Below are 57,671 nucleotides of genomic sequence, written 5' to 3'. Positions count from 1 at the left end.
GAAACAAGCCACTTTAGATGTCAAACGATTAATCCTGTTTAGAAATTGTCAATTAGTTGAAGCACACGGTCGTTCTGGACAAACCTATTATTTAGTTTTTCATAAGAAACGCTATATAAATACAGTTAAAGTTAATCAATTAAACCCTGATTCCTTTATTGCAAAAGCCATCATGTATGGTCTTATTGTCACTTCACCACATCATGCCATTGATACACTCGTCAATCAACAAACATTTTCATGTATACCACTTAAGAAGATGCTCCAGTCTATGTCCAAAAAGTTGGATCAATTAGATCAAATTATTATCATTACTTATTTCGATCAATTTATTTCACAAGAAAAAATTATCAACCTATTTATCGAGTGTTTCCGTCAGCATCGTCGCGACGGTCAATTACAGCATGCTTTCCAAGTTTTATCCACATTAAAAAATTATCAGCCAGATAATCAGTTTGCACACGATATGTTAGTATCTTTAACGTTTCAAGGCTACCAGGTCCATGAACGTGAAATGTTCGCCTTCAATCCACTAGATCTCGACACACTTGAGTCAATTTATCAATCTGATAGTCGCATACTAGAACGAAGCATTTTAGCAACTGTTCAATTACTAAAAAAATTCTCAAACCACTATTGGCAGCTATTTTTATCAACGCTAGACCCTTTTCCACCGAGCATTCGTGCCGCTACCTTGTATGAAATGTACCTGCAACAGCCGAAGCTAATCAACCATCAACCTTTTTCTGATCAATTGCTCATGTATGTCGATTCAAAGCGATATTTAAAAATACTATTAGAAAAAGATTTCTCTCACCAAGTCAATATCAAAGCATTTATGAGTCACTTAACTCAAGTCGAGCAAAACACCCACTTAACGATTTTCACAAAACATCAAGATCAATTTATTAAACGAATCGACTCATTTCCATGTGAAGAAAAAGAAGTCGTCACAAGAATGATCGTAGAATCTGCACTAAAGTATAAACCGATTGAAGATATCTTGTCTTGGCTAGACAAATTTGACACACCGTTTTATTTCACAAAACACTTAGAATTAATCAAAGAGCTAAAAGAAAATCCAGACAGTCAAGCACAATTAGCAGATATTTATCAGTACTTTAACCACTTTGCTGGTGCGATAGATTGTCTAAAGTGGGAAATCGAATTACACCCAAATAATGAAACGCTTTATAAAAAGCTCATTAGCCTGCTCAAACAAAATGGACAAGTTGAAGAAGCAGAAGCTTATCAAGAACAAATCATTCACCAAATAAAATATTCATAATCGTATTAAAATAAATCATGATTAATATGAGGCGATATGTGGTAAAGCTACTTTAATAGATAAGAGCAGGTGATAAAGGTGAAAAATACAAATGAAGACTACTCAGCGATAATTGATATTGGCTCAAACTCAATGCGTTTAGTCATTTACCAGAAAGAAAAAACTGGCCGTTTATATGAAGTAGAAAATGTAAAAGCTGTTTCACGACTTTCAAACTATTTAGATCATGAGCATAATCTATCTCCTGAAGGTATTGATGTTCTATTAAACACATTAGCGCATTTTGCTGACGTACTGGCAATCTATCCTTACCGACAATTCATGTGCATGGCGACTGCGACAATTAGACAAGCTCACAATCGTCATGAGCTGATCAAACTTGTTAAACAGAAATTTGATTGGGATATGATTATCCTATCGGAAAAAGAAGAAGCGTATTATGGCTACCTAGCTGTTGTTAATTCGACGTCGCTTACTGAAGGAATCACTGTCGATATGGGTGGTGGTAGTACAGAGGTGACATACTTTAAAAACCGTGAACTTGTACACTCACATAGCTTTCCATTTGGAACTTTAACGTTAAAAGCACTATACCAAGACGATCTAACTGAACAGGAAAATGCTCAGAAAGTTCGCCAATTTGTTAAAGATCAGTTTGAATCACTACCTTGGCTAAGAGATCGCCACATACCTCTCATTGGAATTGGCGGAAGTGCAAGAAACATGGCACAAATCGACCAAAATGAGAAGTCATATCCAATGGCTGGATTGCATCAATATCAAATGAATGTTTACGATATTAACCGGATTTTAAATTATTTAATTTCAATTCCTTTATCGAAGAGGGAAAAAGTCGAAGGTTTATCTAAGGATCGGGCTGATATTATCATTCCAGCAATTGAAACATTTAAAGTGCTGTACGAAACAGTTAAAGCCGATCAATTTATCTTAAGTCAAAAAGGATTACGTGATGGCATTAATTACAGTTGGCTTTTAGCAAATCACGACACTGCCTATTTCCCTAATGTGCTTGAAGAAAGCTTAAATGAAATCGTCATGCGCTATAACCAAAATATGAACCAAATTTCACATGTCCACTTTTTAACACGGAAAATCTTTAATCAATTATTTGCACAGCAATTAAAGACATTAACACAAGCTGATTGGTCTTACTTATCACATGCTATTTATGTTTTCAATCTTGGTCAATATATTGATTCAGAGTCCAGTGCACAGCATACATTTTATTTACTAGCTAATCAAACGATAGATGGACTATTAAATCATGAAAAACTAATCATTGCATTAATTGCTTCTTATAAAGATAGTGTGACGTTTGATCAGTTTGTTAAGCCTTATAAAAGCTGGCTTACAAAACATGAACGTAAAAAGTATCGACTCCTTGGCTCATTATTAAAATTAACTTATGCATTAGATGCAACAAAACGACAAGTGATTCAAAATGTAGACATTCAGATGAAGCAAAAACAAATTAAGCTAATAGTATATTATAAAAAAAATCCAAGCGCTGAATCATATCAAGCAGAAAAGCAAAAGAAACATTTTGAAAAAGCAATCAATAAAAAAGTAGTTCTCCAATTTAATCAGCTCAATTAGGCATATGCTGGATTCTAGCAGGAGGGGCATAATGAAGCAAAGAACTGATGCGGTTTTCACATACGATAATCCAGCTTACTTCAATAATCGTGAAATAAGCTGGTTGCGCTTTAATCAACGTGTACTTGAAGAGGCATTGAATCGAAATAATCCGATCTTAGAACGATTAAAGTTTATTTCAATCTTTTCTTCAAATTTAGATGAATTTTTTATGATTCGAGTTGCTGGTTTAATGGATCAAGTAAAGGCTAATTTTAACAAGCCTGATAATAAGTCTGGGCTAACTGCCAGTGAACAATTAACTGCGGTTAGTAAGGAAACTCATCGATTAGTTCAAGTACAAAATCAGATTTACCAGGAGCAGGTCCATGCGTTAGCTCAAGCAAAAATTCAAATTAAAGCAATTGAAGGTTTAACAATTGAGGAACTGAATTGGTTAGCGGATTATTTTACAGAGCGGATCTTCCCAATCCTAACACCAATTGCAATACACATGTATCAGCCGTTTCCATTACTAGCTAATAAATCATTAAATATGATTGTGCGCTTATGTTCATTGACTGATAAAAGTGAGAAAACAGCGCTTATTCAAGTACCAGAATTAATTAAACGAACAATTCAAATTAAACATACTGATCAATATATACTGCTTGAAGAAGTCATTATTTATTATCTAAATTTACTATTTCCAAATGATGAAGTCATATCAACTACTGTATTTCGAATAACTCGAAATGCGGATATGACGATTCATGAAGAAGATGTGCGTGATCTTTTAAAAGCGATTGAGTCTGAGCTACACAAAAGAGAATGGGGCGCTGTCGTCCGCTTAGAAATTGACCAACATTATTCTGATTTTAATGTCGTTCAGTTTTTAGCAAAAATGTATGATATTCATGATGCAGATCTATATTTTCTACCAGGTCCACTCGACTTTACTTTTTTAAATGCATTTTACAGTCAAATTAAAGCTTGTTATCCTGAGTTAGCTTATCACCCTGTTCAACCACAATATACGCATGAATTAAATAAAGATCAGTCAATTTTTATGCAAGTCAAATCACACGATGTTTTACTGCATCACCCATATGATTCATTTGAGACAACGATCAAACTATTAACTGAAGCAGCTCATGATCCAGATGTTTTAGCGATCAAACAAACACTTTATCGTGCGAGTAAGTATTCACCGATTATTAAGTGCTTAGAGACTGCTGCTTTAGCTGGAAAACAGGTAACTGTACTCGTTGAACTAAAGGCGAGATTTGACGAAGAAAATAATGTCCATTGGGCCAAAAAACTTGAACGTGCTGGTTGTCACGTTATTTATGGTATAAGTGGTTTAAAAACACATAGTAAAATTTGCTTAATTGTTCGTAGAGGTGAGCAATCAGTTGAACGGTACTTGCATTTGTCTACAGGTAATTACAATGAACAAACAGCAACGTTATACACTGATCTAGCATTGATTACTACCCGAGACGCTTTAGTCGATGATGCAACACATTTCTTCAACTTTTTATGTGGTGCAACTGAAATACCAAAATTAAATGGATTATCAATTGCCCCTCACAATTTGAAGAATACTTTTTTATCTCTTATAGACCGTGAAATCTTGAATCAAAAACAATTTGGAACTGGTCGAATTATCGCAAAAATGAATGCATTAACTGATAAAACAATTATTATGAAACTATATCAAGCTTCACAAACTGGCGTATCAATCGATTTGATTGTACGAGGAATTTGTTGCTTGAAACCAGGAATTCCAGGAGTTAGTGATCAAATCAGAGTCCATAGTATTGTTGGACGTTTTTTAGAACATAGTCGAATTTATTATTTTTATAATAATGGTGACGATCAATATTACCTATCATCGGCTGATTGGATGACACGCAACTTAGAAAGACGGATTGAGCTTATGTTTCCGATCCTACAAGCTAATCATCAACAACGAATTTACGAGATTCTTCAGCTTTCAATAACTGATAATACAAATCGACGAATTCAACTTAGTGATGGAACATATCAATTAGTTGTACCAAATCAAAATGATCCGATTATTAACAGTCAAAGTATTTTTCAACAACTGGCTGAAAGCAGTAGCTATAATTAATTTCACAGAAGCAAAACTTAGTCATATTTAAGTAAGACGATAAATATGGAAAAAAATAAAACATTTGCATTTACCAGAATAAGAGTAAATACAAATGTTTTATTAATTTTTGTTAGCTTAACTTATTTTTACTTAGCAATCGCAAGTGGATCTTTAATCATATCACGCAGTACTAAATCATCTAAAGATCTAAATTCATAGCCTTCTTGCTTTAGATCTTTGATTAAATGACTAAGTGCTAGTGCATTATCTTCCGTCACAGTATGCAACAGGATAATAGCACCTGGATGCATTTGATCAATCACTTGTCGGTAAGCAGACTCCCATCCCTTATTTTGATCACTGTGCCAATCAACAAATGCAACAGACCAAAACATATGAATATACCCAAATTCATTACCCCACTCGATTGTTTGCTCATTAAAGACTCCTCGAGGAGGTCTTAAATAATGAAGTCTTTCGATACCTGTTACTGCCTCTATGGCTCGGTCTAAATCTGTCACTTCTTTTAAATATTTTTCTTTCGTCAGCTCGGTAAAATCATAATGATGATACGAGTGATTCCCAATAATATGACCATCAGAAGCAATCCGCTTCACAATCTCTGGTGCGCTTCTTACGTAGTGACCTGTAAGGAAAAATGTTGCAGGAACATTTTCTTCTTGCAAAATATCTAAAATTGTTTCTGTATAACCAGCTTCATATCCATTATCAAACGTTAGATATACGGTTTTCTCACCTGAATCATCTAAATAATATCCACCATGTTTTTTTAATATTTCTCCATACTTTCCTACCTCTGGTGGCTGATTTTTTGGACCTTTCTTATAACCCCAACCATATGCATAACTCGTACTTGGTATCAGTAGACAGCAGACCATGAAAACAGTTAAGATTTTCACTTGCATTTTCAAGCTTATCACCCACTTTTTTTTGTTAGTTTGGCGTACTTGTTCGACTAATATACAAGCATTTATAAAACCTATCTAATAAGTATTTTAATTTAGTCAGGCTTAACTATTATGTTATAATGTTAGTTGAAATTCCAAATGGAGGATGTAAGATGGATTTAAGTTGGGAACAGTTTTATCAAACGATTTTATTAATTTTTGAATCAAGAATCGCCAAAGTTATTATTGGTGGTTTAATTATTTTGATTTTCATGCTTTTTTTTCAACGTATTGTGCGTTCAATTTTTAGCAAAGGGCGCTTGCTCGATGCCAATGAATCAAACACGATGATTTCACTACTGAATTCAATCATTAAATATGTCGCATTAATCGGCTTTATCTTTTACTTTTTACATGTTTTCGGTATTAAAATTGGAAGTATGCTCGCAGGTGCAGGTGTATTAGGAATAATTATTGGTTTTGGTGCACAGAGCTTAGTCCAAGATTTACTAGGTGGATTATTTATCGTATATGAAAAGCAGCTTAAAACTGGTGATTATGTCATTGTCAATGATGTGCATTCTGGTACAGTTGAAGCGATTGGATTTCGTATTTTAAAAATTAGAAAATGGTCAGGTGCGCTATTATCGATTAATAATGGTCAAGTTCAAACGATCGAAAACTTCAATGAAGGTCGAATGAGAATTATTGAAAAAATTACAACAAGCTTTGAGCAAGATCCTCAAGAAACAGAGCTTGTCATTGAACAAATTTGTTCAGCACTTAACCGTGAGCTTGGTGAACACCTGCTTAAAGATTTATCAGGTGAACCAATTGAGCCGTTTAAATACATTGGAATGGCATCAACTAATGAAGATTATCGCGGCTTCAGCTTCTATATTGTTGGTCTATGCCAGGATGCAACATACTGGCAAACCGCCCGTGATACAAGAGGTATTATCGCGAAGTATCTTTACAAACATAATATTAAAATGCCAGAACAGCATGTACTAACGAGAGAAAGAAAAGATCATTAAACATATAAAAGCCCCATTTTTAATCGGAAGTTGATTAAAAATAGGGCTTTTTTAGCGTGTGAAAACTGTTTGATGACTAGTTGATTTAAATTAGGACAATCTATCTTTGTCTCTAACTGTCAAAAAAGAGCATCAACCAAAATTGCGATGCGCTTCATAATAGGGGATGAATTTTAATTTTCAAGCAATGTGAGTTGGTGTTACTTATTTTAAATGAAAGGCTAGATGATCTTGAATCGGTAACCAGGCAATGACTTCTTCTTCTACAATATTTTTTATTTTCAATTCTTGTTTTCGGCCTTTCATCTTTAAGTAAACTTCACCGTAAGTCACTTTGCCAATTTCTTTAACAGCAGCGGCATAAGCTTCAAGTTGTTCTGCACGAGCATCATTAGTCATTGGGAGTTGCTTCGTTGTGTTTATCCCAAATGTCGACTCATAATCAATTGGCCACTTAATCCGTTCTTGTGCGTCTTGTAATATCATATTTTGTACTTGGTCACTATTGGCTAACTTACTTTGCAATCCACCACTAACGTGTCGTTCTTCACTTTGAACATACGTTAGCGGATGATCTCCAATAAAATTATCATTGATTTTCTGATACGCCCAATTTACAGATGATTCTACTGACTGATAAGATAACGGCCAGCGTCCAAGATATACTTCACTCGAATAACCAAAAGCAAATACTGATTGATTTACTTCTGTAGCGTTTAGCTGTTCAATTAAATGGGGGTTAGTAATTTTAACTTCTGTTTTCTCTAACAACTTAGCTGTTTGTTCGTTCGGTTCTACTTCTAGTAGTTCTCTTTGTTTTTGATTTGCAGTATTTTCTTTTTCGATCGATTGAACATGAGACGGTATATGCTCCGGAAGCATTGTAGTGAAGTCGACCTCTGCCAGTACCTCAGTAGTTAAACAAAAGAACATAATCACTGGTAGGATATATTTCATAATTTTAGACTCCTTTGCTCTTTTTTTGTTAGTTTGCTACTAAGTTATATTTTTTATGTAAATAATATACGATTATTGTCTGACTATTTCAGTATAGATTGTTTTTTTTCAGAAAAAGATATAAAGTAAGATAGGTTAATGATTTTGAAGTTTGGGGGTTAAATAATTTGATTTCAACACGTTCGAGGTTTTGGGTTCTTGTAAGTTTTGTAATGATATCAGGATTTTCCCAAGGTATGCTACTTCCATTACTTGCAATTATATTAGAACAGAATGGTGTATCGTCATCCGTTAATGGTCTACATGCAACCGGTTTATATATTGGTGTATTAATTGCTTCTCCATTTATGGAAAAACCTTTGCGAAAGTTTGGCTACAAACCAATTATCTTGCTTGGTGGTCTGTTAATGTTTATCGCACTGATCCTGTTTCCAGTTTATCAATCGATTGTCTTTTGGTTTGTCCTTCGCTTGTTAATTGGAATTGGTGATCAAATGGTGAACTTTTCTTCACAAACATGGATTACGTCAACAACACCTGCTAGTAGGCGAGGAAGAACTGTCGCTTTATACGGTTTGTTTTTCAGTTTAGGATTTGCATTCGGTCCATTGATGTCTCGATTTATTCAAATTCATGAAAGCCTGCCGTTTTTAATTGCAGCTGGATTATGCTTAACCGTTTGGTTATTAGTTTGGTTTATTAAAAATGAACATATTGCAGAAAGTGGAGAAATTGATAATGTTCAGACAACCTCAACAATACAACGCTTTATAACATCGACAAAATTAGCTTGGATTGCCTTTTTAGGTCCTTTAGCTTATGGTATTCTCGAAGCTCTCTTACATGGTATTTTCCCAATCTATGGATTAAGAATCGGTCATGATGTTGAGGTAATTTCATTGATCATTCCATTCTTCTCTCTATCGACGCTCATTACCCAAGTACCTCTTGGTGCATTAGGTGATCGAATTGGTAGACAGAAATTGTTAGGGATTGTTACCGCAATAGGTTCAGTTATCTTTTTCTTAAGCGCACAATTTGAACACTCAACAGTCGCATTAATCTGTACATTCGCATTTTCTGGGATGTTGCTAGGTTCTCTGTTTTCAATGGGGGTCTCATACATGGCAGATATTGTCCCTAGAGAGCTACTTCCAGCAGGGAACATTATGTGTGGTGTATCATTTAGCTTAGGTAGTATTGCCGGACCAAATTTAGGTGGATTATTTATTGATATTTTCCCTAACGTATCCTTTTTCTATATGATTGTCGTTATTTTGATTATTCTCTCCACCTTATTCTTCGTAAAGAAAAAGCCTGTATTAAATCATTAATAAAAAAGGTTCAATGTGTACTGAACCCATAAAGTTAGACTTAATATTTAAGCTACTAATTGGCTGGCTTGTTTTCGGTATTCAACCGGACTCATGCCAGTCAATTTTACTTTTATTCGTCTATTATTATAATAATAAATGTATTTATCAACTGCTTGTTTCAACTCTTCAAATGATTCGTATATAACTCCATAATACATCTCCTGTTTCATTAACCCAAAGAAATTCTCCATCGGAGAATTATCCAAACAATTACCTCTTCGTGACATACTTTGAAATATTTTATTGTCCTTTAATCGCTTGCGGAAAGCCTTCATTTGGTAACCCCAACCTTGATCTGTATGAATTGTTGTTCGATAAGGACACTCTTTAGTTATTATGATTGTCTCATTCAATGCATCTAAAATGGCTTTCGCACTTGGTCGTTGGGATAATCTATATGATAAAATCTCACCATTAAACATATCTAAAAAAGGGTCAAGATACGCCTTCTTAATAACGGTTTTACCGCTCTGATCTTTTGTGTAATATTTAAATTCTGTTGTATCAGTTGTTATTTTCTGATAAGGAATATGTGTATTGAATCTACGGTTAATTCGATTTTGAGCAACTTTTCCGACAGTTCCTTTGTATGAATTATATTTTCTTGATTTTCTCGTGAATTTTGTGCATGTCAAATTAAGTTTATTCATAATACGTAAAACTTTCTTGTGATTAACGATGTGTCCACATTTCCGTAACTCCATACAAATTCTTCGGTAACCATAGTTACCGTTGTTTTCCTTGAATATTTCTTTAATTAGATGTTCAATCTCTTCATCTGGATTCGATTCGTTGAATCGTTTTTGCCAATACATGTACGTAGCCTTTGGAAATCCTGTCGCTTCAAGAATTACTGCTAGTTTAAAATCTTCACGAAGAGCATGAATAATTCTAGATTCTACTTTCGCAGTCGGCTTGGAATATTTATTCCTGAAGCTCGGAGCTTTTTTAAGTAAGCATTTTCCGCACGAAGTAATTCAATTTCTCGTTCAAGCTGTTGTGCCCTAGTTAAAGTATTATCGTTTTTCTTTTGCTTTTTCTTTTTTGACATAGGAGGACGCCCCTTTGGTTTAGAGAGCCCATCAATGCCTTCTTTATTCCAAATACGCATCCAATTGGCGACAATCGATGGTTCGTGCATATTGAACTTCAAGGCAACATCTTGATAAGACTCTTCTGTTCTTAATTTATATTGTAGAACATCTAACTTAAATTGAACAGAATAAATTTTATGTGACTTTCTCCTTTTTAGACCTGATTCACCCATCGTTTCATAAACTTTAACCCATTTTCTAACAGTGCTTTTATCAAAAATTGAAAATTGATTAGCTAATGATTTATAACCTCCTTTACCTGCTAAATAAGCAGTTACTACTTCTAATTTAAATTCAAAATTATATTTCACCATAAGAAACACCCCTAAGGTTAGATTTTCGGTCTAACTTTAGGGGTGCACAGCAATGTCAAATAGAGTTGGTAGGTTTTATAATTAGTAGAGAATAAATTTATTTTAGTTTTAATAAAGATACAACTTGTTCACCGCAGGTGAAATACACTCGCTTTCCGCGGGAACGCGGAGGTTCGGCTAACTGCGGTTTATAACGCGAATTACAAAATTAAATATACTTAAAATAAAAAAATAACGTTAGTAAGTTCTCAAACTCACCAACGTTATATATTGTAAAACTATAAAAAACTGGAATATCACTTTGGCGTTTTTTAAGTTAAAAGCTTAACGCAGCTAGTGAAATTTCCAGTTTTTTAATTTACAAATCGATTGAAATATCCTTCTAGTCGTTCTTGAATAAAAGCAATTAAAGAACATAATGGCCAATAAATTAATGCTACTAGAATATACATCGTCATTGTGTCATACGAACGACCTGCTGCAATCTGTGTTTTCTGAAATAATTCTGGCACAGTAATCACCGCAGCTAATGATGTCGCTTTAACTAAATCAAGAAAAATATTGGTCAATGGTGGAATTGCAATCCGTGTTGCTTGAGGTAATATAACCCCAAGGAGTGTGTCACGATATCCAAGTCCTAATGAATAGGAGGCTTCCCATTGCCCATATTCAACGCTACTTAATGCAGCACGGTTTACTTCTGCAATATAAGCCGCACTATTTAAACCAAAACCGATTAGCGCTGATTGGAAAGCAGTAAATTCAATCCCTGCAGCTGGTAGGCCAAAGTAAATTAAGAATAAAAAGACGAGCATTGGTGTCCCACGCATAAATGAGATGTAGATCCGGGCTGGAATCTGCAAAAGTTTATTTGCTGATTGACGAGCTAAAGAGATAAATAATCCTAGCACCATACCAATTCCCATACTTATCAATGAAACATAAATCGTCATTGGTAAGCCCGATAAGATCATAGGTAAATTTTCAATTGCAAGTTTTACATCAAAGAATGCAAGTAACATCTCAACGTTCGCCCCTTATTCATCGATTCTATTAAAGCTCTAGTCCCTCAACCGTCTCTATTTCTTGATCTTTTTGTACTGAAGCATCTTCTTGATAGAATTTAATTGCTATCTCAGTTAAAGTACCATCTTCACGCATTTCTTTAAGCACTTGATTAATCACTTCTGTCAATTGATCTTCACCCTTTTTCATCACAACAGCTTGCTCACTTGGGTGAAAGGCAATGTCAGGGTGAACAGTCAAATCAAAGTCTGGGAATGCTGCTACGCCAAATGTTGTTAAATAATAATCATTGATTACAACATCTGTACGCCCTGTTGATACATCTCGTAAGTAAGCCTCATTATTAGCATTACCATATGTAACAACCTCAGCGCCAAAATGCTCTGCTATTTGACTATAGATCGTTGTCGCTCCACCGCCTGCTTTCTTCCCTTCTAAGTCTTCAAGGCTATGAATACCAGATAAATCACTCTCTCTAACCGCCATTACAGCATGTGAGTATTTATATGGATCAGAAAAGTTAAATTGTTGTTTTCGCACTTCAGTTGCTTCAATATCGTTCATGGCTAAGTCAACTCTACCACTATTAATTGCAGAGAACATACTGTCGATACCCATAATTTCAAAATGAATATCTAAATCAAGGCGTCTTGCAATTTCCTTTGCAACCTCAACATCATAGCCTGTCAATTCATCGTTCTCATCATAAAATGATGCAGCAATTAAAGTTCCAGATGTAGCTACAGTAATTTCTCCAGCAGCTTTAATTTCATCCCAAAGTCCTTCGTCTGCAACCTCTTCTGTTTCCGAGTCAGACGCTGTATGATCAGATGCTTGGTTAATATCTTTATCATCTCCACCACAAGCCGCTAAAAATAAGGCAAATATTAATAACAAAATCAAACTGATTTTCTTTTTCAACATTTTAAGTCCCCCTTAATTTATAGTTATTCTATCTGATTTTAAGATTATCAATCCTACAACTTTAAAGCAAGGAAAATGCTCAACTGTATTATAAAATTTTTACCATCTGTTATATAACAAAAAATATTTTTATTAAATTTTGATACAAAAAAACAGTGTATCAAATGTTACACTGCTTATCATACGATTACCTTTTTAGTCGACCGCGTTTGTCAGCAATTATGGCATTGATCTCGCCACCTACAATAATAATAATGCTCGAGATATAAAACCAAAGCATGAGGATTATGACCCCACACAGGCTGCCATATGTTGCTGAGTAGTTCCCCATCGTATTAACATAAAGTGAAAATCCATATGAGGATATTTGCCATCCTATCGTAGTAAACAAAGCCCCCCATACCGCATCTTTTAGATAAACCTTTGTATTTGGTGCCATTCGATAGAGATATAAAAAACCGATAAAAAAGATCGATGAAGAAATGATCCATCTTAAATTGTTCCAAACAGTAATAAACTGTTCACTTGCACCAAAAAACGAGAAGATATAGACACCTATCATTCGACCAAATATCGGTAACAATAGGGCAACGACAATAATAAGTAGAACTGAGATTAACAATGATATCGCAATTAACCTACCTAGTATAAAGGGGCGGTTTTCTTCGACATCATACGCCTTATTTAATGCACGCATAATTGCATTAATCCCATTAGAGGCTGACCAAATCGTACCGATAATAGCAATCGACAGTAATCCACCACCAGTAGATTCAACTGTTTCAAGTAGAAAATTTTCGATTAATTGCATTGCTTCAACGGGAATATAATTACTCATCATTTCAAGTATTCTCATATAATCGATAGGCAAATAGCTCGCAATCGCCACAGAAAAAATTAATAAAGGAAATAATGAAAGCAAAAAGAAGTACGATAACTGTGCTGATAAACTCGTTATCTCATCTTCTGAAAATCGCCTCACAAGTTCAAGAAAGTTCTTTTTAATTGAATCAAAACTTAATTTAGCCATAAGTATATCTCCAATCTATTTTGAGTCTACTCATTCGCTTATTTTCGTTTGATCTGATCAATTAACTCTTCTAATTGGCACGCACCATTGTATAGACTGTCTAGCTTCTGATTAGCTACTTTAAATGATTGCTCAAGACAACGTTCAATTTGAACTGCTGATTGATAAGGATGTTTAACCACTTGATTTGATAGCTGTTTAATTTGCTCTTTTATCCCTTTTCGATTTTTGCTAACTATCAACATACCACTACATACACCAACAACGATTGGAACCCATTTAATTAATCGATGTTTTTTCACCTATGCCACGTCTCCTCATATTTAATTTGATATTAAATGTGATGTTGTTTTCGGATCGATGCTAATAATGCTTGGCAACCAAGTTCAACTAGTTGAAATGTCTCTTCAAAATCCCCTGTATAGTATGGATCTGGAACATAATCAATCGTTGCATTATCAACAAAGTCCATAAGCTTAACTATCTTAGCATGTGTGGTTTGCTTGCGAATATTCTCTAAATCAACCAAGTTTTGATCATCCATAGCAATGATATAGTCAAATTGATTAAAATCAGCTGCAGTAATTTGTCTAGAATAGATCCCTTCAAATGAAAGGTTATGCTCTTTTAATTTCTTTTGTGTCCCCTCGTGTGGAGGTTTTCCTTCATTCCAATTACTAGTTGCAGCCGAGTCAATGACAAATCTATCTACTAGCCCTTCTTGTTTAACTAAATTTCTAAAATACGCCTCTGCCATTGGTGAACGGCAAATATTACCTAAGCAAATGAATAATACTTTTATCATGTCTATTCCACCTTTTTATTCTTAGTACACTTATTATAACAAATTTTAAAATTAAAAAAGATCGGTTCAATGTCAAATAGAGCTGGTTGGTTTTATAATTAGTCGAAGATAAATTTATTTTAGTTTTAATAAAGATACAACTTGTTCACCGCAGGTGAAATACACTCGCTTTTCGCGGGAACGTGGAGGTTTGGTTTACTGCGGTTTATTACGTGAGTTATAAAATTAAATATACTTAAAATAAAAAATAACGTTAGTAAGTTTTCAAACTCACCAACATTCTATAATGTACAACCAAAAGATCTAACCCGAATGCTTGACCGGATTAGACCTTTTGAATAGGTTTATGCCATTTTACCCATGATCACTGATTCTAAATCACTTGCTGGTACAGGTTTACTAAAGTAATAACCTTGATAGTAATCGCATCGATTAGCTTGTAGCAAGTGAAGTACTTCTCTATCCTCAACACCTTCAGCAACTACCTTTAAGCCAAAGGTATGAGCTAGTTGGATCATTGCTTTGACAATTTCTGCACTACTTTGTTCAGTTAATACACTTCTTATAAATGACTGATCAATCTTTAAGTAATTAATTGGGAATTTCTTTAAATAACCAAAAGATGAGTAGCCCGTGCCAAAATCATCGATCGAAAAGGAGATCCCCATTTGACGTAGTGTATTCATTGTCTCAATACAATCCTCTGTATTTTCCATAACACTATTTTCAGTAATTTCTATTTCTAAATAGTTTGGATCCATTTTTGTTTCTTCAATGATTTGTGCAACTTTTTTTGCAAAATCAGGTCGCTGTAATTCGATTGCAGAGACATTGACCGCAATTCGGATTGGATCAAATCCTTGATTTACCCAAGTATAATGTTGTTGACAGGCTTCTCGAATGACCCACTCGCCAATTTGCGTGATAACTCCCATTTCTTCTGCGATTGGGATAAATGTTGCCGGTGATATCGGGCCTTTCTTCGGATGATTCCAACGAATTAGCGCTTCTAGTCCTGTTACCTCACCAGTAATAACGTTAATTTTCGGTTGATAATGAAGATTAAATTCGTCATACTTCAATGCCTTTCGAATATCAGATTCTAATAGAATTGTCTCTTGATAAGCCTCATCCATTTTTTTTGTGTAGAATAATTTACTATTTCGACCGTTCATTTTGCAATAATGGACAGCAATGCTAGCGTGATTGATTAATTCATCCTCATCCCATGCATCAATACCATAGTAACTAACACCAATTGAAGATGTCACAAAAAATTCATGGCCTTGAATTGAAATCGGTTGTTTAATCTCCGAAAGCATTTGTTCAGATTTCTCTTTTACCATTTGAATCGGTAGTCGAATAATTAAACAGAACTCATCTCCACCATAACGATAGACAGAACCCGTTTGGTCGACGACAGATTTAATCCGCTTAGAGATAATATCAATCACTTGATCTCCAATTGCTTCACCTAGTGTATCGTTAATATGCTTAAGGCGATCAATGTCACAATATAAGACAGCAAAAGGATGCTCTTCTCCATGCTTAACTGCACTCTTTAAATCTTCTCTAAATTTTCTTCGATTCGGTAATTTTGTTAATGAATCATAGTTAGCTAACTGCTCAACCTGCGCCTCTGCACGTTCTAAAGAAGTAATATCAACAGATGAACCGACCACTTCAATAACTTCACCATTTTCATATATAGGAGCTAACATCGTATATAGTGTTAATTGTTCAATGTGATGCTTAAAAACAACCTCATTGCCAAGAAATGCTTGTTCAAAATAGGACATGATTTCAATCGAATCATCATTGAAAAAAACATCCTCAATAAAATCGGGATTTAAATGTTCAGTCATAGCTATAATTTTTTGAGCAAGCTTGCCTTCAAATAGACGAAAGCGATATTGATTTAACTCTTTATGCTGTTGTACTCTAAATGTCAAATTCATTAACTGACTAAACAGTCTCCGATAATCCCCTTCGATTGATTCAACAAGCTGTTTATCAATATACTTAACATCACTAATATCAGTACGAAGAACTATGTAAGTTGGTTTTCTTTCTCCATCACTTAAGCTTGGTAAAATGTGAGTACGATACCAGAAAACTTCACCTGTTTTTGATTGGGTGCAAATATCTCCTGTCCAAGTTTCACCCGTTCTAATTGTGTCCCACATTGTTTGATAAAAATTTGGTTTATGTACAGCCGCGTGTAAAATACGATAATGATGTTCTAATAATTCTTCTTTTTGATAACCGAGGATTTGACAAAATTGATCATCAATATATGTAATATAACCTTCGTCGTCCATGACTAGCATCTTAAAAACAAGGCTTACTTGTTCAACTAACTGATCGGGTATATTGGAATGTGTTTCAATGTATTGATCAAATTCTTCCTTTATCTCCTTGGCTAATTCAGTCGTTGGTTGATGCTCAATGGTTTCTATCATTTTCTTTATTTTGTTATCTATATCAATGTTTCCGATCCGTTTTAGCACCATGACGTCACCTTTCTACAATATCTATGTTGAAGTACATTAATTGCTATTCGTAGTCACAATTTCAGTTATAACTTGTTCAAGTTTAGCCGCTAATTGATTATGTTTCATTTCTTTATATTCCGCTGGATAAATTGGATCAGCAACGGTTAAAGTAATATTAGATGGTTTAAATCGTTTATTATTTTTTTCAAAAACATCATATGTACCATCAATAGCTAATGGAACAATTGGCACTTCTGCACGTGTGCCTAATCGTAAACTACCTGGCTTAAAGGTTTCAATTTCACGACCATTTCCCCTAGTACCTTCTGGGAAAATCACCATTGATTGTCCAGATTTCAAACTATTAATTCCATCATCAATCACTTGTAGCGCTGCCCTACGATTTGAGCGGTCGATAAAGACACATTTCAATTCTTTCATCCAGCTATTGATGATCGGGAATTTTTCAATTTCCTTTTTCGCAATAAAACCAACTGGTTTATCTAGGTAACCAAGTAAGAGTAAGATGTCGAACAAGCCTTGGTGATTAGCTACGAAAAGAACAGGCCCATCAGGTATACGCTCTAAACCTGTAACTGTAACTGTTGATTTAGTTTTACTAATGACTTTTTTGGAAATTTGAGCAGGAGTTTTAAACACTTGCTGCACTTTTTCAGGATAGGGGGTATTAGGTAGCTTCTTTACCTGTCTTAATTTAGGTAGGCTGCCAATAATCATAATTAGGGCTTGTAAGTAAATCATGAAAGTTTTCATAAAATCACCTCTTACTTCTAACTGCATTTCTTACATTATATACGATTATTCGTCAATAAGCGAGATGTCTAATCAATATTGTGTAGTACTTGTATGAGTAAAATTATTGTGGGCGCAAAAATATATTAACCCCTTCACTAAGTGAAGGGGCCAGCAAGCGATAGCGCGGTAGGAAACAAAGCAAAAGTCATGAAAAAAGGGACACTCCTTGGTAAAATGATAGTCGACTAAAACACCATTACCGAAAGGAGAATCCCTCATGGAAAAGAATATCATAAAATACCCAAATTTAAAACAAATTGAGCAATTGGTTTGGAGATAATTACAAGAAACCTTTGGTTTCGTTATGAAACAGGTCTTGGAGGATATGGACCAACAGATTGCCGATGAACGTGATAAAAAGCGCTATCGTCTTATTGATAAAAGAAAGTTTAATATAGCTAGTCTCTTTGGTGAGATTGAATTATATCGCAATTATTACCTTGACCGATCAACTGGGGAATATGTCTATCTTCTTGATCGTTATCTAGAGTTTGAGGAGGCCGGTTCTTTTAGTCCATTGATTGAGGAAGCTGCCATTGAGCTAGCTGTTAAGGGTCGCTCCTATCGAAATGCAGCTAATACATTACAAACTCTATTAGGTTACCGGGTTATCAGTCATGAGGCAATTCGTCAACACCTATTAGAGGTTACGTGTAAACCTAAAAAGCGTGAACCTATACTCCAACCCGTCTTATTTGTAGAAGTAGATGGTTTATTTGTAAAACGCCAAGGTAAATGGAAAAAGGGAAAAGAAGAGAAAATAGCAGCTGTCCATCAAGGATGGGAAGTCAATGGAAAACGGGTTAGCCTTAAGAACAAACGTCATTTTATTCACAAAGGAAAGCAACCCTTTTGGGAGGCTTTTGAGGACTTTCTAATTGAAAACTTCGAATATGACCCGACTTTTCACAAGCTGGTTATAAATGGAGATGGTGCCAACTGGATTACATCCTGTCGTGAGTATTTTAAAGGTCGTGTATTCTTTTCTCTTGATCGCTTTCATGTGGCACGAGAGGTTAAGAGTATATTCAGTAAGCATCCTCGTTATCGGTCCATTCGTAAAGCCCTTGCGGCATACAAATACAAAACGTTCTTAACAGAGCTTAACAGTGCCGTAGGAACGCTTGAGGATGAGGAGAAGGAGGAACGACTTGTGTCGTTTATCCGCCAATTAGAAAAATATCCAGAAGCATTGGGAGATTATAGAATATGGTTAAAAGAACAGGGAATTGATACAACTGGTATGCGTCCAATGGGAAGCGCAGAGGGAACCATGAGTGTGTTTGCCAAAAGACTAAAAAATGGCCGTAGTTGGTCGGATAAAGGTGTAAGTGCCATGGGCACTGCATTAGTGGCCTTCTTGGATAATTTGTCCCTAAAGACTTTATTCGGGCGAATAGATAAATGGACAGAAATCGAGCTGGAAAAGAAACCACCAAGACATTATAAAGAAAAGGTTAAAAGAACCATTGGTCAGGTTACCAGAGACAATCTTATGTACCTAAAAGGAAAGGCAAATATTCCGATATACAACGTGTTAAAGGAGTTATCTGGTTTTTAAAAAAGGCAAAAACTTTATCAAGGGGTCACCTTAAAATGATGAATCCGCTTTCATTATTAACGTAGAAAAAATTGCCTACAAATACTTGACTCAAACGTAGTACTTTTTACTTTTGCTCTTTTCTAGTTAATCATGATATAATATCACACATTACAAAATTGTGATATTTAAAAAGTTTACAACCATTCAAATGATATTATTTTAAAAATAAATGATATTGATTGTGAATCTAGGGAATATACTTTTTAACGGTTGTTTATTCAGATCTTCACAATCAGCTATATATATGATTTTCACATGACTGATTTTAGGATTTTTCAAGTGAAGGTTTAGTATAGAATTTACAACTTAGAGTTTATACTGGAGGAATAATGTATGTTTAAGCACACAGCAATTGGCATTGATTTAGGTACAGCTAATATTTTAGTTTATTCAAAACAAAAAGGGATTGTATTTAATGAACCATCGGTTGTTGCCGTTGATACTAAGACTAATGACATAATCGCTATTGGTCATGAGGCAAAAGACATGGTAGGAAAAACCCCAAAAAATATCGCATCAATTCGTCCATTAAGAGAAGGTGTAATTGCTGATTATGATATTGCCGCACAAATGCTAAAGGCAATTTTGAAAAAAGCAAGCCGTAAAATTGGACGTACTTTGAAAAAGCCGGTCGTTATTGTTTGTTCTCCTTCAGGTAGTACAGCTGTTGAGAAAAGAGCAATTGAAAATGCCGTCAAAAGCTTTGGAGTTAAAGAAGTTCACTTAATTGATGAACCGATTGCCGCAGCGATCGGTGCAGGTTTACCAATTAGCGAACCGATTAGTAGTGTAATTGTTGATATTGGTGGAGGAACTAGTGAAGTAGCGATTATTTCCTATGGTGGTATCGTTACATCACGTTCAATTCGTACCGCTGGTGATAAAATGGATGAAGAAATCGTCCATTATGTCCGTCAAAAAAATAACGTGTTAATTGGTTACCAAACAGCTGAACGAATTAAAAAAGAGATCGGCTATGCATTAGTTGATCATGAGCCGCTTTCGATTAATGTAAGTGGACGTGATCTTGTGTCAGGTCTACCAAAAGAAATTACTGTCACTTCAACTGAGGTCCAAGATGCAATTAGAGAGTCACTTGAGAGCATTGCAAGCACAATCCATGAAACGCTAGAAAATTCTCCACCTGAGTTAAGCGGTGATATTGTTGAGTACGGTATTACATTAGCTGGTGGTGGCGCACTACTCCGTGGAATGGAAGAATGGTTAAGAGAAGAATTATCTGTACCAGTAAGAGTAGCAGAAGACCCATTAAACGCTATTGCAATCGGAACAGCTGAATCGATTAAACAATTAAGCAAATTTAAGAGATTAAACTAAAAAGAAAATCGTTCCACTACTTTAACGTAGGGAACGATTTTTTTATAGGTGAACTGTAAGTATTTTTGTTTCACCCTTTGATACTTGTTGATTTAACTCTTTATCAATTGAACGCACTTCGTTTGTGATAACCATCGGAGTAATAGTTTTAGCTTTACTTGCAACAAAACCTAAATCGACTGATACTAACGGATCTCCTACTTTAACCTTATCACCTTGCTTGATGTGTGCAGTAAAGCCTTCGCCATCTAGCGATACTGTATCAATACCAATATGGATTAAATATTCGACGTCTGCCTCTGATAAAATCCCAATTGCGTGCTTTGTCGGAAAAATATTAATAATCTCGCCATTAACCGGTGATACAAATTCTCCATCTGATGGCTCAATTGCAATCCCGTCACCAAGTAATTTTTCCGCAAATGTTGGGTCTGGTGCATCTGTAATATCAACAATTTCCCCATTAACAGGTGCATATACAACTTCTTCGGTTACTTTTTTAGTCTTTTTAAATAAATTTTTAAACATAAATCATCTGCCTCCCCAATTTTAGATATACTAATTTATACCCTCTATCTAATACCGATAAGCACTATTCAGGCTTATTCTCATTCAATATATCAATTAAAATTTGTACTTCCTCTTTTGATAAAGTTATGCCTTTACCCATTTTTTCATGCTCAGGCGCCCAGTCTCTTATATCATATTTTGGATCACGATTATTCCAAGAAACTAGATTAATCTCTTTTGTCCAACCAGTTTTTGATTCTGATAACACACCAATATGTTTTACAATTTCATAATTCACTTTTGTCATCAATTACCCTGCTTTCTTTAATAATTTTTATCTTTACTGTGCCCAATTTTTTAATGAATCAATTGTGTATGTCGGTTGTACTTTTACTGTTGTTAAGTCTTTTTGCTTTGTTACACCAGTGAACACTAGGAGCGAATCGATTCCTGCGTTGATACCTGCCAGAATGTCTGTGGCGTAATTATCTCCGATCATTAACGTTTCCTCTTTACTAGTACCTAGAACAGCTAATGCTTGGTCAACAATAATCGATTCTGGTTTACCAATAAATTTCGGTTTTACACCGGTTGTAACTGATAAAACAGAAATCAATGATCCCGCACCAGGTAAGAAGCCTCGCTCAGATGGCAATGCAACATCGCCATTTGTCGCAACAAATTTTGCACCTTTACGAATTGCTAGTGCCCCTACTGTTAACTTTTCATAAGTAATATTTCGGTCAAGTCCCATTACAACATAGTCTATCTCTGTATCACTAATTGTTAAGTTTGCTGCTTTTAATGCTTCAATTAACCCAACCTCACCAATTGGAAAAACCTTCGCATTAGGATTTTCAGCTGCGATATAGCTTGCTGTAGCCATACTTGTCGTAAATACGTGTTCTTCTTCAGCTGGAACACCCATCTCGTTTAAAACTTTTGCAACGTCACGTGGATGTTTTGTGGAGTTATTTGTAAGGAATATATACCGTTCTCCTCGTTGATGCAGTTGATTAACAAAATCGACTGCTTCTTGGATTTTCTCAGTTCCATTATACATCGTTCCATCTAGGTCGATTAAATAGCCTTTATATTGCTTCATTTTATTGCCCCCAATTAAATATTAAAACTATTTGTTATTTTCTGAAAACATGATAATATAGTACATAATTAAGATTGGACTGATTTTTTTCTCGTCAAAAGTGTATAATTATTTATTAACAGAAGTGAAAGTGATATGTTATCTATAGGAAATGATAACATATTCTTTTTAAATTATATATTAAAGAGAGGTAAGACGAATCAATGACACAAAAAATGCCTAAAGCAATCTTCGTTATTTTCGGAGCAACCGGGGACCTTGCTAATCGAAAATTGTATCCATCGTTATATCGCTTATACCGAAATAAGAAACTTTCCGAACAGTTTGCTGTTGTCGGTGTGGCTAGGCGCCCACTTACAAATGACGACTTTCGCAATAATATAAAAAAATCGATTGAGGAATTTAAAAATGATGCAATTGATCATGATGAATTTGCATCTCATTTTTATTACAATCCTTTTGATGCACAGAACTTACCGGAATATAAAAAATTGGATGACTTTATTAATCAGCTCGATCAAAAACATCAAACAGAAGGTAATCGCATCTTTTACATGGCAATGGCACCAAATTTCTTTGGACCCATTGCAGCTAACTTAAAGTCAGAAGGCTTAACAAACAATCCTGGTTTTACTCGATTAATTATTGAAAAACCTTTTGGACATAATCAAGCTACAGCCGAACAATTAAACGAACAAATTGGGCAAGCTTTTGCTGAGGATCAAATTTATCGAATTGATCACTATTTAGGAAAACAAATGGTACAGAACATTGAAATTGTTCGTTTTGCTAATGCGTTGTTCGAGCCTCTTTGGAACAATCAATATATTTCTAACGTCCAAATTACGTCAAGTGAAGTGCTTGGTGTAGAGGAACGTGGAAAGTATTATGATGCTAACGGAGCGCTTCGTGACATGGTTCAAAATCATATGCTACAAATGGTATCACTTGTCGCAATGGAGCCACCTGCAAAACTAAATCCAGATGAAGTACGTTATGAGAAAACAAAAGTTTTACGTAGCTTAAGACAAATGGAGCCAGCAGATGTGAATAAATACTTCGTCCGCGGACAGTATGATGCTGGTGAAATTGATGGTAAACCTGTTGATGCTTATCGAGATAGTAGCGGTGTAGAATCAAATTCAAATACTGAAACATTTGTTGCCGCAAAATTAATGATTGATAACTTCAGATGGGCTGGCGTACCTTTTTACATTCGAACTGGTAAACGCATGAAGAAAAAGTCAACTGAAATTGTTATTCAATTTAAAGATTTACCAATTAATCTTTACAAGGAAAAAGGCGATACGATTGATCCGAATCTACTGGTTATTCGCATTCAACCAGATGAAGGGATCACTCTTCACCTTAATGCAAAGAAAACAGACTATGATACAGTAAGCACACCGATCACAATGCATTACAATAAAAAAGATGAAGGAACAGAAGATCTAGAAGCATACGAAGTCTTGTTAAACGATTGTTTAAACGGAGATTCTACTAGCTTCGTTCACTCAGATGAAGTATCATTATCATGGAAATTCATCGATCGAATCACAGATGTTTGGGAAAAGGAACCAGCAGACTTTCCAAATTACGCATCTGGCACAAACGGTCCCCGAGCCGCTGATGAATTATTAGAAAAAGACGGATTCCACTGGTGGAACGTCCAATAAGTAAACCGACAAAGGAGCTTGATTCAATATCCAAGCTCCTTTTTTGTTTGGTAGATTTTTTTTGGGGGAAATTTATTCGGGTATTTGAGTGATACATTCAGGTTTGTGAAAATGCACTCAAGTTTTGCGAAATGTACTCAAGTTTTCGGAAATACACACAAGTTTTCGGAAATACACACAAGTTTACGAAAATACACACAAGTTTTCGAAAATACACACAAGTTTTCGAAAATACACACAAGTTTTCGAGAATACACACAAGTTTTCGAAAATACACACAAGTTCGCGAAAATGCACACAAGTTTTCGAAAATACACACAAGTTCCCGGAAATACACACAAGTTTGCGGAAATACACACAAGTTCCCGGAAATACACTCAACTTTTCTAAAATGCACTCAAGTTCCCGGAAATACACTCAACTTTTCTAAAATATACTCAAGTTCAGGGAAATGCACTCAACTTTTCAAAAATGCACTCAAGTTCATCTGTTACAAAAAAATAATGCATTGGATTATTTCAAACCATAAAAAAACACGATATAAATTGCTTTATATCGTGTTTTCTAATGTAAAGACTAGTTGTATAGTTAAGTCAAAATCAATCAGGGTTAATTTCGGCAACTAGGCGGCCAGAAACTTCACCGTTTTTAAGTTTTTCTAATCCTTTTCCGATATCTTCAAATGGAATTGTTGTGATTTGCGGTTTTAGGCTTCCTTTTTTGAAGAACTCATAAACGCTAGCAATATCATCAGCATTACCACCGTTACTTCCTTTAATTGTTAACTCTTTTAGGATGACATCGTTTACATTTAAATCAAGAGTAGTGTTACCCATTCCAGCTAAAACAACAGTTCCATGGAATGCACTTGCTTTAAGACATGACTTAAATGACTCTTTAAATCCGGCGAAGTCAACAATTACGTCTAATTCTTTATCAGCGAATTCTGCGATATCTTTCGCTACGCCGTGTGCACCAGATTTTTCTGCAAAATCACGTGCATGCTCAGCAATATCAGCTGCGTAAACTTCACAACCTGTTGCTAATGCCATTTGCAATGCGAATTGTCCTAATCCACCAATACCTACAATTCCAACTTTATCACCTTTTTTAGCTTGTCCAACTCCAAATAAAGCACGGTGAGAAGTCATACCAGCATCTGTTGCAGCTGCTCCTTCTACGAAAGAAACGCCATCAGGAATTCTAATCAATTGGTTAGCAGGTACAACTAATTTAGTTGCGTAACCACCATCTCTTTGATAACCAATTGTTTCTTTAGTTACAGGGTTAATTGGAGCAACACCAACACGATCGCCAATTTCAAAATCAGTTACTCCTTCACCTAATTCACTGACAACTCCTGCTGCTTCGTGACCAAAAATCAATGGAGCTGCAGTAATAATTTCCATCCATGATTCTTCTTCAAGTGCTCCAACATCTGAGTGACATAATCCAGCTGCTTTTACATCTAATACCACTTCATCTTTTGCTGGTTTTGGATCTTCTTTTTCAATTAATTTAGGAGCTACTCCCGTTTTTGTAAATAACCAACCTTTCATGTCTTTCTCTCCCTTTATTTATATTTCTATTACACTCTTATGTTAACACATTCACAAAGAATTTTCGAGTATATTTTACAAATTTTAATGAAAAACTTGTATTGGTATAGTTAGATACATGTAGATTAATAGATAGTGATGCCAATAATCGCTTTTTCGTAATAAAAAAACACGACCCAATAAGTGAGTCGTGCTTCATATTTTAGTCTAACCACTCTGTGTGGAATGTTCCTTCTTTATCCATTCGCTCATATGTGTGAGCACCAAAGTAATCGCGTTGTGCTTGAATTAAATTAGCTGGTAATGTTGCTGTACGATAGCTATCGTAATATGCTAAGGCACTTGCAAAGCCTGGAACTGGAATACCACGCTCCATCGCAATTGATAATACTTTACGTAATGATGTTTGATACTTTTCAACAATTTCTTTAAAGTACTCATCAAGCATAAGGTTCGCAATTTGTGGATTGCGATCATAAGCTTCTTTGATTTTTTGTAAAAATTGTGCACGGATGATACAGCCACCACGCCAAATCATAGCAATTGCACCGTAATCTAAGTTCCAATCATACTCCTCAGAAGCTGCTCTCATTTGAGCAAATCCTTGTGCATATGAAGTAATCTTACTCATATATAGCGCCTGGCGAATGGCTTCAATCAGTTCATCTTTATCGCCATCATATGGTGTATCTTGAGCAGAAGGACCGCTTAATACTTCACTTGCTTTCACACGTTCATCTTTCAATGCTGAAATAAAGCGTGCAAAAACTGATTCAGTTACAACAGGAAGTGGCACACCGAGATCTAAAGCACTCTGACTTGTCCATTTACCTGTACCCTTTTGACCTGCTTTATCAAGAATTACGTCAACCATTGGCTTACCAGTTTCATCATCAACTTTAGTGAAGATATCTGCAGTAATTTCAATCAAGTAACTGTCTAATTCGCCTTTGTTCCACTCAGCAAAAACTTGATGCAATTCATTAGCAGACAAACCTAGAATATGTTTTAACATAAAGTAAGCTTCACTAATTAACTGCATATCGCCATACTCAATGCCGTTATGCACCATCTTCACATAATGGCCAGCACCATTCGGTCCAATATATGATACACATGGATCACCGTCTACTTTTGCTGAGATTGCTTCGAAAATAGGAGCAACATGCTTGTAAGCATCTGGTTGTCCACCAGGCATAATCGATGGACCTGTTAATGCTCCTTCTTCACCACCCGAGACACCTGTACCAATAAAGTGAATTCCAGATTCATCTAGGTCTTTGTTTCGTCGAATCGTATCACGGTAGAATGTATTTCCACCATCAATTAAAATATCACCATCATCTAATAATGGTTTTAATGTTTCAATAGTCGCATCTGTTGCTGCTCCCGCTTGAACCATTAACATTATTTTTCTCGGCTTCTCTAAAGCATCAACAAACTCTTCAATTGTTTTTGCCCCGACAAAATTCTTGCCTTTAGCCTCATTATTCATAAAATCTTCAGTACGTTGATATGTTCTGTTATAAACTGCAACAGAATATCCTCTGCTCTCAACATTTAAGGCGAGGTTTTTACCCATAACTGCTAATCCAATTACACCAAATTGTTGCTTCGTCATATTTAGTAACTCCTTTTTTTCAATAGAATTCTCGTTTCATCATACTTTGAAAAAGGTAAAATCGCAACTTTTCCAAACTGATAAAAAACCTATAAAGATAACTTATAATAGATTGGCGCAGGATGCAACCGAATATTTGTAAAATTCAATCATTTCTGATTAATATTGTGACGACAATGCACTTACGAATCAATTGATAAATTGTGAATATTCTATCAATAATCTGTTTTTGTGTTAATATCTTATTGACGATTCATCTAAATACTGTTAGGATTTTTATAATAACTTTAAAGATGCGATGAAAATTATGGGTAACACTATAATCGGAGCAGCTTCTGGAGAGCTCGCTTAGGCGACACCGAAGGATTCACAATCTCAGGTAGAAGGACAGAAGACAACAAAATCACAAACTGATTTTATTGTTAACACTGAGATTGGAGAAAAAACTCCAGTCTTTTTTTTTATAGAAAAAATAAAATGAGGTGATGAGGATGCAAAAACGTGCTGTTGTAACTGTAGTTGGAAAGGATCAAGTAGGGATTATCGCCCGCGTAACTGGTGTTTTAGCTAATTATAACATGAATATCCATGATATTAGTCAAACGATTTTACAAGACTATTTTACGATGATGATGATTGTGGATATAAGTGATCAAGGTCGATTAGAAGAACTGTTAGAAGAATTTGAACGAGTTGAAAAAGAGATGAGTCTGAGTATAAGCATTCAGCTTGAGGATGTTTTTAAAGCAATGCATCGGATTTAAGGGGGAATTTGAGTGACAATCGCTTACAGTGAAATTCAAGAAACAATCCGCATGGTGGAGTTAGAAAGTCTAGATATTAGAACTGTAACTATGGGGATCAGTTTACGCAATTGTGCAGATAGTAATTTTGATATATTAAAAAAGAAAGTCTATGATAAAATCGTTGATTACGCAGGTAATCTTAAAACTACTGCTGAACAAGTAGCTAAAGAATACGGAATTCCGATAATTAATAAACGTGTATCAATTACACCAATTGCTGAAATATTAGGTGATGCAACCGTTGAACAGGCGGTTGAGCTGGCACAAGTTTTAGACAAAGCTGCTAAAGATACGGATGTTGATTTTATTGGAGGTTTCTCAGCGCTTGTTCATAAAGGGATGACAAATAGCGATGTAACGCTTTTAAATGCAATTCCTGAGGCACTTGCTTCTACTGACCGAGTGTGTAGCTCTGTTTCAATCGGCTCTACACGAGCAGGAATAAATATGGATGCAGTCGGTAAGCTAGGTGAAATTATAAAAGAAACCGCTGAGTTAACTAAGGATAACCAAAGTATCGGCTGTGCTAAATTTGTTGCCTTCTGTAATCCAGTTGAAGATAATCCATTTATGGCTGGAGCTTTTCACGGAAGTGGTGAAGGTGAGGCTGTTTTAAGTGTAGGTGTCAGTGGACCAGGAGTTGTTCTTAATGCGTTAAAACGCTACCCAAATGCAGATTTAGGTGAAGTGGCTGATGTGATTAAGAAAACAGCCTTCAAAATCACAAGAGCTGGTGAATTGTTAGGCCGTGTCGTTGCCGAAAGATTAAATGTTCCATTCGGGATTATGGACCTATCACTTGCTCCTACAAATGCAACAAATGATAGTGTTGCCGAAATATTAGAGGAAATTGGACTAGAAAGTGTTGGTACACATGGGACAATTGCGGCACTTGCATTAATGAATGATGCAGTTAAAAAAGGTGGCGCAATGGCAAGTTCTTACGTTGGTGGACTTAGTGGGGCGTTTATTCCTGTTAGTGAAGATAATGGAATGATTCGTGGAATTGAAAAAGGTTCACTCACTTTAGATAAGCTTGAGGCAATGACCTGTGTTTGTTCGGTTGGACTAGATATGATTGCACTATCTGGAGATGCAACACCAGAAACAATCGCTGGTATTATCGCTGATGAGGCAGCAATTGGAATGATTAATAAGAAAACGACAGCAGTACGAGTCATTCCAGTGATCGGCAAAGAAGAAGGGGAAATTGTCGAATTTGGCGGATTGCTTGGGCGTGCGCCTATCATTGGTGTTAAGCCATTTAGCTCAGCAAAAATGATCAAGCGTGGCGGAAGAATCCCCGCACCACTACAATCATTAATAAATTAAAACGATAAAAATAGGAAAAAGAATGTTAACGTAATATCTAACATTCTTTTTTCTTATTAATCGCACGATCAGATATATCCCAGCTAGCGTTATCATAACCACAATAAAACTTTTTATAAAGCTGCTTCTAACTTAATAACTCCACTCTTCCCTCAAATTCAAATACAAGACAAATAAAATTTGTTCAACAACCCTCGTTTGAGCAATTGCTGTATCTATGCCTAGCTTCGGTAAAATAATTTCAGCTACCTTCCGCGTCAAGTGATCTCTTTCGTAATCAGGTAACGTAGCGTATCGCTTGCAATACGTCTCAACTAGCTGATAATCTTTTTCTTGCAATTGCCCAAGGAGAAATGGATCAAATGAATAATCATTGATCGTCCAATTATTTAACCTTAATACTTTACCAATTGGGTCGTTTCTCTTAATTTTTCTACTACGTTCACGATCATGAACGACAATCGTTCCCGCCGTTAAATCACCAAGACGTTTATTCTCAGAATGAAAGAGAATCAGTAAGATTCCAGTTAAATAGCTTGTTGGTAAGTTATCAATTATACGCATTAAATTACGGATAATACTTGACAGTAAAGTAAGTCGATGACCATTATCCTTGATTACACGAATACCGATAATCTTCTTGCCTGGTGTTTTTCCTCTCCAGAAAAACTCAAACAAAATGAAATAACTCCACTCAATTAGAAAAACAAGTAGTAAGGCACCAGCTAAAATAAACAGAAAAAGTTGGTCTTCATTAATGGCAAAAAAATGTGATTCAAAAATAAATACGAGACTGAAAAAAAGCACGAGATAAACGAGCACAATAATAAACTGGTCAATCATAAAAGCAGCAGCACGGCTACCTAAACCAGCATAACTATATCTAATTGTTACATGCTCGGGTGTTTTAATTTCAGATTGTTCTAACATATTTTAATTCCTCTCTATTAATCACTCTAAAAAATGGTATACTGTTGATAACCATAATTTGCAAGCAGAAGGTGGTTCAATCGATGAATTTAAAAACATTTATTCAACAAAACCGTAAAGACTGGCAACAGCTTGAGCAGATGATCAACCTATTTAATAAAAATCGAGCAAAACCAACGAATCAAAATATAGAAAAATTTGATCATCTGTATCAAAAAACAGCTCAAAATCTATCCTATAGCCAAACCTTTTTCCCTGACTCTAGCGTGACCGTTCATTTAAATCAACTCGTTAGTCAGGCACATAATATAATTTATCAAACAGAAAACTCATCATGGAAGCAATTAAGAACCTTCTTATTTGAAAAATTTGTTGGCTTATTTCTTGAACAATGGCGTGCTATTTTAATTGCTGCGCTACTATTCATAATCGGTGGTTTAGTCGGTTTTATTATTGTCATTCAAGATCCACTGAATTTAGATATTTTACTTCCAGACATGTTTGCAACAATTGTAAATCCAGAGGAATTAGCCTCTAATGCACAGGCAAATCAAATTGATGGTGCAACGATGTCTGTCGCAATTATGACGAATAACATTAAAGTTGCTATCCTAGCATTTGCTGGTGGGATAACATGTGGTCTTTTAACAGTCTATGTGATGATCTATAACGGCCTATTGGTTGGTGCTCTTGCTGGCGTCTTTTGGCATGCTCGTAGTTCTTATATCTTTTGGGCCTATATTGTCCCTCATGGTGTCATTGAATTATTAGCCATCTTTATCGCTGGCGGTGCTGGACTGTTGATGGGCTATAAGCTGTTAGTACCAGGAAAATTAAAGCGTTCTGTTCAGTTGAAAATTTACGCAATGAGATCTGTTCAACTATTGCTCGGAACGATACCACTATTTGTTATAGCTGGCATTATTGAAGGCTTTATCACCCCAGCGGACCTTTCACTAGAAACAAAATATTTAGTTGCTGTAATTACCTTAGTTGCTTTTGTCGGCTATTTACTATATGGACGCTTCCGTCAATTAAAGCACACCACGGTTTAACTGATCAATATAATACGATACTGTCGTTACAGCTAAATTATCAGCCTTGGCTTCGATTAAATCGAGGCCAAGGTTTTTCCACTTGAGCATTTCCCTACGGTTCGATAACTCAATTTGCTGTGCAACAGTTTTTCTCATCGCCTCATAAATAGAATTTGGTTGTAGAGCAATATTTCGTTGCTTCCACTCATCCTTGATGCCAATGCCAATAAATAAGTGCCTTTTTTTCAACTGCTTGATCAAGAACAAAGTTTGCTTATCTAAGAAAAATTGATTAACATCACTAAATAATATCACCATACTCCGCTTCGTTTGTTCAGTTCGAATAAATTGAACTGCAGCTAAATAATTTGATTCAGTTGCTTCAACTTTCAACGAATAAATTGCTTGTAAGATCGTTTGCAGGTGGGATAAGCCCTTCCCTGGTGGAACATAAACATTAATATCCTTCGCAAAAGCAACGACAGAAACATAATCACCATGATCTAATGCTGCTGTTGCAACAGTTAAGGCCGCTTCAATACTTCTTTCTAGCCGGTTACCTTTTTCTAATTCGACACCCATCATTCTGCCACAATCAATCATAATGATAATTTGTTTACCATGCTCTGGCTCATACTCATTTACCATCATTTCATTTAATTTTGCTGATTGATGCCAGTTTATTTTTCGTGGATCATCACCAACGACATATTGACGCACTTTAGCAAATTCGCCCGATCCAGACACTTGCTTGCGAATCTTTGACCCTTCATGAAGCAAATATTTCTGCGCACTAGATAAGTAATCACGAGATTCTGATAGATTAGGAATAACTTTAATCGTATTTTCTATTACAAACATTCTTTGTTTTTGCCATAAGCCAAATAAACTTTGATAACGAAGATAGACATTCTTAATCGGAAATAAGCCTCTTTGATTTGCTTGAACTGGCTGATCGATTGTTAACGTCTGATTTGCTTCAATTGTCGTCAAAGTCGGTCTGGTTGTTGAAATTGATTCCGGCAAATCATCTGTCCAGATAAACTGAGCTGGTTTATCCCCTTTATTTGTGATGATTAGTCGCAAGCTCTCCTCTTGATGACGTTCGACTTGTTTGGGAAGACTTCTTTCAAGCGTAAGTTGTTTTCGATTTGGCGAAAATAACAAATCTAACAAACTAAGAAGTAGGACACTTACTATGACACTAGCAAAAATAATTAAATTAAACCGAAAAAAGCTAATCACAAATAAAATAAGACCTAAACTTGAGATTAAATAGATTAATCGTTTTGTTGGAATAATGCCTCTATCTTGGAACAGGAATCGTGCCCACAATTGACGCAATGATATTGTCAACGTCTGTTCCCTCCACTTCTGCATAAGGAGATAATAGAATTCGATGGCGTAAGCAAGGACGAACAACCTGTTTTACATCATCTGGTGTCACATAGTCTCGACCAGCTAAATAAGCCCATGCTTGTGCTGTTTTCGCAATAGCAATAGCAGCACGTGTACTTGCACCATATTGAACAGCTTCCTGTTCTCTCGTTTTACGGATGATTTCTACTATATATTGTTTGACTGAATCCTTAATCTCTACACCCTTAACATCTTTCTTAACTTGACTTAAACTTGCTTCAGTTAATAGTGAAACGGGCATCTGTCCTGTTTTTGCTTCATTTATCACATTCGTTAATACTTGAGTTTCTGCCTCTAGGTTAGGGAAATCAACGATTAGCTTCATCATAAATCGGTCTTGCTGTGCTTCTGGAAGTGGATAAGTTCCCTCATATTCAATTGGGTTTTGAGTCGCTGCAACAAAAAACAAATCTGGTAATAAAAATGTTTCACCTTGAATGGTGACTTGCTTTTCCTCCATCGCTTCCAAAAGTGCAGCCTGTGTCTTTGCTGGCGTTCGGTTAATTTCATCTGCGAGTAAAACATTTGTGAACACAGGTCCTTTTAATGTTTCAAATTGACTTTCTTTCATATTAAAAATTTTACTACCCGTAATATCACTCGGTAATAAATCCGGTGTAAACTGAATGCGATTAAATTTTCCACCAACTAATGTTGCTAACGTTTTTACCATCTTTGTTTTACCAGTTCCCGGGACACCTTCAATTAAAACATGACCATCAGCTAACAAAACCGTTAATAAGTAGGTTAAGTTTTCATCTTGTCCGATTATTCTCTCTTGATATTGCTCCATTAATGAAGTTAATTCTGCTCTCATTTTGCTTCCACCCTTCTTTGAATCTGGTCAATTCGTTTCGTCCATTCTAGAAATTCCTGTTTATTAACATGACCTGAATCAAGTACAGCCTCTAATTGGTCAATAAATTCTTTGATTGATTTATCGGTATAATCAACTAATAACCGTTGTAAAACCTGTTGATAATCGCTCATATCAGTTGAAGTCGGTATACCTACTCGTTCAAAAATCGTCAACTTTAAAAAATTTACCTGAGTCATGAGTGCTTCATGGAAATTGCGCCCTTTAATTTGCCAATTAGCTAATGCTCGAATCCGTTCATCTCCAAATCTAACCTCTTGTTCACGTAGACTTAGTGCAGGTCCAAATCGCTTACCTTTAAGCCATAAATACATCACTACTAATGTTATTAAAATCATACCTAACAAGAGAATGGGATCTGGTGTAATATCTAAAACAGTTAGTTTAGTACCTGTTAAGTAATGATATGTTTCAAAATAAAGCCGATCAAAATCTTTATCACTTAATACACTTGCGATAATTTCTAAATGATCCTCGGCTAAAATCAATTCATTTGTAAACCAACTAGGTTCAATCATCTGAATGATTTCCCCTGAGCCAAATGACTTACTCAGCGCAATGACACCATAATCATCAGTAATTAAAATCTGATCATCTGCGCTAGGGCTTAACCTAATCCACGAATTTAATTCAGCCTGATAAAGCTCACCATCCACATTAATCGAGCCTGACTCATCTAATAAACTCACTGGCTCTATGTTGAACGGAAAGAGTTCAGTATGTTGATCCGCCACGATAAAAATTGTACCACCACGATCCACAAAATTTAAATAGTGATCAATCAAATGTTGTTCCATCAATAATGGCGGACCAAACAAAAACAGTGCGATATCGCCATCAACTTTTAATTGATTTGGATGTTTAGTAAATCGCTCTACTGGAACACTTAACGTTTCTAAAGATTGATAAAACGCTTTTGTACCATCTGGTGCAGGGGAATCTACACGATACGCCGGATATTCTTCTAATGCTGGCTCTGCTAAATAAAAGCTTGCTATGATTAATAGACCTATTAGACTTAGGAATAATAAAATTGATTTTTTCTCGCTGATAAATTGCTTAATCATCTTATTCCTCCTGTTTAAAAGCCTGAACTTGCTTTACATATTTCTCATAAGCCGCATTGTCAACTTGCCGATTACCATAAGTTGTTGCTTCAAAGTAAATAGCTAGTTGATAAAATTGTTCTGCTTTTTCTCTGCTCATACTTTTAATCTCTTGATAATAGTCCCAATTTGTTTTCCAACGTTCTACTTTTAACCATTGCATCTGATCCAATTCATATAATAAAATTAAAAATTGAAACCTAACAGATGCTTGATAATTATGCTTTAATTCTGCTTCTTCAAGTAAATTTTGATATTCCAAAATCGAGACACCGTTTATTGTGATTTCCTTTAATGGTTGATGACGTTTCAACTGCTTGCTTCTATGAAAATTTCTAATTAAATAGATTGCTAAACATACAACGACCAACATCAGCACAATTAATATAACTGCAACAATTAAGTCACCAACTGAACTAGAAGGTGTTAAGCCATCAAACCATTTATTTATCAGCTCTAATACCCATTCCTTAATATAGTCCCAAATCCGCTGCAGAATATTTCGGTTATCTTGATAATAAGCTTGATATTCTTTACTATTCAATATTTTTTCCAGAGTAGAATGCCAAGTTTCAACTTGAGTCATTGATTTCCCACCTAACTTACTGGATTAATTATTTTCACTGATATTGATCGATCATTTGTTTTAAATCATTACCAGACTGACGTACCTTTAAATCAAAGTAAATGACTGCTGTGCCCACCGCAAAAATCATTGATGTAAAAACACCGACTATACTAATAATTAATGAATACAAAATACTTAATCCTAAGAAGATTGATAGGACCTCAACCGCAGAGCTAATAAATGTTGTAATTAAAAATAATGTAATATAAAGACCGAACGTCATCCAAGTGCGACCTTTAGTTAATTGAAAGCTCTCTGATAATCCAGGTGCCCGATCAAATAAACTAATCGGTAAATAGAAACTCCATCTAGTAATTAATAGCAAGCATCCTAATAGCGCGCCTAATAATACTAAAATCATTAATAAACCTACTAAAATACTTCCTGCTGTAAAGCTATAAACAATTAGTCCGACTCCAATGCCTATAGGGATAACAAAGACAAAAAATGTGATAAGACCAAATAAAATATAACTACCTAATAATGGCCAAAACCGCGTAAATGATTGTTGGACAATTTCCTTGAGCTCATAATCTTGGCTATTTTTAATCTTTTTAACTATTAAATATACTGTTGCTGTTGCAAGCGGATAAATAAACAGACTAATAAGCAAAATAATTAGATTACCAGTTATTTCAGTTTGGTCAAATAATTCTACGTCAGTGACTGCATACGTGTTAATAAATTGCTCAATAAAATTCTCACCTTCAGCAACATCACGAATTAATCCTCTTCCAGACATAATCTGTACAATTAGCTGCGTAATGATCACAGGACTATTAAAAGCTAATAGTAATAAAAATAACTTACCAAAGTGATCCTTAATAATACGAAACGTTAAATCTAGAATCTCACCAAACTGTTTAGGCCTTGAAAATATATTATCCATCTGTCTGATCTCCTTTTAAATTTCATATTTATTTAATTATATGAGTCTATTTCATAATACAAAAATCTAGTTAAGAACACGAACAATTACAAATGAAAATGCAATATCATACGTAAATAAAGAAGCCTAATCAAATGATTAGAACGGCAGGCGACGACTCCAGTGGGAACAATCGTGTCCGAAGATCCAGTGATAAAAGCTTGGAAAGCTTTTATCAATTAGCTGAGTTTAACGAAGGCAAGCTAAAACCGTCACGTCGTGTGACGACGCTTGCATGACCTACATCCTGTAGGCCCGAAAGCGTCCGCCTAGAGTGGAAATCACCGCGTCACCTGTAACCCAATTGTTCGTGTTTTATAGCCAATTAAGTCATTATGAAATTCATTCACATAAATCATGTAAATAATTGATACGAGATTAGATAAAATTGGTTCTCTTTCAAGTTTAAATTTAACAAGATTAGTTGTCAATGTTTGTAACTTTTTTCTTTGTTAATCGTCTGTATAGTAAAGAACATAAAAAAGGGATGAGTATATTGCGCCGAATTATTTATTCAACCTTTATCCTATTATTAGTTGTCAGTTTATTTGGTTGTCAACGCGGTTTAGATCGTGATCCAGATCTTACTGGTTATGTTGTTGAGATTGCTGAAAATAATATTTTAATCGCTAGCGAAACACCAGTAGATTTAAGTAAAAATGGCGGAGTATCTAATTACTATGACATGGTTTGGTTTTCTAACCCGCCACACGATCTAAGTTATGGTGATAAAGTGAATATTTGGTATGATGAGATTCAAGACTCGTATCCAAGCCGTTCTACTATAGTTGAATATACGATTATAGAAGACATTTCCCCTAATGGAGCAAAATTTAGTGAATCTGAAGTACTAAATAAAGTTTTATCACAACTTAACAGTAAACCGAGCGAACTATTTGCCGTACATGAGACACGCTATAATTCACAAAATAAGACGTGGCAAATTAGCTTAATGGAAATTTGGACTCAAGAAATCCTTACAATTGAGTACTCAGAGCTAGAATCATAATAAATCTAGTAAACTTCCCATTTTAATACAGAGAGAAAAGCCAACAGATTTTCAAATCTCAGAAACTAGACATTTTTTTAATTTAAAGTGCGCTAGTTCACAAATCGTTCACTCATTCCTCCGTTAAATCTGCTATAATAGATACATTGCATGTGGGTGTAATTATTCGGAGGTCATAATGAAAAAGAATCGTTGGCTTATAGCACTGTCTGCTATTGCCATCCACCTGTCAATTGGATCTGTATATTCTTATAGTGTTCTTAAAAATCCAATCTTAGAACAAATCGGGTGGAGCGACAAAACAGTTACAGTTGCATTTACTATTGCAATTGCGTTATTAGGTACTTCTGCTGCTCTATTTGGTAAGTCAGTGGAAAAATGGGGTCCGAAAAAGTCTGCGATTATCGCGGCTATTTTATTTGGCTCTGGACAACTGATCACCGGAATTTCACTAGCAACAGAATCATTGTTTTTATTTTATCTTGGCTACGGCGTTATTGGCGGAATGGGTCTAGGTTTAGGCTACATTGCTCCGGTATCCACTCTCGTAAAATGGTTCCCAGATAGGCGTGGTTTAGCTACTGGAATGGCTGTTATGGGATTTGGAGCGGGATCTTTAATTGGTGCTCCTATTATAACCGGGTTAATTGAAACGGTTGGATTATCCAATACGTTTTTTATTTTGGCTGCAATTTACTTCACCTTAATGTTTAGTGGTGGATTATATATTGTTAGACCACCGGAAAATTGGATGCCAGCTAATAAAACCGTGACAAAGACGAAAAAGCCTGACCTTGTTCAACCTAGCTTACAGCAACTTAAGGCTAGTGAGGCAATCCGAACAAGTCGATTTTGGTTGTTATGGGTAATGATGTTTATTAATATTTCAAACGGAATTATGTTAATTTCCGCAGCCTCACCTTTTGCTCAATCAAAAGTTGGCTTATCTGCAACTGCAGCAGCTACAATGGTTGGGATAATGGGGTTATTTAATGGTGGAGGCCGAATTGGTTGGTCTGCATTTTCTGATTTTCTGGGACGTAGTAACGTATTCCTGATGTTTTTTAGTGTTCAGATCGTGCTAATGCTGACACTTCCTAATGTGACGAATGCGTTGTTGCTACAAATATTATTATTCATTGTTATCTCTATGTATGGTGGTGGCTTTGCACTACTCCCTGCATTTATCAGTGATCTGTTTGGTACAGTCGAACTTGGAGCCATTCACGGATTATTACTAACATCATGGTCGTGTGCTGGAGTATTTGGACCATTACTTGTTGCATTCATTAATGATACAACAGGCAGCTATAATGCAGCATTTTATATTTTTGCTGGATTGCTTGCTGTTGCCTTTGTCGTATCAATTTTAATGAAACGTAGCATTAAGTCAATCAGCACAGCATCTCACAAAAAAGTAAGTTAATTTTTATATTATAAGCCCACAGCAACAAAAATCACCCAATGATGATCATTGGGTGATTTTTTATTTGAACAATATATAGCATTGGTGAGATTAAAACTCACTAACGTTTTTTCTGTCGTTCTTGTCGATGTAGCTTTACAGCTAAGACGCCAATTGTTGAGAAGAATTGTCATAGTTCGAATTGAAGGGATTAACAACTAGATCAAGGTACTATGCAAAGTCAAATACGGTTATCGTAATTTTTATAATTTCAAGAAACGAATGATGATTCACTTCAAGTTTAAAGCAATAGAAACAAATTCGAGAAAAAAATGCAAAAAGAAACACGATATGAAGCAGCCAATTATTTTAGAAGTGAAAAACAGCAGGTGAAATACACGAGACTCCTGCGGGAATAGCACGAGCTGAAGATCCACTAAGGCAAGCGCTCTTTGCTTGCCTTAGTTAGCTGAAGCCGTGCCCGCGGAAACATACTAAGATTAGTAGTACAAGACCTAGGCCAGGTTTTGTGCTACTATTTTTTTATAGTAGAAGTGAAGTAAAGCCGAATCACGCTAAGGACCTTGAGTTCGACGATCGGAAACTGGCTAACTTCACTCCCTTATTTGAATCAACTTAGTATGTTGGGTCCCCAGAGACCGTGTATAAGAAAGTGGAATCGATAAGGTAAAGTGGAGACTTCTACAAAAATATTAAGGAGGAGAAGAAAATGAGATGCGTTATTGCTTTCGACGTTAGTCGAAAGAGTAGTACCATGGCCGCTTACAACGAGCAAGGTAACTGTGAATTTGAAGGGAGGTTAATTCATTCAAAAACGGGATTCTCTAATTTAAGTAAAATCATTAAAGATCTAAGTGAAAAGAATAATTATACCTTAGAATTTGTTTTTGAAGCGACTGGAGTATATTCGGCTGCTTTAGAACGATTCTTACGAGAGAATAATCTCGTTTATTATTCTTTAAATCCTTTATTAGCACACCTTAACACCCAATCTCTAAGAAGAAACAAAACAGATATAAGTGATGCGCATCAACTGGCTAAGAATCATTTTAAAAACGATTATTTCCAAACTTATCGCGAAGATTCTTATTACGAACAGATGCGTACAATGTCACGTCGCTATGATGAGATTATGAAAGAGAAGATTCAGTACAAAAATCGACTACATGCATCATTACAATTATCTTTCCCAGACTTTGATACGGCTTTTATTAACAAATCAAAACTTTATTATAATCTTGTACAAGTATTCCCTCACCCAAACTTGATATTAAAACGATCTAAAACAGTTATTAAAAATCGTATTAAAAAATGCACTAAGAAAAACTATTCATTAAAAAAGTTAGAGGAAAGAGCAATTTTATTGATTGAAATCGCAAAGGATTCATTTCCAGCAGTTGATGAAACAGACTATTCTTGTGAGTTAGTAAGGGATTATGCCAAGAAAATATTAGAGATGGAGGAAGAGCAAGATGAAATCATTCAAAGAATGACAGAAATGTCAAAAGACCGTAAAGAATACAGGATCCTTCGGTCATTTCCCGGAATAAAAGATAAATTAGCCTGTAGAATCATAGCTGAACTAGGGGATTTAACACGTTTTAAAAATAATAAACAACTAAATGCATACGCCGGTATAGATATCGTAAGATATCAGTCTGGAAATATGGAGTATAAAGATCGTATAAATAAACGAGGTAATAGTAGACTGCGTGGTATTTTGTATTTTATGATTGTCTCAATGCTTTCTGCTAAAGGAAAACAAATAAATCATTTAGTTGATTATTATTATAAATTAAAAAAACAACCCTATAATAAGCATCATAAGGTTGCAGTAGTCGCTTGTATGAATAAATTCTTGAAAGTCGCATTTCATCTTATTCAAAACGACCTATTGTATGATTATGAGAAAGCTTCAAGCCAACAATAATCATACTATGATTTAATTATAACACAATAGACCTTGAAAAAAAGACAAAAAACACAAGGTCTATTCGAAGTGCAAAATTTTAATTAATTCCCGGAGGGGTACCCCTCCGGGAATTAATTAAAAAAAGGAATTTAAACACTTGACTAAACGTAAGAAAGCGAGTGTATTTCACCTGCGGTGAACAAGTTGTATCTTTATTAAAACTAATATAAATTTATTCTCGACTAATTATAAAACCTACCAACACTATTTGACATTGAACCATTTTTTAGTACTCCAATATAAAGCAAATCTCACTAAGTTATTTTAAAAAATTTATTTATAACTTATCTTATAAAACACAGTTAGCTGGACCTGCGTGTTCCATAGGCGCAGCTTCAGCTAACTGTTGCATATCAATTTTCCTAGTGCTCAGTCAGATAGCTATTGCTAATGAGCATGATCAGTCTGGATAAAATATATCTTATCAAACTTTAGTGAGAGACACTTTTATGTTAATTCAAATAATCCTGCTGATAGTTCGTAGTAACGACCTTTCTGTTCGATTAATTGGTCATGGTCACCTCGTTCTATAATTTCACCGTGCTCGAGTACCATTATCGCTTTAGCTGAACGGACTGTTGATAAACGGTGCGCGATAATAAATGACGTTTTTCCTTCCATCAAACGATCCATACCTTTTTGGATGAGTTTTTCCGTACGTGTATCAATTGATGATGTTGCCTCATCTAAAATTAAGATCGGCGTCTCAGCAATGGCAGCTCTAGCTATTGCTAAAAGCTGTCTTTGACCTTGTGATAGACTAGATCCGTCTGCTTTAAGTACTGTCTGATAGCCATTTTCTAAATGTCGAATAAAGGTATCAGCATTTGCTAACTTCGCTGCAGCAATCACTTCTTCATCTGTTGCATCTAGTCGACCATAGCGAATATTCTCCATTACTGTTCCAGTAAATAAGTGTGTATCCTGTAATACCATTGATAACGATCTTCTTAGATCAGCCTTCTTAATTTTATTTATCTCAATCCCATCAATACTAATATTTCCTGATGGGACATCATAAAATCGGTTAATTAAGTTTGTGATCGTCGTTTTACCGGCACCAGTAGATCCAACAAATGCAATTTTTTGTCCTGGCTTTGCATATAACGAGATATTTTTTAAGACTGTCTTATTTTCTTCATATCCAAATGTAACGCCATTAAATACGACATTTCCTCTTACGTGCGTATAATGAACTGTACCATCTTCCTTCAACTCTTTCCAAGCAAATTCGCCTGTACGGTAGTTTACTTCTTTCATCTCATTTTGCTCATTAATTTCAACAGGAACCATTGTAATATGACCATCGTCTACTTCTGGTTTTTGATCAATGACACCAAAAACTCGTTCAGCACCCGCTAATGCTGTTAGGACGGAGTTCATTTGTTGAGAAATTTGGTTAATCGGATGTGATAAAGTTCTTGTGTACTGTAAAAACACAATAACTGTTCCGATCGTCAAGAATCCTTTGATTGCTAAGACCCCTCCTGCCATCGCAGTAAAGGCATATAGCACATAGGATAAGTTAATCATAATCGGCATTAAAATATTGGCAAATACGTTTGCTTTTGTCGCATTTTTTCGTAATTCTTCGTTTAACGCATCAAATTCCTCAATTACTTTTTCCTGGCGTGAGAAAACTTTAATGACCTTCTGACCTTCAATCATTTCTTCAATGTAGCCATTAACACGGCCAAGTTCTTTTTGTTGTTGCATAAAGAAGCTTGCGCTTTTCCCACCAATAAATTTGACAAATAACATCATTAAATAAATCATCACGACAACGATAATTGTTAATTGCCAACTGAAAATAATCATCATTGTAAACACACCGACGACTGTGATCAGTGAATTTAGGAAACCAGTGATAGTATTTGAAAGCACTTGTCTTAATGTATCAATGTCATTTGTATATAAGCTCATTAAATTCCCATGAGTCGTTGTATCATAAAACTTGATTGGTAATTTTTCCATTTTTCTAAACAAGTCAACACGGATCTTATACAATGTTCGAGTTGATACACCAACCATAATTCGGTTGAATGCATACGTTGATATAACCCCAACAATATAGACTATACCAACTCCACCGATAACTAAGAGAAAGTCACCTGTTAATTTGTCAGCACCACTTTCTAGCATTGGGTGAAGGAAATCATCAATCACAATTTGTAATGCAGAAATCCCGATTATGTTTGCTAATGAGCTGATAATAATTGCAAAGAATACAATGACAAGTAGCCATTTTTCATCCTTCATATATCGAGCAATTCGCTTAACTGTGTCACCGAGATTCGAAGGTTTAGCCATAGCTTTTGGGCCATCTCGCATTGGTCCACGAGCTTCTCTTGCTGGCTTACTCATCTGCGCCCACTCCCTTACTTTGTGATTCATAAATTTCTTGATAAATCTGATTAGATTCTAGTAATCGTTCATGGCTATCAAAGCCATTGATTTCTCCATTATCTAAAACAATGATTTTATCTGCATGTGATACCGAACTTACACGCTGTGCGATAATTAATGTCGTTACATCCTTAAATTTATTTCTAAACGCTTCTTGGATAGCAGCATCTGTAGCTGTATCAACGGCACTCGTCGAGTCATCTAAAATCATCACTTTAGGCCTCTTAAGGAGGGCGCGTGCTATCGTTAATCGTTGTTTCTGACCACCTGAAACGTTAACGCCACCTTGACCAAGCTCGGTATCATAACCGTTAGGGAAAGACATGATAAAGTCATGCGCCTGAGCTGCTTTAGCCTGCTCGATTACTTCTTCATCTGTTGCGTTTTCGTTACCCCATTTTAAGTTCTCTTTAATTGTTCCGGTAAAGAGTACATTATTCTGTAACACCATCGCTACCTGATCTCGCAATGTGTTTAATTTATAGTCTTTTACGTTATGTCCCCCAACAATTACCTCTCCACTTAGTACATCATATAAGCGTGGAATGAGCTGGACTAGCGTTGATTTCGATGATCCTGTCCCACCAATTATTCCAATTGTCTGACCAGATTCAATTTTTAAATTAATGTTTTTAAGGACAAGATTATCTGGATCACGATTATAACTAAAATTAACATGTTTAAATTCAATACTGCCATCTTTAAGACTTAACTCAGGGTTAGCATTCTCATCATCAAGAAGAGGAACCTCTTCTAAAGCTTCAATAATTCGAGAAAATGATGCTCGAGAGATAATTAACATAATAAAGATCATTGATAACATCATCAACGAAATCAATGTTTGCATCATATACATAATAAAGCTCGATAATTCCCCGATTTGGAAGCTACCGCTAACTACCATATTTCCACCAAACCAAAGAATCGCTAGAATACTCGAATAAATGATAAATTGCATAATTGGCATGTTTAAAATAACGAGTTTTTCAGCTTTTAATTGTGTTTCTTGAACAGCTTTTGCACTATCAATGAATTTATCTTCCTCATATTCTTCACGCACAAATGCTTTAACAACACGGATATTTACAATAAAATCTTGAACCTTTTCATTTAATGCGTCATATCTTTCCAACATTTTAAGAAAACGTGGATGTGCATTGCTCCCAATTAAATATAACGCTACTGTTAAAATCGGAATGGTAATAATGAAAATCATTGATAAGCGCGCATTAATAGAAACTGCCATAATTGCTGCACCCACTAGCATAATTGGTGCTTTTACTGCCATACGTAGAATCATCATTAATGCGTTTTGCGTATTCGTTACATCAGTCGTTAGACGAGTAATCAATGATGACGTAGAAAATTTGTCAACATTTCCAAATGAATAGGTTTGAATTTTACTAAATAGACCAGATCGAATGTTCTTTGCAAATCCCATTCCAGCTACTGCTGAATATCGACCACTTAATCCTCCACAAACTAATGCCAATACGGCTATTACAATCATTATTAATCCAATTTTTATCGTATATGATATCCCACCATCTCCCTGGATTCCATAGTCAACGATGCGAGCCATTAAAAATGGAATTAACAACTCAAATACTACTTCTAAAGCAACCATGATTGGTGCTAAAATGGCTTCTTTTTTATATTCACCTAAAAAGGGCAATAGTTTCTTTACCATTTATCGTTCCTCCTGTCTTGCAATTAATTTACAACAGCTATTTAGTGTCTTCAGATTTTAGATTAGTTTGGATACTTTTCAGATATTTAACCAATTGTTTAACATCATCATTAGAAAAACCACGATATATTTTCTGGTCAATAGCTTCCTTATGAGATTTAAATTGGTTTAAAACATCAGTTGATTTTTCGGTTAATAAAATGTTATTTGTCCGTCCGTCAATCGTGCTTTTTTGCCTTTTGACAAAGTCTTTTTCCTCCAACCGATTCAAAAGTCCAGTTACTGTTGGATTTGACAGTCTGAAATGTTGTTCGATATCTTTTTGACTGATTTCATCTTTAACTCTGCTAGCAAAGCCTAAGTATAGAAGTAAATCTCCTTGTGATGCTGTTAGGTTTTGCTTTTCGAAATAAAGATGCTTTACTTTTTCTAACGCAAAATAAGTTAACCGAATGTTAAAAATGAGATCTTCTGACACAAATAACCCTCCAATACATAGCATGCTATCTATTATCACGCTAAATAATTGTAATGTCAATCATTTCACTCACATATTTTCTCGATTTTAGACCTTATTAATCAGTTCAATTTTATTTAATATGGTTGGTATCGTAGAATCGATATAATTTTCTTTATCAACCCTAATATTATAAATCCACTCTCTAATAAAACCGAAGATACTCCAGAACATTGATACCGCAATTAGACGAAGATCTTGCTCTTGATTACTAGCAGCATTGTCTTTAAGTAATAGATAAAGCTGATCAATTAATTGTTCTGTCATTCGATCAGATAATTCTCGATTAAAACAGGTAAAATCATATTGGCAATAGGCTGCTACAACCTCAGCATATTTAAAAAAAATATGATATATTTCTTTAATTGCTTCTTGATCAACATGACGAATATTACTTAATGGTGTGATTAAATAATTATCAAAGTCCATCAATAATGTCTTCTCGATTAAATCTTGCTTATCTTTAAAATGATAATAAAATGTTGCTCGATTAACATTTGCTTTCTCTGCTATTTCCTTTACGGTAATCTCATCTAAAGCCTGTTCCTCTGCCAATTGCCTAATCGCTCTCATGATCATTTTTCGTGTTCGAATAATTCTAGGATCTAGCCTCTTCCCCACGTCATCAGCTCCATTCTATTTCATTTTTACCAATGAACAGTTTACAGATAATTATACATGACTTATCTTTACAGATGGAAGGAAATATTAATAATAATTGGAATCTATTTTTGACTAAGAAACCTGAACAAAGAAAATCCTTGTTCAGGTTTGGCTACGTGTATTTTTTTGTTGAATTATCTTCACTAATCTTCGCCCTATACAGTGCAACTTTAATAATAAATAAAATTCCAATTGAAATAACACCAATTAATCCATCAACCATATCAGTAGAATAGATGAGCATTTTTCTAGCAGTAGCATAAATCATCACATCGACAATATTACTTGGTTGATGTTGAATTAGCATAATGGCCAATTCAAGACCAATAATCAAAATGAGTAAATACGATAATATGTTTTGAAAATTATCGTAGTCTAATAAATGTTCAGCCACACCTTCTTGAATTGTCGAGACAATTAGCGCTATGGCACCGGCCAGCACCGTAATAATAATTAATGCCGCTAGAAACATTTCAATTCCAATAATTACTTTAGAAAAGCGATTACCTAATTCTCTAAAAACAGGTAAACGCCTCTTTTTATTTCTCATTACCATCACTCTTTTCTAATCAATTTGCAACATTCAGATTTACAATCTTATTTTAACCTTAAATCGATTATTACAACGCGGACATCTAGCAGTATGTACGCCTATTTTCCGTGGAAGTCGTAATTGTGCTCGACAGTTGGGACAGCGTCGGTAACGATGAGTACCAATATCTCTCATTCGCATCCATAATCGATTTACTATAGACTTTATTTGATTGATAAATCTTAGAAATGCTTGATTCTCAGCATAACGTCTGTCAATATTTTTTGAAAATACCCGATAAAATGTCCAAGCAATTAATAGTAATAAGAAAATATTCAAATATATAGAATTATTTATCTGTCGTAAAACGATTAAGCCGACAAAATATAAAATCAAACTGGTCACATAAATATGATCAATCCCATATCGTCCTTGCATAAATTGTGACAGCCTTTGCTTAAAACGATTCAAATCTATTTCCCACCTTTGACGTGTAATCTACCGCAACGTACTTTAATATAAAAATATTCATCTTAAACTTTAGAGACCCTTTTCAACTTAGTGTCTTGTAATTGATACTGTTTAGCTAAATGAATACCGTATTCAGCAAATGTCTGATTTGCATTAGTCATCTCATTAACCATTTGCTGACTTAATATAAGTGATGGATTTTCTATATTACCTTTCATCTGACAAACAATCGGCATATACTTGTCAGTTCCAATAGCTTCATCAAGTAAACAAGCAATACGATCAATCTTCTCGATAATCTCAAGCGCCCATTTTTCAAGTTGGACATTTTCTCCAAGTTGATTAATTAAAGTTAAATTAGGCTTTCTCCCTAATAAAGCAACAAGCTGTTGATTCTGATTCGCATTCATTTGTTGTGTTTCAGTTAATTCCGCACTTTCTTCAAATAGACAATATAAAACAAAGAGATGAATGAACTGTAATTGTTCCTTCGTGATTGCTAATTTATCAAATGGATTCAAGTCCAATAAACGCAACTCAAAATATTGAATCCCACGCTGCTCTAGAGCATCAAGTAACGTTTCATCCTCTTTCTGCACTTGACGAAAACGAATCGGTGCATAAAATTCAGCTTCACTTTGTAATTCTTTTGTATTTAATTGAATCCGTCTGCCATTTTTGTTTACGCCTATTTTTTCATACTTCGGATTATCGATTGAAAGCACATGACGTAAATCGTTAATGTGCTCAGTGAGACTATTATATGAAATATGATACTTATCTTCTATCGCTGTTGAATAGCCGAAACGACTTGTTCGAAGCGAAGTAGCATAACGATCTATTTCTTTTATATCAAATGTTTGACTGAACCATTCAGATTGGCATGCTTGCATTTTTTCATTAAAAACAGAACGATAGCTCTGATCGACTACTGGGGATGCGCCAAAAAGATAAGTAATTAACCAGCGATACGTCAAAACATTCCGGCTAATTTTCATATATAGTTGATTAATAAATGCTTGTCTCGACTGCTCTGGAGCCATCGCTTGATGTAATTGATCAATTAATTGATCTGAAAATGAATAATTATAATGAATACCAGAGATCATCTGAATCTTTTTCCCGTATCTTACAGATAAGCCTTCACGGTAAGTTTCTTTATCTTGACCATCGGCTAAGTGTGGAAATCTAGCAATTGGAATATCTTCCTCATCAGGTAAGACAGGTGGCATACTAAATGGCCACATTAATTCATCATTGATCTGTTTTTTAGTGAAATCATATATTTTATTTAGTTCATCGATTACTTTCTCAATTTTGTCATGAGGCTTTGTCATAAATTCTAATTGACTCTCCGCAAAATCTAATGTAATTGATTGACTTGCTTTTTTAGTAGCTAATACTTTTGGGTGTGGCGTTAATGCAATCGAACCATCTGAATTAATTCGATGTGTTTCTCGCTCAATTCCCCAATTACCGGTTTCTAAACCTTCAGCTTGATTGTGCTTAAAAAAACTTATGATTTGATTAAATGTAAAATCCACGTGATCCCAACCTTTTATCAATCTCTATCTAAATACACACTTCTACTTATTATGATTCAGCTAAATAGTACCATACTTTATTAAAAAGCACGCCTATAATGCTCTTATATACCAAAATCTATTCGTTAAAAAAAAGCGAGCAATTGCTCACTTTTAATCACGACAAAATATGACTTAACTCATCTTATTTTATCAACAATATAGATTAAAGCAAAATATTAATCAGTTAATATTGAAGAAATTTTAATAATTGCTTTTCTTCATTTTTCATTGAAGCCTCTTTGCACATTAAATATTCTCCATAATAATCGCCTTTATATCTAAATTGGCCATGGTGAACAGGTTTAAACCCGTTTTTAAAATAAAATTGGATTGCAGCATAATTTTTCTCATTAACGTATAGTGCTATGCGGGAGTATTTCTTCATTAATCTATCAATCACTTCTGAACCAATCCCTTGATTTCGATATGATTTATCGATAACTAAACTATGAAGATAGTAATAATCATCATTAATCTCACTATTTAAAATATGGGCTACTTTACGGTAAAACCGGATCCTTCTAAAATAACTAAGCCGATTCATATGAGCCTTCAAATTATTGAAACTGTGCTGCTCAATTTGAAAACGATCACTAATTGGATACACAATTAAAAAGCCAACCAAGCTCTGTTTAATAAATATACCCTTTAAATAATGATTCATGATTAGAGGGGATGTTCTTGATAAATGCGCTTGGATAATCCTTTTGGCAAAACGACCGTAACCAAGCTGATGACTAATTGGATTAGCCTTGTAATACCATTCTACAAGCTGAGGATATCTTCTTGAATCAGAAATTGCCTTTAATGTGACACTCATTCCCATTCTTGAACACCTCTCAATAATAGATTTACTTCACCTATTACTAATTCGACACATTAGAAGTAAACCCTTTATTTTAGCGGACTAATTCAGATCTTTGATTAAAAGTATTCCTATAAAATTATTGAATAACTTTCCCTAAGGCAAACACTATTTTTGAGTAAGAAAAGAGCACTGAACGAATACCTGTATTTCTGAAGGTACTCGTTCGTGCTCTTAATCTTCCATTGATCTTATACCGTAATATTCATATATTACCTATTCAGCATTTGTCTGTAGTGATTGACGTAAGTGATCTGTTAATTGTGCCATTTCAATCACTCTTTGATTCAATTCATTCATTCTATTATTTTGATCCTCAATATTTGCAAACACTTCTTGAACGGAAGCTGTTAGCTGTTCTGAAGTACTAGAAACATGATTAACTTCATCGACTACATTTGCTGATGACTCTGTTAAAATATTCATTCGCTCATTAAGATCAGTCGCCGACTGTCGGAGATGGTCAATGAACTGATCAATTTTTTGGAACGCTTGATTTGTTTCGTCAGTTAATTTCTTACCTTTACTAAAAATCTCGATACTCTCATTAACTCGATTTGTCGCAGCTACTGTTTTAGCTTGAATTAATCCTAAAATCTGACTAATTTGCTCTGTCGATTCAATCGAGTGTTCTGCTAGTTTCCTAACTTCTTGGGCTACTACAGCAAAGCCTCTTCCAGCTTCCCCTGCTCGTGATGCTTCAATCGCAGCATTTAATGCTAGAAGATTCGTTTGATCAGCAATATCAGAAATTGTTTCTAGGACTTGACCTACCTGAGCAGTAGCTTCATTTAATTCTGACATCTCAGTAACAGTTTCACTTAGTCTTTCATCAACGACTAAAATGGTATCATTCAACTGATGTACATCTTTCGAACCACTTGCAACAATTTCACTAGTTTCTATCGCATTGTTGTTCATTTCTGTTGTTTGGTCAGAAATAACTGATACTTCCTCATTCATTGCAACAATTGATTCATTCATTTCATTAGCGCTATGCGTTTGACTTTCTACACCTCCAGAAATTTCTCTAAAAGTTGACGTCAATTCATTAGAGTAATGATTCGTTAAAGTTGCATTTTCAGACAATTGATCATTGAGTTGATCAAGCTGCTCAACAGTATATTTTATTTGCTTAACTAGCTCCAAGGTTTCTTCCTTTGCCTGTTCAGAAGCTTTAGCCGCATCAAATGCTTGAGCTTGTATATTCTTTCCTATCATACTTTGATAGATTAAAATCAATGTTACTAACAGAAAAACAAGATTAAACGATACATAATATGTTGGCGAAAAGTTTGTGATGGCGCTTTCTCCATAACGAAGTAAAAAGATATTAGTAATTAATAGACCGAAAGCACCTGAAACTAATAAGTATAGAGAACGATGGTACAATGTAATAATGGCTAAGCCGAAATATGTAATTAAATAAGTCGTGATTGACGGTCGATTTTCAAGCATAAGAAATGTCATTATATTTACGCTTAAGATAATAACAAAAGGGATCAATGTTGTAAGCTTTTCAATTTTATAAAATACAAATAAAATAATTAGCGTTCCTACCCCAAAACCAACAATCATCATAACAGTTTCTAGTGGAAACTTACCTAACGCTAAGATACCTCCAGCTATAATAACTGCAATTAAGCAAAGACTAATTAACAGTCGATTTCTTTCTTGAAAGGTATACGTTCTTTTCTTCATGAAAAATTTAACCTCCAATATAGCAATATATTCTCATTATATCATTAAATTACAAGAATTGTGTCGAATTATTTGTGACTATCTCGTCAAAATATTAAACATATTAGTACAAGTTCCACTCATTTTATGCTATGGTAAACTGTAGAAAAGAAATAAAAGAGGTTACTTATCTTTTGAATTCTTTTAACTCGTCAATAACATAATTGGAGGAAGCAAAATGTATACGAAAGAGCATTTAATCAATGACTTGAAGCGACTTGGTATTAACAAGTTCGGTACGTTAAAAGTTCACTCATCATTTAAGAGTATTGGTAATGTTGAGGGTGGTCCAGAGACTGTTCTAGATAGTCTATCTGAATATATGGCTGACGGACTACTTGTTTTACCAACACATACATGGGCATACATAAATCAAGGTAATCCGGACTACCATGTTGATAACTCTGAGTCAAACGTTGGTATATTGACTGAATTATTTAGACATCGCGAAAGCGTTGTCAGATCGCTACACCCGACACACTCAGTCGCTGCATTAGGTAAGGATGCTGAAGAGTTTATTAAGAATGCGCACAAGCATGACACACCTTGTGCAAGAACATCACCTTACGGAAAATTATTAGATCGCCATGCTCAAATTATGCTTTTAGGAGTCGATCTAACGAAAAATACATTTATTCACGGGATTGAAGAATGGGTTGATATTCCGGGTCGAGTAACTGATACGCATGAGCAGCTATACAGTATCGATTCAGACGGTACTAAACATTCTGTACCATCTAGAAGACACTTTGGCAAGACATGGTCGGATCATTTCTGGAAAGTAGATGACTATTTACTCAAATTAGGTGCCATGCATATTGGTAAATTTGGAGATGCCGACGTTCGTATTTGTGACACTGTAAAAATGACTGAAATTATTACGTTAATGCTTGAAATTGACCCATTACTTTTTGAGGATATTGAGCCATTGACGGAGGAATTTTCAAAAGAATTTGAAGTAAGATGGAATGAGCGGAAAAACTAATTATTAAACATATGAAAATAGATGTAACGTCAATCAATAACTAGACGTTACATCTATTTTTTATACTAAATGATGCGATTAAATCATTTACTCGAATTTAAACCATCCGAAGTTGAAGTGGCTACCTGGTAGAAAAATAAACATCACTGTTTGCTTACCTTTAACAGGTGCTAATTGATATTTTCGCTCTTCATATTCATTTGATTCGGTGAATTCAATAACTTGATTAGTTTGTTCTTTGTCATCAATAAACCGAACATGAATGGTATTTTTATCAATTGGTGAATGACCGTAAACAGTAACTGAAGATATACCTTCTTCACCAAAGTCCATTTCTTCAAAGACAAATGACACATTATTGCCGATTTTCTCAACCATTGTGTCTTTTAATTCAAATGTATCACCATAAATATGATCAGCTTCAGTGACTAGATGTTGCTCTAATCCTCGTTTAAAAGGTGTAAATGAAAAACCTTTAATATGGACTTTTGCTCTTAGGCGGAAATAGATTGATGTTAAACCTGTCAGACGTTTTGATAAACGATAAGTATCTGATTGATAGACATTCCAAATCGATTCTTTCTGGTAAATAACATCTGCTAAAAGCGTGCTATCTGGTTGATCAGGCATTCCTTCCCATATTTCAATCGGATACTCCTCATCACTCAAAGCAAAGATCGGAATTGTGATTAAATCCGAACCACTTTTGCCAAAATCAATTTTATGATAACCAATAATCGTTTCACCATCTCGACTTGTTGCAATCCCTCGTTCATTTCCACTTGTCACTTCGCCCACGTAATCATCATATAATCCAGCTGAGACGAATTCATATGGATTTTTATAGGCTTCACCTAAACCCGATGCTTCCATATCTAATTCAGAAATTAATTTAACTTTATTTGTGCCATTTTTTGTAGTACAGCGGACACGAAACTTTCCATCACCAACAGCCTTAACCTTTGATTTTAATCCATCACTTTCAATTTCAGCAATGTTTGATTTAATGCCTCTATCTGTAACGACACTCCACTCAACACTTTGATATGTTGTATTTAAAGGGTATAGTATCGCCTCAAAATTAACTTCAGTTTGGTTTGGTGATAACTGAAGACCAGATTTACTTTTAATTTCAATTTTTCTTACAGGTACTTCATCTATTTGGCCGACTTTCACCTGAGTTGGTTGATTAGCTATAAAAACATGATCTCGTTCATTGCCCTTATCACTCGGAATTGCTTCGAGGGTTAATTTAGCGCTAACTAAATCTTTTGAACGCACATTCACTTCAATAAGGCCAAGCTCATCTGTTGCTGCAATGATCGCCATTAATTTTCCACTAAATAACCTGCGGCTTGTTCCTTTATATTGATCAATATCTGTACTATCACCATTATCTAATCCAATTAAACGACCAGCTCCATTTACTTCAACATTGACGCGATTTGTGGCATTTTTAACTTGATTACCCGCTTCATCTTCCGTACTAATTTCAACAAAAATTAAGTCTTGTCCATCAGCAATTAATTGTTCCTTATCAGCAGATAACACGACCTTCTTAGCATCAGTAAATGAACGTTCTTGATCTGTAGCGATGATTTGGTCATTTTCATCATAAGCAATCGCTGTCAACTCACCTACTTCATATCGTACCTTCCATGTTGGAATAAGTTCAGTTCCAGATTGGTGGTCAATTTCTTTAACACCTAACGACTTTCCATTCAGTTTTAGTTCTACCTTTGGTGCATTACTTGCAACTCTGACATCGATTATTTGACCTGGATTGAAGTCCCAATATGGGAAAATATGAATCATCGGGTTTGATTTATAATCGGTCCAATTCGCCTGATAAATATAATACGTATCTTTAGGAAATGTAGCTGTATCAATCTGCCCAAAATATGAATTTTTTGTATGATATGGCGTTGGTTCTCCAATATAATCAAAACCTGTCCAAATAAATTGACCAAGGGTATATCGTGCATCACGATGAGCAATAATCGACGCTTCATGAGAACGAGCACCCCAACTTGTTGCACTATTACCAAGTGCAGAGCATTGTTCATCATCATCAGCTAAAATCGGTTCTTCTAGTGGAAAATGATATACCCCACGACTTTGGACAACAGATACTGTTTCACTTCCATAAATCACCCAATCTGGAAATTGTTTATGGTGTTCATCATAATATTTATCACCATAGTTATAACCAACAACTTTTAATAAATCAGCTGCTCTTCTCGTGTTTTCCCATGGTAAATAATTTGACCCAAATGTCACAAAAGCATTTTGCTTTGGATCAAATTTTTCAACATAGTCTTTCAGCATTTGCGTGACTTCCAAGCCTCTCTCACCAGCATGTGTATCATAAACCTCATTACCAATTCCCCACATGATTAAGCTTGGATGGTTGCGATCACGTTTAACCCAGCTCTTCACATCACGATAAGCCCAATCCTTGAAAAATCGAGCATAATCATATTCTGTTTTCGGTCGTTCCCACATGTCAAAAGCTTCAGATACAATCAGAAAACCAAATTCGTCTGCTAAATCCATCAATTCTTTTGCTGGCATATTGTGAGCAGTACGAATAGCATTGACGCCCATTTCCTTTAAAATCTGAAAGCGACGTCTTAGTGCAACTGGATTAAATGCTGCACCTAGTGCACCTAAATCATGGTGTTCACAAACACCATTAATTTTCAGTTGTTCTCCGTTAAAAATTAGCCCTTTATTTGGGTCTAGTTCAATCGTGCGAAATCCAATCCGATGAACCTGCTTTTCTATTAATTTATTTGATTGATCTATTAATGATGTTCTTAATTCATACAAATTAGGCTCTTCAGGAGACCATAGATTGGGATCTGTAACAAGTAATTTTTGTTCGATTGTTTGACTACTTAAAGCGGTCTCGATCGTTTCAGTTATTTTTTCATCTTGATTAAATAACTCATGCTTTACTTTTACTTGCTCAGTAAGTGATAAATCTGTTTCAATTTCAATTGCCCAATTGGTACCCCGCTCTTTTGTAGAAATATAAATACCATCCGATTCGATATAATTTTTCCCACGTGTTTTCAGCCAGACATTTCGGTAAATTCCAGCACCTGTATACCAACGACTATTTGGACTTTGATAAACAACCTTTAACAATATTTCATTATCACCCTGATAAAGTTGATCCGTTATATCATGCTCAAATGCAGAATAACCGTATTTCCACTCTCCAACATACTTACCATTTACGTACAAAGTTGAATCCATGTAGACACCATCAAACCGTAAAATGATTTTTTCAGTTTGATCATATGTGAAACTTCTTCTATACCAACCGATACTATTCTCATATAAATCTTCTGTTTGATAGATTAACCAATCATGCGGTACTTCAATTGGTTTAAAGTCTAGTTCATTAATAGAAACCTCGTCCAAAGGAGTTTTTGCAAACGACCAATTGTCATTAAAAAGAATACATGTGTTCAATATTATCCCCCCTGAGTAAGCCCTTTCATTTCAGACGGATTTTAACACACCGTATTACTTAAGTCAAACTCTATTACCTGGATACAAAACAAACAGGGTATCGATAAAGACCCCTGTTTGCATTATTGACAGTATAAAATTATAGCATTATATAATCGCAGTTACGCCACCATCAAAGACAAACTCTGAACCAGTTGTAAATGATGACTCATCTGAAGCCAAATAAACAATTAAGTATGATGAATCTTCCACCGATCCAATCTTTCCTAACGGTGTTTTTTCTTTAATCGCTTCAATTGCAGCCCTACTATCAGGCTGTTCTATCATAGCTGTTTGAATCGCGCCAGGATGAACAGAGTTAACACGGATATTATATTTACCTAATTCAGCTGCAGCAGAACGTGTCATACCACGAACAGCGAATTTAGACGCACTATATGCCATCCCTCCATACATACCAGCCATTCCTGCTATTGAAGAAATGTTAATTATTGATCCGGCTTTTGTTTTCTTCATAGATGGTAAAACTTTTTTCATGCCAAGGAATATTGAAAGTTGGTTAACATCAATTACTTTTTGATATTGCTCTTCAGTCATTTCCTCTAAAGGAAGTGTAAGTGCAATACCAGCGTTATTTACTAAAATATCAACAGGACCAAATTCTGCTTCAGCCTTCTCGACTACTTTATCCCAATCAGCTGATTTACTTACATCCTGCTCGATGAAGATTGCATTTCCACCAAGCTCTTCTTCTAGTTTTTTACCGTCTTCGATATTCAAATCGGTAAAGACTACTTTGGCACCTTCTTTAACAAACATTCTAACATTTGATGCGCCCATTCCAGCTGATCCACCAGTAATAATTGCAACTTTTCCATCTAATCTACCCATGATCAATCATTCCTTTCAATAATGTTTGTGAAGTATTTCACATGATTATAATAGCAAATAGGGAAAAACAATACAAGTACTATTTTAAAAGTTTTTCAGATAAAAAAACGACAGAGAAAATTGCTTTTCCTCGTCGTTTTTCTAAGATTAATAGACTTCATTTAAGTGATCTACAGCTGCACGTTCAATTGGTAATCCAGCCTTGTATCGTTCCATAAATAATTCAAAGCTCTCGACATCTTCCTGCTGTGGTGCAATTGTTGTTGCTTGTTGATTAGCGAATACTGTTTTGTTTAAGTAATCATCTAATGGCTGATCCTCAGCTTTGTTAATCATATAAGCAGCAAGCAGCGCGATTCCCCAAGCACCGCCTTCATCAGCCGTCTCCATAACTGTTACCGGAGTATTAAGAGCAGCAGCCATAATTTGTTGGCCTACTCCCTTAGTCTTAAATAAGCCACCATGTCCTAAAATTTCATCTAATTGAACTTTTTCTTCTTTAAGTAAAATATCCATTCCCATCTTCATTGCGCCTAAGGCAGAGAATAAATGAGTCCGCATAAAGTTCGCTAATGTAAATTTACTATTTGATGAACGAACAAATAGCGGTCGACCGTGCTCAAAACCAGTTATATGTTCACCAGATAAGTAACCGTAGGATAATAGACCACCAGTATCTTTATCACCTTTTAATGCTAGATTATAAAGCGTACCGTAAATCTCATTCATATCAACTTCCATACCCATTGCTTCAGAGTACTCAGCAAATAGGTTCACCCATGCGTTAAGATCTGATGTACAGTTGTTCGAGTGTGACATAGCTACTAAACTACCAGTAGGCGTTGTTACAAGGTCAATTTCAGTATGAACTTTTTCTAATTCTTTCTCTAAAACGACCATTGCAAAAACTGATGTACCAGCAGAAACATTACCTGTACGCTCCGCAACACTATTTGTTGCTACCATACCAGTACCTGCATCCCCCTCTGGTGGACATAAAGGAACACCAGCTTCTAATTGACCAGTTGGGTCAAGTAATTTTGCCCCCGCTTCTGTTAATGTACCCGCGTGCTCTCCAGCAACTAAAACATTGGCCAATAAGTCTTCTAATTTCCATGGCAATTGTCTTGGTGCAACCAATTCATTAAATTGATCTATCATTGTTTGATTAAATG

The 57,671-nt window shown here is 35.2% G+C and carries 46 protein-coding genes, 1 pseudogene and 1 riboswitch (2 of these 48 cut by a window edge); of the genes and pseudogenes, 15 read left to right on the top strand and 32 right to left on the bottom strand.

Features of this window, described 5'->3' with window-relative positions; genetic code table 11:
- From AXY_RS03205 to AXY_RS03195, 3 genes are all read left to right on the top strand, one after another.
- A protein-coding gene (locus AXY_RS03205; RefSeq protein ID WP_015009351.1) for a tetratricopeptide repeat protein crosses the window boundary here: on the top strand, nucleotides 1-1,288 show its 3' portion. The gene continues 26 nt to the left of window position 1, outside the view; the window shows 1,288 of its 1,314 coding nt (coding positions 27-1,314); its start codon lies beyond the left edge, outside the window; its stop codon occupies nucleotides 1,286-1,288.
- A 132-nt stretch (nucleotides 1,289-1,420) separates the two neighbouring features.
- Nucleotides 1,421-2,905 (top strand): Ppx/GppA phosphatase family protein, encoded by a 1,485-nt coding sequence (locus AXY_RS03200; RefSeq protein ID WP_051007546.1) that lies wholly within the window; start codon nucleotides 1,421-1,423, stop codon nucleotides 2,903-2,905.
- A gap of 31 nt (nucleotides 2,906-2,936) precedes the next feature.
- On the top strand, nucleotides 2,937-5,021 hold the full coding sequence (locus tag AXY_RS03195) for an RNA degradosome polyphosphate kinase (protein ID WP_015009349.1): 2,085 nt from the start codon (nucleotides 2,937-2,939) through the stop codon (nucleotides 5,019-5,021).
- 128 nt (nucleotides 5,022-5,149) lie between these two features.
- On the opposite strand, the gene pdaA is transcribed toward AXY_RS03195, so the two are convergent.
- Entirely contained in the window at nucleotides 5,150-5,929 is a 780-nt protein-coding gene (gene pdaA / locus AXY_RS03190) for a delta-lactam-biosynthetic de-N-acetylase (RefSeq protein WP_051007545.1), read from the bottom strand.
- A 155-nt stretch (nucleotides 5,930-6,084) separates the two neighbouring features.
- On the opposite strand from pdaA, the gene AXY_RS03185 reads away from it, so the two are divergent.
- Nucleotides 6,085-6,948, top strand: coding sequence for a mechanosensitive ion channel family protein (locus AXY_RS03185; RefSeq protein WP_015009347.1), 864 nt, complete (start codon nucleotides 6,085-6,087; stop codon nucleotides 6,946-6,948).
- Between the two features lie 204 nt (nucleotides 6,949-7,152).
- Here AXY_RS03185 and AXY_RS03180 read toward each other — a convergent pair whose 3' ends face one another.
- Nucleotides 7,153-7,905 carry a YfkD family protein gene (locus AXY_RS03180; protein ID WP_015009346.1) on the bottom strand — a complete coding sequence of 251 codons (753 nt, stop codon included), beginning with the start codon at nucleotides 7,903-7,905 and terminating at the stop codon, nucleotides 7,153-7,155.
- Nucleotides 7,906-8,072: 167 nt separating this feature from the next.
- Here AXY_RS03180 and AXY_RS03175 point away from each other — a divergent pair, with 167 nt between their 5' ends.
- Complete coding sequence (locus tag AXY_RS03175; RefSeq protein ID WP_015009345.1) at nucleotides 8,073-9,239, top strand: MFS transporter; 1,167 nt, start codon at nucleotides 8,073-8,075, stop codon at nucleotides 9,237-9,239.
- Nucleotides 9,240-9,286: 47 nt separating this feature from the next.
- Here AXY_RS03175 and AXY_RS12490 read toward each other — a convergent pair.
- From AXY_RS12490 to AXY_RS03130, 8 genes are all read right to left on the bottom strand, one after another.
- Nucleotides 9,287-10,689 (bottom strand): IS3 family transposase gene (locus AXY_RS12490; protein ID WP_155835452.1). Its coding sequence is split into 2 segments (ribosomal slippage): nucleotides 9,287-10,218 and nucleotides 10,218-10,689, totalling 1,404 coding nucleotides; the frame shifts between segments, so codons are not numbered across the junction.
- Between the two features lie 353 nt (nucleotides 10,690-11,042).
- Nucleotides 11,043-11,711, bottom strand: a complete 669-nt coding sequence (locus tag AXY_RS03160) for an amino acid ABC transporter permease (RefSeq protein ID WP_015009342.1) — start codon at nucleotides 11,709-11,711, stop codon at nucleotides 11,043-11,045.
- A 31-nt stretch (nucleotides 11,712-11,742) separates the two neighbouring features.
- Complete coding sequence (locus AXY_RS03155; RefSeq protein ID WP_015009341.1) at nucleotides 11,743-12,639, bottom strand: transporter substrate-binding domain-containing protein; 897 nt, start codon at nucleotides 12,637-12,639, stop codon at nucleotides 11,743-11,745.
- A 187-nt stretch (nucleotides 12,640-12,826) separates the two neighbouring features.
- The gene (locus tag AXY_RS03150) at nucleotides 12,827-13,669 is read right to left on the bottom strand and encodes a YihY/virulence factor BrkB family protein (RefSeq protein ID WP_015009340.1); all 843 of its coding nucleotides are present in this window, start codon (nucleotides 13,667-13,669) and stop codon (nucleotides 12,827-12,829) included.
- A gap of 38 nt (nucleotides 13,670-13,707) precedes the next feature.
- The gene (locus AXY_RS03145) at nucleotides 13,708-13,971 is read right to left on the bottom strand and encodes a hypothetical protein (RefSeq protein ID WP_015009339.1); all 264 of its coding nucleotides are present in this window, start codon (nucleotides 13,969-13,971) and stop codon (nucleotides 13,708-13,710) included.
- A 32-nt stretch (nucleotides 13,972-14,003) separates the two neighbouring features.
- On the bottom strand, nucleotides 14,004-14,474 hold the full coding sequence (locus tag AXY_RS03140) for a low molecular weight protein-tyrosine-phosphatase (RefSeq protein ID WP_015009338.1): 471 nt from the start codon (nucleotides 14,472-14,474) through the stop codon (nucleotides 14,004-14,006).
- Between the two features lie 344 nt (nucleotides 14,475-14,818).
- On the bottom strand, nucleotides 14,819-16,987 hold the full coding sequence (locus AXY_RS03135; protein ID WP_015009337.1) for a sensor domain-containing protein: 2,169 nt from the start codon (nucleotides 16,985-16,987) through the stop codon (nucleotides 14,819-14,821).
- Between the two features lie 36 nt (nucleotides 16,988-17,023).
- Complete coding sequence (locus AXY_RS03130; protein ID WP_015009336.1) at nucleotides 17,024-17,743, bottom strand: lysophospholipid acyltransferase family protein; 720 nt, start codon at nucleotides 17,741-17,743, stop codon at nucleotides 17,024-17,026.
- Nucleotides 17,744-18,080: 337 nt separating this feature from the next.
- On the opposite strand from AXY_RS03130, the pseudogene AXY_RS03125 reads away from it, so the two are divergent.
- Together AXY_RS03125 and mreBH are read left to right on the top strand one after the other, a co-directional pair.
- Nucleotides 18,081-19,346 (top strand): annotated as a pseudogene (locus AXY_RS03125) (ISLre2 family transposase); the annotation flags it as partial.
- Nucleotides 19,347-19,721: 375 nt separating this feature from the next.
- Nucleotides 19,722-20,726, top strand: a complete 1,005-nt coding sequence (mreBH, locus tag AXY_RS03120; protein ID WP_015009334.1) for a rod-share determining protein MreBH — start codon at nucleotides 19,722-19,724, stop codon at nucleotides 20,724-20,726.
- 42 nt (nucleotides 20,727-20,768) lie between these two features.
- On the opposite strand, the gene AXY_RS03115 is transcribed toward mreBH, so the two are convergent.
- The 3 genes from AXY_RS03115 to AXY_RS03105 all read right to left on the bottom strand — a co-directional run bounded on the left by AXY_RS03115 (nucleotide 20,769) and on the right by AXY_RS03105 (nucleotide 22,341).
- Nucleotides 20,769-21,254, bottom strand: coding sequence for a PTS sugar transporter subunit IIA (locus AXY_RS03115; RefSeq protein ID WP_015009333.1), 486 nt, complete (start codon nucleotides 21,252-21,254; stop codon nucleotides 20,769-20,771).
- A gap of 64 nt (nucleotides 21,255-21,318) precedes the next feature.
- Entirely contained in the window at nucleotides 21,319-21,543 is a 225-nt protein-coding gene (locus tag AXY_RS03110) for a YdbC family protein (RefSeq protein ID WP_015009332.1), read from the bottom strand.
- 33 nt (nucleotides 21,544-21,576) lie between these two features.
- Nucleotides 21,577-22,341, bottom strand: coding sequence for a TIGR01457 family HAD-type hydrolase (locus tag AXY_RS03105; RefSeq protein WP_015009331.1), 765 nt, complete (start codon nucleotides 22,339-22,341; stop codon nucleotides 21,577-21,579).
- 203 nt (nucleotides 22,342-22,544) lie between these two features.
- Here AXY_RS03105 and zwf point away from each other — a divergent pair, with 203 nt between their 5' ends.
- The gene (gene zwf, locus AXY_RS03100) at nucleotides 22,545-24,017 is read left to right on the top strand and encodes a glucose-6-phosphate dehydrogenase (protein ID WP_015009330.1); all 1,473 of its coding nucleotides are present in this window, start codon (nucleotides 22,545-22,547) and stop codon (nucleotides 24,015-24,017) included.
- Nucleotides 24,018-24,616: 599 nt separating this feature from the next.
- Here zwf and AXY_RS03095 read toward each other — a convergent pair.
- Nucleotides 24,617-25,576, bottom strand: a complete 960-nt coding sequence (locus tag AXY_RS03095; RefSeq protein WP_015009329.1) for a zinc-binding dehydrogenase — start codon at nucleotides 25,574-25,576, stop codon at nucleotides 24,617-24,619.
- Between the two features lie 202 nt (nucleotides 25,577-25,778).
- The gene (gene gndA, locus AXY_RS03090) at nucleotides 25,779-27,197 is read right to left on the bottom strand and encodes an NADP-dependent phosphogluconate dehydrogenase (RefSeq protein WP_015009328.1); all 1,419 of its coding nucleotides are present in this window, start codon (nucleotides 27,195-27,197) and stop codon (nucleotides 25,779-25,781) included.
- Between the two features lie 325 nt (nucleotides 27,198-27,522).
- Nucleotides 27,523-27,598, top strand: a riboswitch (glycine riboswitch).
- A gap of 90 nt (nucleotides 27,599-27,688) precedes the next feature.
- Here gndA and AXY_RS03085 point away from each other — a divergent pair.
- Together AXY_RS03085 and AXY_RS03080 are read left to right on the top strand one after the other, a co-directional pair.
- Nucleotides 27,689-27,961 carry an ACT domain-containing protein gene (locus AXY_RS03085; RefSeq protein ID WP_015009327.1) on the top strand — a complete coding sequence of 91 codons (273 nt, stop codon included), beginning with the start codon at nucleotides 27,689-27,691 and terminating at the stop codon, nucleotides 27,959-27,961.
- A 12-nt stretch (nucleotides 27,962-27,973) separates the two neighbouring features.
- Entirely contained in the window at nucleotides 27,974-29,335 is a 1,362-nt protein-coding gene (locus tag AXY_RS03080; protein WP_015009326.1) for a PFL family protein, read from the top strand.
- A 132-nt stretch (nucleotides 29,336-29,467) separates the two neighbouring features.
- Here the strand turns inward: AXY_RS03080 and AXY_RS03075 are convergent, their stop codons facing one another.
- The gene (locus tag AXY_RS03075; RefSeq protein WP_015009325.1) at nucleotides 29,468-30,265 is read right to left on the bottom strand and encodes an RDD family protein; all 798 of its coding nucleotides are present in this window, start codon (nucleotides 30,263-30,265) and stop codon (nucleotides 29,468-29,470) included.
- Between the two features lie 83 nt (nucleotides 30,266-30,348).
- On the opposite strand from AXY_RS03075, the gene AXY_RS03070 reads away from it, so the two are divergent.
- Complete coding sequence (locus AXY_RS03070; RefSeq protein WP_015009324.1) at nucleotides 30,349-31,320, top strand: stage II sporulation protein M; 972 nt, start codon at nucleotides 30,349-30,351, stop codon at nucleotides 31,318-31,320.
- Here the strand turns inward: AXY_RS03070 and AXY_RS03065 are convergent.
- From AXY_RS03065 to AXY_RS03045, 5 genes are read right to left on the bottom strand one after another with little or no spacing between them, the layout of a single operon-like run.
- Nucleotides 31,300-32,682, bottom strand: coding sequence for a DUF58 domain-containing protein (locus AXY_RS03065; protein ID WP_081585425.1), 1,383 nt, complete (start codon nucleotides 32,680-32,682; stop codon nucleotides 31,300-31,302). The two genes, AXY_RS03070 and AXY_RS03065, sit on opposite strands and share 21 nt — an antisense overlap.
- Nucleotides 32,609-33,538, bottom strand: a complete 930-nt coding sequence (locus AXY_RS03060; RefSeq protein ID WP_015009322.1) for an AAA family ATPase — start codon at nucleotides 33,536-33,538, stop codon at nucleotides 32,609-32,611. Before AXY_RS03060 ends, AXY_RS03065 begins: the two co-directional genes overlap by 74 nt.
- The gene (locus AXY_RS03055) at nucleotides 33,535-34,665 is read right to left on the bottom strand and encodes a DUF4350 domain-containing protein (RefSeq protein ID WP_015009321.1); all 1,131 of its coding nucleotides are present in this window, start codon (nucleotides 34,663-34,665) and stop codon (nucleotides 33,535-33,537) included. The genes AXY_RS03060 and AXY_RS03055 overlap by 4 nt, the downstream gene beginning before the upstream one ends.
- A 1-nt stretch (nucleotide 34,666) precedes the next feature.
- Entirely contained in the window at nucleotides 34,667-35,290 is a 624-nt protein-coding gene (locus tag AXY_RS03050; RefSeq protein WP_015009320.1) for a hypothetical protein, read from the bottom strand.
- A 34-nt stretch (nucleotides 35,291-35,324) separates the two neighbouring features.
- Nucleotides 35,325-36,221, bottom strand: a complete 897-nt coding sequence (locus AXY_RS03045) for a hypothetical protein (protein WP_015009319.1) — start codon at nucleotides 36,219-36,221, stop codon at nucleotides 35,325-35,327.
- Between the two features lie 469 nt (nucleotides 36,222-36,690).
- Here AXY_RS03045 and AXY_RS03040 point away from each other — a divergent pair, with 469 nt between their 5' ends.
- The 3 genes from AXY_RS03040 to AXY_RS03030 all read left to right on the top strand — a co-directional run bounded on the left by AXY_RS03040 (nucleotide 36,691) and on the right by AXY_RS03030 (nucleotide 40,625).
- Entirely contained in the window at nucleotides 36,691-37,269 is a 579-nt protein-coding gene (locus AXY_RS03040; protein WP_041450091.1) for a DUF3221 domain-containing protein, read from the top strand.
- Nucleotides 37,270-37,447: 178 nt separating this feature from the next.
- On the top strand, nucleotides 37,448-38,695 hold the full coding sequence (locus tag AXY_RS03035; RefSeq protein WP_015009317.1) for an L-lactate MFS transporter: 1,248 nt from the start codon (nucleotides 37,448-37,450) through the stop codon (nucleotides 38,693-38,695).
- Between the two features lie 709 nt (nucleotides 38,696-39,404).
- Nucleotides 39,405-40,625, top strand: a complete 1,221-nt coding sequence (locus tag AXY_RS03030) for an IS110 family RNA-guided transposase (protein ID WP_015009316.1) — start codon at nucleotides 39,405-39,407, stop codon at nucleotides 40,623-40,625.
- A gap of 489 nt (nucleotides 40,626-41,114) precedes the next feature.
- Here the strand turns inward: AXY_RS03030 and AXY_RS03025 are convergent, their stop codons facing one another.
- The 8 genes from AXY_RS03025 to AXY_RS02990 form a co-directional block, all read right to left on the bottom strand.
- Nucleotides 41,115-43,031 (bottom strand): ABC transporter ATP-binding protein, encoded by a 1,917-nt coding sequence (locus AXY_RS03025; protein WP_015009315.1) that lies wholly within the window; start codon nucleotides 43,029-43,031, stop codon nucleotides 41,115-41,117.
- Nucleotides 43,024-44,763 (bottom strand): ABC transporter ATP-binding protein, encoded by a 1,740-nt coding sequence (locus AXY_RS03020; protein WP_015009314.1) that lies wholly within the window; start codon nucleotides 44,761-44,763, stop codon nucleotides 43,024-43,026. Before AXY_RS03020 ends, AXY_RS03025 begins: the two co-directional genes overlap by 8 nt.
- A gap of 37 nt (nucleotides 44,764-44,800) precedes the next feature.
- On the bottom strand, nucleotides 44,801-45,241 hold the full coding sequence (locus tag AXY_RS03015) for a MarR family winged helix-turn-helix transcriptional regulator (RefSeq protein WP_015009313.1): 441 nt from the start codon (nucleotides 45,239-45,241) through the stop codon (nucleotides 44,801-44,803).
- Nucleotides 45,242-45,328: 87 nt separating this feature from the next.
- Nucleotides 45,329-45,901, bottom strand: a complete 573-nt coding sequence (locus tag AXY_RS12210) for a TetR/AcrR family transcriptional regulator (RefSeq protein ID WP_015009312.1) — start codon at nucleotides 45,899-45,901, stop codon at nucleotides 45,329-45,331.
- A gap of 154 nt (nucleotides 45,902-46,055) precedes the next feature.
- Nucleotides 46,056-46,493: a phosphate-starvation-inducible PsiE family protein gene (locus tag AXY_RS03005; RefSeq protein WP_015009311.1), complete on the bottom strand. Its 438-nt coding sequence runs from the start codon at nucleotides 46,491-46,493 to the stop codon at nucleotides 46,056-46,058.
- Between the two features lie 515 nt (nucleotides 46,494-47,008).
- The gene (gene gshA / locus AXY_RS03000) at nucleotides 47,009-48,490 is read right to left on the bottom strand and encodes a glutamate--cysteine ligase (RefSeq protein ID WP_015009309.1); all 1,482 of its coding nucleotides are present in this window, start codon (nucleotides 48,488-48,490) and stop codon (nucleotides 47,009-47,011) included.
- A 226-nt stretch (nucleotides 48,491-48,716) separates the two neighbouring features.
- Nucleotides 48,717-49,358 (bottom strand): GNAT family N-acetyltransferase, encoded by a 642-nt coding sequence (locus AXY_RS02995; RefSeq protein ID WP_015009308.1) that lies wholly within the window; start codon nucleotides 49,356-49,358, stop codon nucleotides 48,717-48,719.
- A gap of 255 nt (nucleotides 49,359-49,613) precedes the next feature.
- A complete protein-coding gene (locus tag AXY_RS02990) occupies nucleotides 49,614-51,098 on the bottom strand; it encodes a methyl-accepting chemotaxis protein (RefSeq protein ID WP_015009307.1) in 1,485 nt (494 codons plus the stop codon).
- 217 nt (nucleotides 51,099-51,315) lie between these two features.
- On the opposite strand from AXY_RS02990, the gene AXY_RS02985 reads away from it, so the two are divergent.
- A complete protein-coding gene (locus tag AXY_RS02985) occupies nucleotides 51,316-52,122 on the top strand; it encodes an AAC(3) family N-acetyltransferase (RefSeq protein ID WP_015009306.1) in 807 nt (268 codons plus the stop codon).
- Between the two features lie 87 nt (nucleotides 52,123-52,209).
- Here AXY_RS02985 and AXY_RS02980 read toward each other — a convergent pair whose 3' ends face one another.
- The 3 genes from AXY_RS02980 to AXY_RS02970 all read right to left on the bottom strand — a co-directional run.
- Nucleotides 52,210-55,605 (bottom strand): glycoside hydrolase family 2 TIM barrel-domain containing protein, encoded by a 3,396-nt coding sequence (locus AXY_RS02980; RefSeq protein WP_041450090.1) that lies wholly within the window; start codon nucleotides 55,603-55,605, stop codon nucleotides 52,210-52,212.
- A 147-nt stretch (nucleotides 55,606-55,752) separates the two neighbouring features.
- A complete protein-coding gene (locus AXY_RS02975; RefSeq protein ID WP_015009304.1) occupies nucleotides 55,753-56,496 on the bottom strand; it encodes an SDR family NAD(P)-dependent oxidoreductase in 744 nt (247 codons plus the stop codon).
- A 147-nt stretch (nucleotides 56,497-56,643) separates the two neighbouring features.
- Nucleotides 56,644-57,671: the 3' portion of a xylulokinase gene (locus AXY_RS02970; protein WP_015009303.1), read on the bottom strand. It continues 580 nt past the right edge of the window; only the last 1,028 of its 1,608 coding nucleotides appear in the window; its start codon lies beyond the right edge, outside the window; its stop codon occupies nucleotides 56,644-56,646.

Origin of the sequence: Amphibacillus xylanus NBRC 15112, assembly GCF_000307165.1 — a bacterium.
Classification (GTDB): domain Bacteria; phylum Bacillota; class Bacilli; order Bacillales; family Amphibacillaceae; genus Amphibacillus; species Amphibacillus xylanus.
Note: the sequence above shows the minus strand (reverse complement) of the source record. Positions and strands in the feature narration are given on the sequence as shown.

Excerpts from the sequence above, each read along its gene's own strand:
- AXY_RS03180 (WP_015009346.1), bottom strand. The coding sequence starts at position 7,905 with ATGAAATATATCCTACCAGTGATTATGTTCTTTTGTTTAACTACTGAG.
- AXY_RS03105 (WP_015009331.1), bottom strand. The coding sequence starts at position 22,341 with ATGAAGCAATATAAAGGCTATTTAATCGACCTAGATGGAACGATGTAT.
- AXY_RS02985 (WP_015009306.1), top strand. The coding sequence starts at position 51,316 with ATGTATACGAAAGAGCATTTAATCAATGACTTGAAGCGACTTGGTATT.
- mreBH (WP_015009334.1), top strand. The coding sequence starts at position 19,722 with ATGTTTAAGCACACAGCAATTGGCATTGATTTAGGTACAGCTAATATT.
- AXY_RS03140 (WP_015009338.1), bottom strand. The coding sequence starts at position 14,474 with ATGATAAAAGTATTATTCATTTGCTTAGGTAATATTTGCCGTTCACCA.
- AXY_RS03185 (WP_015009347.1), top strand. The coding sequence starts at position 6,085 with ATGGATTTAAGTTGGGAACAGTTTTATCAAACGATTTTATTAATTTTT.
- AXY_RS03060 (WP_015009322.1), bottom strand. The coding sequence starts at position 33,538 with ATGAGAGCAGAATTAACTTCATTAATGGAGCAATATCAAGAGAGAATA.
- AXY_RS03005 (WP_015009311.1), bottom strand. The coding sequence starts at position 46,493 with ATGAGAAATAAAAAGAGGCGTTTACCTGTTTTTAGAGAATTAGGTAAT.
- AXY_RS02990 (WP_015009307.1), bottom strand. The coding sequence starts at position 51,098 with ATGAAGAAAAGAACGTATACCTTTCAAGAAAGAAATCGACTGTTAATT.
- AXY_RS03045 (WP_015009319.1), bottom strand. The coding sequence starts at position 36,221 with ATGGATAATATATTTTCAAGGCCTAAACAGTTTGGTGAGATTCTAGAT.
- AXY_RS03115 (WP_015009333.1), bottom strand. The coding sequence starts at position 21,254 with ATGTTTAAAAATTTATTTAAAAAGACTAAAAAAGTAACCGAAGAAGTT.
- AXY_RS03055 (WP_015009321.1), bottom strand. The coding sequence starts at position 34,665 with ATGATTAAGCAATTTATCAGCGAGAAAAAATCAATTTTATTATTCCTA.
- AXY_RS03195 (WP_015009349.1), top strand. The coding sequence starts at position 2,937 with ATGAAGCAAAGAACTGATGCGGTTTTCACATACGATAATCCAGCTTAC.
- gndA (WP_015009328.1), bottom strand. The coding sequence starts at position 27,197 with ATGACGAAGCAACAATTTGGTGTAATTGGATTAGCAGTTATGGGTAAA.
- pdaA (WP_051007545.1), bottom strand. The coding sequence starts at position 5,929 with ATGCAAGTGAAAATCTTAACTGTTTTCATGGTCTGCTGTCTACTGATA.
- AXY_RS03155 (WP_015009341.1), bottom strand. The coding sequence starts at position 12,639 with ATGTTGAAAAAGAAAATCAGTTTGATTTTGTTATTAATATTTGCCTTA.
- zwf (WP_015009330.1), top strand. The coding sequence starts at position 22,545 with ATGACACAAAAAATGCCTAAAGCAATCTTCGTTATTTTCGGAGCAACC.
- AXY_RS03095 (WP_015009329.1), bottom strand. The coding sequence starts at position 25,576 with ATGAAAGGTTGGTTATTTACAAAAACGGGAGTAGCTCCTAAATTAATT.
- AXY_RS02995 (WP_015009308.1), bottom strand. The coding sequence starts at position 49,358 with ATGGGAATGAGTGTCACATTAAAGGCAATTTCTGATTCAAGAAGATAT.
- AXY_RS03065 (WP_081585425.1), bottom strand. The coding sequence starts at position 32,682 with ATGCAGAAGTGGAGGGAACAGACGTTGACAATATCATTGCGTCAATTG.
- AXY_RS03035 (WP_015009317.1), top strand. The coding sequence starts at position 37,448 with ATGAAAAAGAATCGTTGGCTTATAGCACTGTCTGCTATTGCCATCCAC.
- AXY_RS03160 (WP_015009342.1), bottom strand. The coding sequence starts at position 11,711 with ATGTTACTTGCATTCTTTGATGTAAAACTTGCAATTGAAAATTTACCT.
- AXY_RS03020 (WP_015009314.1), bottom strand. The coding sequence starts at position 44,763 with ATGGTAAAGAAACTATTGCCCTTTTTAGGTGAATATAAAAAAGAAGCC.
- AXY_RS03110 (WP_015009332.1), bottom strand. The coding sequence starts at position 21,543 with ATGACAAAAGTGAATTATGAAATTGTAAAACATATTGGTGTGTTATCA.
- AXY_RS03085 (WP_015009327.1), top strand. The coding sequence starts at position 27,689 with ATGCAAAAACGTGCTGTTGTAACTGTAGTTGGAAAGGATCAAGTAGGG.
- AXY_RS03025 (WP_015009315.1), bottom strand. The coding sequence starts at position 43,031 with ATGAGTAAGCCAGCAAGAGAAGCTCGTGGACCAATGCGAGATGGCCCA.
- AXY_RS03130 (WP_015009336.1), bottom strand. The coding sequence starts at position 17,743 with ATGAAAACTTTCATGATTTACTTACAAGCCCTAATTATGATTATTGGC.
- AXY_RS03030 (WP_015009316.1), top strand. The coding sequence starts at position 39,405 with ATGAGATGCGTTATTGCTTTCGACGTTAGTCGAAAGAGTAGTACCATG.
- AXY_RS03050 (WP_015009320.1), bottom strand. The coding sequence starts at position 35,290 with ATGACTCAAGTTGAAACTTGGCATTCTACTCTGGAAAAAATATTGAAT.
- AXY_RS02975 (WP_015009304.1), bottom strand. The coding sequence starts at position 56,496 with ATGGGTAGATTAGATGGAAAAGTTGCAATTATTACTGGTGGATCAGCT.
- AXY_RS03040 (WP_041450091.1), top strand. The coding sequence starts at position 36,691 with ATGTTTGTAACTTTTTTCTTTGTTAATCGTCTGTATAGTAAAGAACAT.
- AXY_RS03200 (WP_051007546.1), top strand. The coding sequence starts at position 1,421 with ATGCGTTTAGTCATTTACCAGAAAGAAAAAACTGGCCGTTTATATGAA.
- AXY_RS03075 (WP_015009325.1), bottom strand. The coding sequence starts at position 30,265 with ATGTTAGAACAATCTGAAATTAAAACACCCGAGCATGTAACAATTAGA.
- AXY_RS03070 (WP_015009324.1), top strand. The coding sequence starts at position 30,349 with ATGAATTTAAAAACATTTATTCAACAAAACCGTAAAGACTGGCAACAG.
- AXY_RS03135 (WP_015009337.1), bottom strand. The coding sequence starts at position 16,987 with ATGGTGCTAAAACGGATCGGAAACATTGATATAGATAACAAAATAAAG.
- AXY_RS03150 (WP_015009340.1), bottom strand. The coding sequence starts at position 13,669 with ATGGCTAAATTAAGTTTTGATTCAATTAAAAAGAACTTTCTTGAACTT.